Source organism: Streptomyces sp. NPDC087428 (genome assembly GCF_044744085.1).
In the GTDB taxonomy this organism is placed as follows: domain Bacteria; phylum Actinomycetota; class Actinomycetes; order Streptomycetales; family Streptomycetaceae; genus Streptomyces.
Genome location: NZ_JBIUXR010000022.1, coordinates 57,672 through 114,923, shown reverse-complemented (window position 1 = coordinate 114,923; position 57,252 = coordinate 57,672). Strand labels below are relative to the sequence as shown.

The 57,252-nt window shown below is 70.4% G+C and carries 44 protein-coding genes and 1 pseudogene (1 of these 45 cut by a window edge); 32 read left to right on the top strand and 13 right to left on the bottom strand.

Annotated features, from left to right (window positions below; genetic code table 11):
• The first annotated feature begins 191 nt into the window (after positions 1-191).
• The 6 genes from ACIO3R_RS35860 (at position 192) to ACIO3R_RS35835 (ending at position 9,225) form a co-directional block, all read left to right on the top strand.
• Entirely contained in the window at positions 192-455 is a 264-nt protein-coding gene (locus ACIO3R_RS35860) for a hypothetical protein (protein ID WP_402111205.1), read from the top strand.
• Between the two features lie 260 nt (positions 456-715).
• Complete coding sequence (locus ACIO3R_RS35855; protein WP_402111203.1) at positions 716-1,324, top strand: hypothetical protein; 609 nt, start codon at positions 716-718, stop codon at positions 1,322-1,324.
• A 21-nt stretch (positions 1,325-1,345) separates the two neighbouring features.
• Complete coding sequence (locus tag ACIO3R_RS35850; protein WP_402111201.1) at positions 1,346-2,374, top strand: major capsid protein; 1,029 nt, start codon at positions 1,346-1,348, stop codon at positions 2,372-2,374.
• Between the two features lie 1,105 nt (positions 2,375-3,479).
• Positions 3,480-3,749 (top strand): hypothetical protein, encoded by a 270-nt coding sequence (locus ACIO3R_RS35845; RefSeq protein WP_402111200.1) that lies wholly within the window; start codon positions 3,480-3,482, stop codon positions 3,747-3,749.
• Positions 3,750-3,845: 96 nt separating this feature from the next.
• On the top strand, positions 3,846-4,103 hold the full coding sequence (locus tag ACIO3R_RS35840) for a hypothetical protein (protein WP_402111198.1): 258 nt from the start codon (positions 3,846-3,848) through the stop codon (positions 4,101-4,103).
• Positions 4,096-9,225: a peptidoglycan DD-metalloendopeptidase family protein gene (locus ACIO3R_RS35835; RefSeq protein ID WP_402111196.1), complete on the top strand. Its 5,130-nt coding sequence runs from the start codon at positions 4,096-4,098 to the stop codon at positions 9,223-9,225. The genes ACIO3R_RS35840 and ACIO3R_RS35835 overlap by 8 nt, the downstream gene beginning before the upstream one ends.
• A 282-nt stretch (positions 9,226-9,507) precedes the next feature.
• Here ACIO3R_RS35835 and ACIO3R_RS35830 read toward each other — a convergent pair whose 3' ends face one another.
• Positions 9,508-10,701 carry a helix-turn-helix transcriptional regulator gene (locus tag ACIO3R_RS35830; RefSeq protein ID WP_402111194.1) on the bottom strand — a complete coding sequence of 398 codons (1,194 nt, stop codon included), beginning with the start codon at positions 10,699-10,701 and terminating at the stop codon, positions 9,508-9,510.
• Between the two features lie 97 nt (positions 10,702-10,798).
• Here ACIO3R_RS35830 and ACIO3R_RS35825 point away from each other — a divergent pair, with 97 nt between their 5' ends.
• From ACIO3R_RS35825 to ACIO3R_RS35775, 11 genes and pseudogenes are all read left to right on the top strand, one after another.
• The gene (locus tag ACIO3R_RS35825; protein ID WP_402111192.1) at positions 10,799-10,996 is read left to right on the top strand and encodes a hypothetical protein; all 198 of its coding nucleotides are present in this window, start codon (positions 10,799-10,801) and stop codon (positions 10,994-10,996) included.
• Positions 10,993-11,265: a hypothetical protein gene (locus ACIO3R_RS35820; RefSeq protein WP_402111190.1), complete on the top strand. Its 273-nt coding sequence runs from the start codon at positions 10,993-10,995 to the stop codon at positions 11,263-11,265. Before ACIO3R_RS35825 ends, ACIO3R_RS35820 begins: the two co-directional genes overlap by 4 nt.
• A 236-nt stretch (positions 11,266-11,501) precedes the next feature.
• A pseudogene (locus ACIO3R_RS35815) lies at positions 11,502-11,672 on the top strand (MTH1187 family thiamine-binding protein); the annotation flags it as partial.
• Positions 11,673-11,718: 46 nt separating this feature from the next.
• Positions 11,719-12,573, top strand: a complete 855-nt coding sequence (locus tag ACIO3R_RS35810; protein WP_402111188.1) for a helix-turn-helix domain-containing protein — start codon at positions 11,719-11,721, stop codon at positions 12,571-12,573.
• Positions 12,574-12,815: 242 nt separating this feature from the next.
• Positions 12,816-13,904, top strand: coding sequence for an iron-siderophore ABC transporter substrate-binding protein (locus ACIO3R_RS35805; RefSeq protein ID WP_402111186.1), 1,089 nt, complete (start codon positions 12,816-12,818; stop codon positions 13,902-13,904).
• A 47-nt stretch (positions 13,905-13,951) separates the two neighbouring features.
• On the top strand, positions 13,952-15,034 hold the full coding sequence (locus ACIO3R_RS35800) for a FecCD family ABC transporter permease (RefSeq protein ID WP_402111184.1): 1,083 nt from the start codon (positions 13,952-13,954) through the stop codon (positions 15,032-15,034).
• Positions 15,035-15,111: 77 nt separating this feature from the next.
• On the top strand, positions 15,112-16,110 hold the full coding sequence (locus ACIO3R_RS35795; protein WP_385037848.1) for a FecCD family ABC transporter permease: 999 nt from the start codon (positions 15,112-15,114) through the stop codon (positions 16,108-16,110).
• A gap of 71 nt (positions 16,111-16,181) precedes the next feature.
• Positions 16,182-17,009 (top strand): ABC transporter ATP-binding protein, encoded by an 828-nt coding sequence (locus ACIO3R_RS35790; protein ID WP_385037803.1) that lies wholly within the window; start codon positions 16,182-16,184, stop codon positions 17,007-17,009.
• Positions 17,006-18,667, top strand: coding sequence for an ABC transporter transmembrane domain-containing protein (locus ACIO3R_RS35785; protein ID WP_402111182.1), 1,662 nt, complete (start codon positions 17,006-17,008; stop codon positions 18,665-18,667). The genes ACIO3R_RS35790 and ACIO3R_RS35785 overlap by 4 nt, the downstream gene beginning before the upstream one ends.
• Positions 18,664-20,502 carry an ABC transporter ATP-binding protein gene (locus tag ACIO3R_RS35780; RefSeq protein WP_402111181.1) on the top strand — a complete coding sequence of 613 codons (1,839 nt, stop codon included), beginning with the start codon at positions 18,664-18,666 and terminating at the stop codon, positions 20,500-20,502. Before ACIO3R_RS35785 ends, ACIO3R_RS35780 begins: the two co-directional genes overlap by 4 nt.
• Positions 20,499-21,392, top strand: coding sequence for a siderophore-interacting protein (locus tag ACIO3R_RS35775; protein WP_402111179.1), 894 nt, complete (start codon positions 20,499-20,501; stop codon positions 21,390-21,392). The genes ACIO3R_RS35780 and ACIO3R_RS35775 overlap by 4 nt, the downstream gene beginning before the upstream one ends.
• A 16-nt stretch (positions 21,393-21,408) precedes the next feature.
• Here ACIO3R_RS35775 and ACIO3R_RS35770 read toward each other — a convergent pair whose 3' ends face one another.
• On the bottom strand, positions 21,409-22,407 hold the full coding sequence (locus ACIO3R_RS35770) for a DUF5937 family protein (RefSeq protein ID WP_385037815.1): 999 nt from the start codon (positions 22,405-22,407) through the stop codon (positions 21,409-21,411).
• A gap of 73 nt (positions 22,408-22,480) precedes the next feature.
• Between ACIO3R_RS35770 and ACIO3R_RS35765 the strand changes: the two genes are divergently transcribed.
• The 5 genes from ACIO3R_RS35765 (at position 22,481) to ACIO3R_RS35745 (ending at position 27,849) form a co-directional block, all read left to right on the top strand.
• The gene (locus ACIO3R_RS35765) at positions 22,481-23,983 is read left to right on the top strand and encodes an MFS transporter (protein ID WP_402111177.1); all 1,503 of its coding nucleotides are present in this window, start codon (positions 22,481-22,483) and stop codon (positions 23,981-23,983) included.
• 10 nt (positions 23,984-23,993) lie between these two features.
• A complete protein-coding gene (locus ACIO3R_RS35760) occupies positions 23,994-24,503 on the top strand; it encodes a MarR family transcriptional regulator (protein ID WP_363026926.1) in 510 nt (169 codons plus the stop codon).
• Positions 24,504-24,568: 65 nt separating this feature from the next.
• The gene (locus ACIO3R_RS35755; RefSeq protein ID WP_385037821.1) at positions 24,569-24,901 is read left to right on the top strand and encodes a DUF3817 domain-containing protein; all 333 of its coding nucleotides are present in this window, start codon (positions 24,569-24,571) and stop codon (positions 24,899-24,901) included.
• 86 nt (positions 24,902-24,987) lie between these two features.
• Positions 24,988-26,688, top strand: a complete 1,701-nt coding sequence (locus ACIO3R_RS35750) for a methylmalonyl-CoA mutase (protein ID WP_385037824.1) — start codon at positions 24,988-24,990, stop codon at positions 26,686-26,688.
• A gap of 102 nt (positions 26,689-26,790) precedes the next feature.
• A complete protein-coding gene (locus ACIO3R_RS35745) occupies positions 26,791-27,849 on the top strand; it encodes an alpha/beta fold hydrolase (protein ID WP_385037827.1) in 1,059 nt (352 codons plus the stop codon).
• Between the two features lie 8 nt (positions 27,850-27,857).
• Here ACIO3R_RS35745 and ACIO3R_RS35740 read toward each other — a convergent pair whose 3' ends face one another.
• On the bottom strand, positions 27,858-28,487 hold the full coding sequence (locus ACIO3R_RS35740; protein WP_385037830.1) for a TetR/AcrR family transcriptional regulator: 630 nt from the start codon (positions 28,485-28,487) through the stop codon (positions 27,858-27,860).
• Positions 28,488-28,803: 316 nt separating this feature from the next.
• On the opposite strand from ACIO3R_RS35740, the gene ACIO3R_RS35735 reads away from it, so the two are divergent.
• From ACIO3R_RS35735 to ACIO3R_RS35720, 4 genes are all read left to right on the top strand, one after another.
• Entirely contained in the window at positions 28,804-29,784 is a 981-nt protein-coding gene (locus tag ACIO3R_RS35735; RefSeq protein ID WP_385037833.1) for a tetratricopeptide repeat protein, read from the top strand.
• A gap of 599 nt (positions 29,785-30,383) precedes the next feature.
• Entirely contained in the window at positions 30,384-31,046 is a 663-nt protein-coding gene (locus ACIO3R_RS35730) for a DUF6230 family protein (RefSeq protein WP_385037836.1), read from the top strand.
• A 93-nt stretch (positions 31,047-31,139) separates the two neighbouring features.
• Complete coding sequence (locus ACIO3R_RS35725) at positions 31,140-31,727, top strand: DUF6114 domain-containing protein (protein WP_402111173.1); 588 nt, start codon at positions 31,140-31,142, stop codon at positions 31,725-31,727.
• Complete coding sequence (locus ACIO3R_RS35720) at positions 31,717-33,033, top strand: hypothetical protein (protein WP_402111172.1); 1,317 nt, start codon at positions 31,717-31,719, stop codon at positions 33,031-33,033. Before ACIO3R_RS35725 ends, ACIO3R_RS35720 begins: the two co-directional genes overlap by 11 nt.
• 86 nt (positions 33,034-33,119) lie before the next feature.
• Here ACIO3R_RS35720 and pyk read toward each other — a convergent pair whose 3' ends face one another.
• The 3 genes from pyk to pta form a co-directional block, all read right to left on the bottom strand.
• Positions 33,120-34,550, bottom strand: coding sequence for a pyruvate kinase (gene pyk, locus ACIO3R_RS35715; RefSeq protein ID WP_385353091.1), 1,431 nt, complete (start codon positions 34,548-34,550; stop codon positions 33,120-33,122).
• Positions 34,551-34,624: 74 nt separating this feature from the next.
• On the bottom strand, positions 34,625-35,866 hold the full coding sequence (locus ACIO3R_RS35710; RefSeq protein WP_402111170.1) for an acetate kinase: 1,242 nt from the start codon (positions 35,864-35,866) through the stop codon (positions 34,625-34,627).
• Positions 35,863-37,944 carry a phosphate acetyltransferase gene (pta, locus tag ACIO3R_RS35705; protein WP_402111168.1) on the bottom strand — a complete coding sequence of 694 codons (2,082 nt, stop codon included), beginning with the start codon at positions 37,942-37,944 and terminating at the stop codon, positions 35,863-35,865. The genes ACIO3R_RS35710 and pta overlap by 4 nt, the downstream gene beginning before the upstream one ends.
• Before the next feature lie 258 nt (positions 37,945-38,202).
• Here pta and ACIO3R_RS35700 point away from each other — a divergent pair, with 258 nt between their 5' ends.
• Entirely contained in the window at positions 38,203-39,228 is a 1,026-nt protein-coding gene (locus ACIO3R_RS35700; RefSeq protein ID WP_363026901.1) for an ATP-dependent 6-phosphofructokinase, read from the top strand.
• Between the two features lie 90 nt (positions 39,229-39,318).
• On the opposite strand, the gene ACIO3R_RS35695 is transcribed toward ACIO3R_RS35700, so the two are convergent.
• The 3 genes from ACIO3R_RS35695 to ACIO3R_RS35685 all read right to left on the bottom strand — a co-directional run bounded on the left by ACIO3R_RS35695 (position 39,319) and on the right by ACIO3R_RS35685 (position 42,502).
• The gene (locus tag ACIO3R_RS35695; RefSeq protein WP_363026981.1) at positions 39,319-39,942 is read right to left on the bottom strand and encodes an XRE family transcriptional regulator; all 624 of its coding nucleotides are present in this window, start codon (positions 39,940-39,942) and stop codon (positions 39,319-39,321) included.
• 197 nt (positions 39,943-40,139) lie between these two features.
• On the bottom strand, positions 40,140-40,814 hold the full coding sequence (locus ACIO3R_RS35690; protein WP_401284181.1) for a response regulator: 675 nt from the start codon (positions 40,812-40,814) through the stop codon (positions 40,140-40,142).
• Between the two features lie 5 nt (positions 40,815-40,819).
• Complete coding sequence (locus tag ACIO3R_RS35685) at positions 40,820-42,502, bottom strand: ATP-binding protein (RefSeq protein WP_402111167.1); 1,683 nt, start codon at positions 42,500-42,502, stop codon at positions 40,820-40,822.
• 130 nt (positions 42,503-42,632) lie between these two features.
• On the opposite strand from ACIO3R_RS35685, the gene ACIO3R_RS35680 reads away from it, so the two are divergent.
• From ACIO3R_RS35680 to ACIO3R_RS35665, 4 genes are all read left to right on the top strand, one after another.
• The gene (locus tag ACIO3R_RS35680; protein WP_385041861.1) at positions 42,633-43,994 is read left to right on the top strand and encodes a cation:dicarboxylate symporter family transporter; all 1,362 of its coding nucleotides are present in this window, start codon (positions 42,633-42,635) and stop codon (positions 43,992-43,994) included.
• Between the two features lie 134 nt (positions 43,995-44,128).
• Positions 44,129-44,545, top strand: coding sequence for a MerR family transcriptional regulator (locus ACIO3R_RS35675; RefSeq protein ID WP_402111165.1), 417 nt, complete (start codon positions 44,129-44,131; stop codon positions 44,543-44,545).
• Entirely contained in the window at positions 44,542-44,883 is a 342-nt protein-coding gene (trxA, locus tag ACIO3R_RS35670; protein ID WP_385041948.1) for a thioredoxin, read from the top strand. The genes ACIO3R_RS35675 and trxA overlap by 4 nt, the downstream gene beginning before the upstream one ends.
• 135 nt (positions 44,884-45,018) lie before the next feature.
• Positions 45,019-46,308: a haloacid dehalogenase-like hydrolase gene (locus ACIO3R_RS35665; protein WP_402111162.1), complete on the top strand. Its 1,290-nt coding sequence runs from the start codon at positions 45,019-45,021 to the stop codon at positions 46,306-46,308.
• A 76-nt stretch (positions 46,309-46,384) separates the two neighbouring features.
• On the opposite strand, the gene glgB is transcribed toward ACIO3R_RS35665, so the two are convergent.
• The 4 genes from glgB to ACIO3R_RS35645 all read right to left on the bottom strand — a co-directional run bounded on the left by glgB (position 46,385) and on the right by ACIO3R_RS35645 (position 54,343).
• Entirely contained in the window at positions 46,385-48,871 is a 2,487-nt protein-coding gene (gene glgB / locus ACIO3R_RS35660; RefSeq protein ID WP_402111160.1) for a 1,4-alpha-glucan branching enzyme, read from the bottom strand.
• A gap of 89 nt (positions 48,872-48,960) precedes the next feature.
• Positions 48,961-50,361 (bottom strand): phosphotransferase, encoded by a 1,401-nt coding sequence (locus tag ACIO3R_RS35655; RefSeq protein ID WP_402111159.1) that lies wholly within the window; start codon positions 50,359-50,361, stop codon positions 48,961-48,963.
• 239 nt (positions 50,362-50,600) lie between these two features.
• Positions 50,601-52,307, bottom strand: a complete 1,707-nt coding sequence (gene treS / locus ACIO3R_RS35650) for a maltose alpha-D-glucosyltransferase (protein ID WP_363026886.1) — start codon at positions 52,305-52,307, stop codon at positions 50,601-50,603.
• Complete coding sequence (locus tag ACIO3R_RS35645; RefSeq protein WP_402111157.1) at positions 52,304-54,343, bottom strand: alpha-1,4-glucan--maltose-1-phosphate maltosyltransferase; 2,040 nt, start codon at positions 54,341-54,343, stop codon at positions 52,304-52,306. Before ACIO3R_RS35645 ends, treS begins: the two co-directional genes overlap by 4 nt.
• Before the next feature lie 762 nt (positions 54,344-55,105).
• On the opposite strand from ACIO3R_RS35645, the gene glgP reads away from it, so the two are divergent.
• Positions 55,106-57,252: the 5' portion of an alpha-glucan family phosphorylase gene (gene glgP, locus ACIO3R_RS35640; RefSeq protein WP_385032324.1), read on the top strand. 454 nt of this gene lie beyond the right edge of the window; the window shows 2,147 of its 2,601 coding nt (coding positions 1-2,147); it begins with the start codon at positions 55,106-55,108; the stop codon falls past the right edge of the window.

The window sequence follows — 57,252 nt, the reverse complement described above, 5'->3', positions numbered from 1 at the left end:
TCCACGGCGAAGTCCCCATGCCCGAACAACGCTGAATCTCTGACGCGGACACGGTCAACAGGACCGATCCACCTCATTGTGTTAGCCGTTGTTAGACCTCTTCGAAGCGCTGCCTCCGGGCGGCGCTTCTCTTTTCCCGTCATTGGCAGGACGCCAGGAACTCAGACCGACAGGACGCAACAGGAGAACCCATGTCTCAGCGATACAGCGACGTTCCGAACCGCCCGCGCAGGCAGTGCCCCGGGTGCCTCCGGACCCTCGTCGTGAACGGCGACAACTTCCACGTCGACAGCCTGTGTGCTGACGGCTTCACCCGGAAGTGCGCCGACTGCCGGAACGAGGCGGAGCGTATCCGCTACAGCCTGGAGGCCCCGGAGCGCGCCAGGCGTGTGCGTGAGCGCCGCGCGGAACGGCGGACGTACTTCGAGCAGACAGGCCGTTACGAGGCTGCCTGACGACCCCACACAGAGCTTTCATCCCACGGGCCTTTGCCGACACGGCGAGGCCCGTTTCCCGTGCTCAATGAGAAGCCCACATGTCCCGACGGAAGGCGACGCCTGCAAACGCGTGGCACGTCGTACCCCAGATCAAACAGGCGGAGGAGGCATTGACGCAGACGGCAAGTCGTCTGAAGGCGCTGCCCGTCGCCCCGTCACCCGAGGCTGCGCGTTCCGCGGTGCTAGGCGCTGCTGTAGCGGCCCTGCGGAGTGACGGAGTGCCGATCCCTGCCGACATCGGTCAGCAGGCCGTAGACGCCTACACAGCGGCTCTCGGCCCCGCCTCGGAGCGTGAGGCGCTGACGACGGCCGTGGCTTCGCTGAAGCGCCACGTCGGCTACCTGCGCACCGTGCACACAGAGCCCGTGCTGACCGGCCTGGCGTCGCAGTTGAACGCGCTCATGGACGAGGTGCGCACCATCGTCGCCACTCACGGCCGGCTCGTCGACGGTGAATCGGCCATCGACGCCGGCACCGAAGCCGTGGAGGCGTTCACTCGGCTCCGGGCCATGGTGCGCGAGGTGGACGCCCTGCGCGCCACGCAGCGCGAGGTACTCCGTGACGTCGTCGACGCGGGTGTTCTGAACACCATCTACAAGTCGGGTCAGGATCAGTTCACCGACGTGAGCCGCTTCCCGCTCCCCGCGGACATCAAGCGAGTCATCACCGGGACGCGCCGCCGCTCCCCCGCCTTCCTGATCTATGCCGCAGAGTCCGGCCGGCACTGGGTCCCGACGTCCGTCGACGAACTGACCGCCGAAGCGAGCGGCGCAGTCGACATCGGGAGCGCCGACGACGGCTCTTCCGCCAGCAGCTTCAACCACTGACCCCCGAGAGGTAATCACCCCATGCAGCTGATCACTGAGTACGCCACCCCTTCCGAACTGTCCGGCTACGCCCGCGCGGCGATCCGGGACCGGGAGGAGAACGCATTCACCCTGTCTCGCTGGCTCCCCAGCGACACCATCGAAGACCTGGAGTACCGATTCGAGACCGGTGGAGGCGGGCTGACGGAAGCCGCCAACTACCGTGCCTACGATGCGAGTTCAGACATCGGGGTACGGGAGGGCGGCGCGCGCTCCAGCGGCGAACTGCCGCCCATCAGCCGCAAGATGCCCGTGTCGGAGTACGAGCAGCTTCGGATGCGAAACACGGGCACCATGCATGCCGACATTCAGGACAAGATCTTCGGTGACACGGAGATCCTCGTGCGTGCCATCGCCGCCCGCGTCGAACTGGCCAGGGGCGAGGCGCTGTTCACCGGCTCCGTCACCCTGAACGAGAACAACGTCTTCGGCGCCGTGAACTTCGGACGGCTGTCGGCGCACACGACTGCTACCGAGATCGCCTGGACCGACACCGAGACGTCGACTCCGTTCGACGACCTTCAGGCGTGGGCAGACCTCATGGTCGACAACACCGGCAGCGCGCCGAAGTGGGCACTCATGCCGTCCCGCATCGCGCGTGCCCTGCGCTCGAACGCTCAGCTCTGCCGCATGTCGACGACCGACTACAACGCGCCGTCGGTGCTGTCGTTGGAGGAGCTGAACACGCTCCTGGCGAAGCACGAGCTGCCGCAGGTGACCACCTATGACGCTCGCGTCGTCTTCCAGGGCACCGCGCAGCGCATCACGCCGGCGGATCAGATCGCCCTTCTCCCCAACCCGGGTGACGAGCTGGGCAAGACCCTGTGGGGCGTGCCTGTGGAGGCGAACGACGAGCGTTACGGGCTCTCCGCGGGGGATCAGGGCGGCGCGTACGTCGGCAACTACAAGTCGGAGGACCCCCAGACCGTGTGGACCCGCGCGACTGCCATCGTGCTGCCGGTCGTGGCGAACCCGAACCTCAGCCTGACGGCCAAGGTGACCGGCATCTGACGCTCGGGGCTCCGTGAGGTGACTTGCGGAGCCCCGCCACCCGCACGAAAGAGAGGACCCCATGGCAATCGGTGGAGCAAGAGGCCCCAAGCCTCAGCCGCACAAGCCGCGCAGTCGGCACCGCACCGACGAGGCGTCGGAGTGGACGTACCTTCCGCCTGGAGGATGCACCGATCCCGTGCCCGACCTGCCAAGGGGGCGAGCCTGGAGTGATCACGAGATAGAGCGCTGGCGGGAGCTATGGAGTTCCCCGGTCGCGGAAGCGTGGGACGAGCAGATGTCAGGGCTCGTTGCGGCGTATGTGATCGCAGTGTCAGCCACGCTGACAGGGCGCATCTCTGCTCAACTCGTGGGTGAAACACGGCAGTTGGCTAATGACCTACTGCTGACACCCGGCGCTATGGCGCGCGCCCACTACCGCATCGGGGAGCCGCCCAGTGGTGGCCCCGTAGCTGCGGTGCACAGCCTGCGTGTGAGCGCATGAGCAGTCGACGAGCAGCACGCGCACAGCGTGAGGCGGACGAGGCGCAGGCGGTGGACACACACACGGATGATGTGTCGCCCTACTCGTGCCCGCCCGAGCTACGCAGGTGCGTCGTCTGGCAGTGGCTAGAGCCTGGCGAGAGCGCCGACGTCGAAGCACACGGGATGAACTCACTGCTTGTCATCCGCGCTTGGCGACGCTGGCAGGAAGCGCGTCAGGCGTACGCCGGCGAGGTGGGCCAGTCAGTGGCGCAGGCGTGCGGTCCGATGAGTCGGCCGACGCTCGGTTGATCTTCACAACGCTCTGACCTGGGACGATCTCATGATCACCCCAGGGGGGTGTACTCGGACCGGAATCCTTCCGGGCCGTTAAGGTGCTGGGCCTCGCTCCGAATCTGGGACGCAGTTTCCCTGCGAGAGGCCCCGAAGAGGCCCCTTGAGGCATCTGGGTGCCCCCTGGGGCCTCTCTCGCCAGCCGGACGCGACGGATCATGGGCGGTCGATGATCAAGGGTCCTGCACAGATCGTTCGCAGTAAGTGTGACAGCAAATCGTAAACCCGCACTTGAAAGTGGTTGTAGCCGTAACCAGCAAACGTTCTGCTTAATCCCTGGAGGAGCCCCATGCAGAATCCCGCGTACACCGTCTGCCGTCGCAACGGCTGCACCCTGCCGCGTGCTCGGAGGATCCAGCCCGACGGACAGAGCCGGCTCAATTCCCACTGCACGCAAGCATGTGTGGTCTGGGACCAGCGCGCCAAGCGCGCTCTTCAGGCGGGGGACGCCGACGAGGCGAACGAACTGCTGCGGCTCGCAGTCAAGTTGGACGCCCGTACACACCCGGGTCAGACGGTCGTCGGCATCTTCGCTGATACCCGCAGGAAGGCCGCCTAACGGCCCGCGGAAGAGCTGGACGACCACAACCCCATAGACCACGCGAGAGGCCCTGGAGCAAGCGCTCTGGGGCCTCTTGGCATACCTGGAGGACGAATGAGCGCCACCGAAGACAACATCTGCGCACGGGGCGGCTGCCATTTCCATGTGGCGTTGGTTCTCGTCGCCGGCATGGCCCTTCCGACCACCCACTGTGGTGACGCCTGTGCCGACTACGAGTGGCTCCGCAGGGGCCTGGACGCCATGGAGCCCACGCCCGACGTCGCGGCCCTGTACACCAACCTGCGCGGCGTCGCTGACATCCTGGACGCCCGCACCGATCCAACGGAGATCGGGGCGTTGATCGATGCCTGACCTGGACATCGTCGGCAGTGCTGCTGTCGACGTCGTACCGATCATCCCGCAGTTCCACACCAAGCTGAAAGCCCTTGTCCTTCCCGCGGCTGACCGTGTCGGCGAAGAGGCCGGCAAGCGCATGGGGGAGGCGATCAGCAAGAACATCGTCATCGCCATCCCGAACGCCATCAACCAGGGTGGCAAGGCTGGTGTCCGCGCTGCCGGCAAGCAGGGTGACGATGCGGGTGGAGCGTTCGCCAAGTCGATTCGACGCAAGCTCACTGTCGCGTTCAAGGCAATGCCGAAACTGGACGTCCGGCTGGGTGACGAAGGTGTTGACGCCGAACTCGCGCGCATCCGGTCGAAGCTGGAGACGCTGAGCAACAAGCGTATCGGCATCGACGTCTCGGCGGAGGCAGCAGAGGCGGAGATCACGCGCCTGGAGGCCAAGCTTCGCGAACTGGGCGCTCAGCACCCGAACGTTGCTGTCCGCGCTGACACCCGCACCGCTCGTGCGGCCCTTGCGGAGATCCGGGCGGAGATCGCCGCTATCGGCGACCGCAAGACGGTCTCCCTGGAGGTCGACGGAGCGTTCGGTGCCAAGCTCCGCACCGTCGTGGCCGAAGCTCAGGCGTCCCTTCCGGACATCAACGTTGATGCGGACACGAGCCCGGCCCGCGCCGAGATCCAGGGCCTGCGTGCTCGGCTTGAGGCCCTCTCAGACGCGCGCATTGGTATCGACATCGATGCGGGCGAGGCCCTCGCAGAGATCACGGCGATTCAGACCCGCCTCGGGATCCTGAGCATGCAGCGCACGGACATCGACGTCCGTGTTGATGCTGCCGCAGCCTTGACGCAGCTGGCCGCAGTACGCGCGATGGCGGGCGACGAGACGAAGCACGTGAAGGTGGACACGTCGGGGGCAGCCAACGCCCTGATGCATCTCGGTATCCAGATTGCCATCCTGGCCGCCATCCCTGTCGCTCCGCCGCTTCTGGCCGGCCTCGGGGCCATCGCCGCCATGGCAACCGCCGCGGGTGCGGGGGTCGGCGCTCTCGCGCTGGCAGCCATTCCCGCGATCAAGGGCGTAACCGACGCCATCAAGGCCAAGAAGACTGCGGAGGACGACGCCAACAAGGCCACGGACAACGGCGCCAAGACCGCCGTCCAGGCCGCCCAGCGCGCGCTTCAGATGACGAGTGCACAGTCTGCACTCTCGTCCGCCTACCGCAACGCTGCCCGCTCTATCGCCTCCGCCAACCGCGCCATCGCTGACGCCGAGCGAGCCGTCGGTGACGCCGTGGAGCGAGCAGCCGATCAGCGTCGGCAGGCCGCGCAGACGATCGCTCGCGCACAGGAAGCCCTGGTAGCCGCTCACCGCAAGGTCCGCGACGCCCAGGAGGCACTGACAGCTACGAACGTCAGCGCCAAGCAGGCCGAGCAGGATCTCGCGGACGCTCGCAAGGACGCCGCGAAGCAGCTGGAGAGCATTCAGGACCGTCTCAAGGACGGCGCCCTGGACCAGCGTGAGGCGACACTCCGAGTCCAGCAGGCCCAGCAGGAACTGACCGAGACCCTGGCCAGCTTCGAGATCGGCAAGGCCACTCAGCTCCAGGTCGACGCCGCGCAACTCGCCTTCGACAGGGCCAAGCAGAACGCCGCGGAGCAGAAAAAGGACTACAAGGATCTCACGAAGGAGGCAGCCAGACAGGCTGTCGCCGGCGTGGAGGGCTCCGACGCTGTCATCGCGGCTCAGAAGCGGCTGGCCGACGCTCAGAAGGCCGTGAAGAATCAGACGCAGGCCGTCGCGGACGCACAGGATGATGTCCGGAAGCAGGCGAAGGCCGTTGCCGACGCCCAGTCCGACGCCGCTCGCGCGCAGGTCCGGGCAGCCCGGGACGTGTCCGACGCGCAGCGGGGTGTCTCCGACGCCATGCAGTCCGCGGCCGACGCACAGGTTTCCGCTGCTGAGTCGATCGCCTCCGCTGAACGAGGGGTCGAGTCCGCTCGCCTCTCCGGCATCGACACCACGTCGAAGGCGATCACCAAGACCGACGAGTACCAGAAGGCACTTGCGAAGCTGAGCGCCCCCCAGCGCGACCTGTTCGACGCCATCGCCGGCCCCCACGGGCTGAAGAAGGCTTTCGACGACTGGCAGAAGACGCTACAGCCCGATGTCCTGCCGATTTTCACCCGCGGAGTGAACTCCGCAAAGGGCGCGCTCCCTGGTCTGACTCCGCTTGTGCTTGGCGCAGCTGCGGGGATTCAGACCCTGTGGGACAAGGCGTCAGCTCAGATGAAGACGCCGTTCTGGGTGGGCTTCAAGGCCGACATCAAGGAGAACGTCGAACCAGCCGTTGTCGGTCTCGGAACGGCGTTTGGCAACGTCATCAAGGGCGTTGCGGGAATGATCGATGCCTTCCTTCCGCACATGGACGGCATTGTCACCCACTCGGACCGCATCACGGGACGTTTCGCCAAGTGGGGCAGCTCGCTGAAGGGCTCCCCGGACTTCGAGAAATTCCTCCAGTACGTCAAGGACACATCGCCCGGTCTGGCATCGTTCATAGGTGACGTTCTGCGCGCGGCGCTGGACCTGACGAAGGCTGTCGCGCCGTTGTCGCAGACGATGTTCAAGGTTCTGAAGCCCTTGCTGGACGGAATCTCCTGGATAGCGGTGCACTGCCCCGAGGCCGTTCAGGCGCTCTGGCTGCTGTGGACCGCCACGAAGGCCGTCAAACTGATGATGGTCGGATTTGGCGCCATCATGGTGGCCTACCGAGCCGGAATAGTGCTGGCCACGCTGATAACCGGCGGGTGGACGGCGGCACTCTGGCAGGCCAACCTTGCTTTCGAGGCGAACCCTATTGTCGCGCTCGTAACGATCATCGTCATTGCACTGGCGGCACTGGCGGCGGGGATCTACTACGCCTACAACCACTGGAAGTGGTTTCACGACGCCGTTGACGGCGCACTTCACGGAATCGCAATCGCCGCTACGTGGCTCTGGGGAACCATCCTGGAACCCATCTTCTCTGGTATCTGGAGTGGTCTGAAGACCGTAGGCGACTTTACGATTTGGCTATGGGACAAGGCCTTTGGTCCGGCCTTCAAGCTCATCGGAGCAGCCGCAAAGATCCTGTTCACGGTGCTTGTCGTGGCGATGCTCATTCCGGCAGCTGTGGCCTTCAAAGCACTCGGTGCGGCTGGGAAATTGGTGTGGGAGAAGATCCTCAGCCCAATCTTCTCGGCCATGGGGGCGGGGGTAACCCTGCTATGGGTCAAGGCAATCAAGCCCGCGATGGCAAACGCCAAAGCAGCGTTTGAGGTCGTCGGCCAGGTCATCAAGCTGCTGTGGTCCAAGACGGTTCAGCCGGTTTTCGACTGGATCGGCAGCAAGGCGAAGTGGCTGTACGAAAAGGGCATCAAGCCGCACATGGACGACATCCGCACGATGATGGATCTCGTCGTACTCGGATTCAAGAACGCCCGGAAAGGCATCAAGACGGAGTGGGGCCAGTTGCGGGAAATCGCGAAGGGTCCTGTCGCTTTCGTCGTCAATACCGTCTACAACAAGGGATTGGTTCCGCTCTGGAATGGTGTAGCGAAGGTCACAGGGGCCAAGCGGCTGGATCCCATCAAGGGCTTCGCGACCGGCGGAATTATCCCGGGCTACACTCCGGGTTTTGACAACAGCGTAATTGCCGTTGGTGGCGGTGAGGCTGTGATGCGTCCTGAGTGGACGCGTGCAGTTGGCGCAGACAAGATCAACTCTTGGAACGCTACGGCTCGTTCAGGTGGCGTTGGGGGCGTTCAGCGGGCAATCGCGGACGGAATGCCGGCGTTCAAGGACGGCGGAATCGTCGGGAAGACCGTTGGGTGGTTCAAGGATCGCGGGAAGGACGTTGGCGACGTCATCAGCGGCGTTGCGGACTACGTGAATCCGGCGAAGCTCTTCGACAAGGCGAAGAGTGCCATTGCCGACCAGATGAAGCCGATGCTGACGAACCCCTGGGCTAAGGCCGTCGGCAAGATGCCCGGCGTCATGCTGGACGGCCTCAAGGACAAGGCCCTTTCCCTCTTCGACCTCTTCGGCGGCGGGGGAGGCAACGGCCAGTGGATCAAGCCGGTAAACGTCCCCTACGGGACGCGCTTCGGCAAGTCCGGTTCGCTGTGGTCTTCCGGGCATCACACCGGGCTCGACTTCCCGGCCTCCGTCGGCACCGCCATCAAGGCCGTGGCTGATGGCGTTGTCTCGCAGTCGACGTCCGGCGGCCCCTACGGTAACCACGGGATGATCAGCCATGGTGGGGGTCTCTCGTCGCTGTACGCGCACATGAGCAAGATCCTGATGCACGCCGGCGACAACGTGAAGCAGGGCCAGGTCATCGGCCGTGTGGGCGCGACGGGCAACGTCACTGGGCCTCACCTCCACCTGGAGGCACGGACCGGTGGCCGCACCGTCGACCCGATGCCCTACATCACTGGAGGTGGCCGTGGCGGCGACGGTGGCTCCGGCGTCCAGCGCTGGCGCGGAGTGGTCAACCAGGCATTGCGCCTGACGGGCAACCCCAGCTCCTACGCGAACGTGACGCTGGCTCGCATGCAGCAGGAGTCGGGCGGCAACCCCCGCGCGGTCAACAACTGGGACAGCAACGCGAGGTCGGGCTACCCGAGCACCGGTTTGATGCAGGTCATCCGGCCGACGTTCCAGTCTTACGCGGGCTCCATGCTGAAGAAGGGGCCGTTCCTGAACGGGGTCAGCATCGACCCGTTGGCGAACGTCTACTCCTCCATGCGCTACGCGAAGGCTGCCTACGGCAACATCGCCAAGGCGTACGGGCGGCCAGGAGGCTACGCCAACGGCGGCTACCCGCCCGTCGGTCAGTTCTCCATGGTCGGTGAGAACGGGCCGGAACTGGCGTACTTCAGCTCCCCAGCGCAGGTCATCAGCAACACGGACACGCGCTCGATGTTCCGTGAGGCCGCAGGCCAGAAGGCTAGAGCAGCCGCTCCCAACATCATCGTGGAGAACCACACGTGGGTTGGGGACCGGGAAATCACGGACATCGTCGATCACCGCATAACGGTCCGAGACGCTGACACCGGTCTCGCGATCGAGACTGGCCGGTACATCTAACACGCACACGAGTCGCTCTCCCGCCATGGAAGAGCGGCACGCACGCATTCCCTCATCCGCCCCCGGAGCGCGCCGACATGGCGCCTCCAGGGGCTCCCCAGACCCGCGAAAGAGGACAGCCATGCTTGGACAGTCCGCGAAGAACCAGAACCACTCCTGCCCGCAGTGCGGTGCAGAGGTACAGCAGACGCCGGGAGCAGGCCGCCCGAAGGTCTTCTGCAAGCCGTCACACGGCCGGTCCTGGCGCGCACGCGTGCGATCCGCCGGCTGGCCGGTCTGACGTCAGGCAGCTTCAAGTACGGCCCGCACCTCCGGCACGTCGCGGAAGTGCTCAAGCCGTGCCCGGATCACCCGTACGCGTTCCGCGGTCCGCTCGCTGGCGACGTCGGCCGACAGGCTGACAACCCTCCCCGCGACTGCCGCAGCCTCCTCTGGCTCGTTCGCGTCTGCGAGAGCCACCACAAGCCACGACGCGTAGAGCGCCACTTCGCGGGTGTGGGTGGCGGAGTAGCCCGCCAGCACGTCACGCAGCAGGGGGACGGCGCGCAGAGGCTTGCGCAGCTCTGTGTAGACGCGTGACTCCATAACCTCCAGTTCCCCCGCGTCGACCCAATACAGGTAGTCGGGGGATTCAACGCCTGGAGTGTCCGCGGCCAGTGCCTCGCCGGCGTCTCCCAGAGCGCGGATCGCGGCCCGTCCATCTCCGGCCTGCGTCTGGGCCCACGCCACCCGATCCAGGTACAGGGCGCGTGCCTTTGGCGGCGCGTCTGACGCCTCGTCGACAGCAGCACACGCGAGGCTGACGCCCTCTTCAGTGCGGCCGGTGTTGCTGTACTGGTAGGCCAGCGAGCCCGCCAGATTGCCCGTCAACGTAGTGTCCTCCGCCTGACGGGAGGCGCTGATCCCAAGCCGGTAGATGTGCTCTGCCTCGTCGTGCTGTCCGGCGTCGCTGGCGATCCATGCCGCGATCTGGGACAGCTCCCCGATCTGTTGGAGGAGTGCCCGCCCGACGTCGTCTGAGTGGGTAGCGCTCCGGTAGAGGCGGACCGCGGACCGAAGTTCCCGCAGCGCCGGCCTGATCAGGTCCCCACCCGCAATGACGTCGTCGGCCAGGCGCAAGCCGTGCACCCGCTGATGAAGGTCTGCAACGTCAGCCGCACCGACACGGCGGGGACGGTCCGCAAGCTTGGCAAGCGGGTTGTCTGCGGGTAGGTAGTCCGCCAGCGACGGGGGCGGAAGATCGGAAGCGGGGCTACGTGCGGTGAGATCTGCAACGCTCACGCCCAACGCCTTTGCGATGAACGGCATCCACTCACGAGGCTTGCGCTTGCCAGTCTCGTACCGACTGATTTCCTGCCGGCCAATCGGATCATCAGAGATTCCCGCTGCCTGGCACGTGCGGCGCGCCAAATCAGCCTGCGACCAATTCCGCTGACCGCGCAGGCGTTTGATGTTGGCCCCAATGCTCTCGTCCACACACCCATTGTGGCCGACACCGGGCCGACAGGTGGCCACTAGTTCCCGACTTCATCAGGGGGAATGCTGAGGCACCACTCACGGCGGAGGTGCAGCGATGGACAACACAGTGATGCGGGGACCGGTCTTCCTGACGGATCCCCTGACGGCACCGGAGCCGGTCCCGAACTACGGCTGCGACGTCTGCGCGGTGCTGGGCCGGCAGCGGGAGGCGGCACGCACCAGCGGGGACCCGTCGGCCGTCTCGGACTGCAACGTGGAGATCCGTCAGCACCCGCACGGGGGGCGTCGATGAGCACCCGCACGCTGTTCCGAAGCGTCTCGCACACGATCGCTCCGCACCCCGATACCGAGATCACGTACGAGGCGGACTGTCTCGGCTGCCAGTGGAGCGCCGAGCCGTCCACCGACGCCGCAGCCGTCGACGTGGAGTGCCTGAGCCACGCCGGCCGGAGCAACCACCGAGGATTCCGCCGGATCGTGACGGGCTTCGCGTTCGTCGTCCGCGACGGAGAAGACTCCGTGCCTACGCCCAGGGTGTCCCCCACGCCTGCTGACGGCTAGGTACGGTCGCGCCCCCGATGGGCGCGGAAAGAGGAGGTGGGGCCGACCTCACCCGGCGGCTCCGCCTCCTCCCACAGACCCGCGCGCCAGGGGCGTCACCTCCAGCGCGCGGAGAGCGGCAGGGGAGAGGTTGGCATACCACCCCCTGCCGCTCGCTGAGCCCTCGTTCTTCAGGGGATGGAACCCTGGAGGGCGGGGGCTCTCTCGTGCTGCGGAATCTATGTGCTCCAACACTTGCTATCGAGGGGGAGTGGGACGAGGTCATGGACGTCGTCAAGCGCGCCGTCGAGGCCGTCGAGGCGCGGGCCGGGCGGGTCTCGCTCGTCCTGAAGGCCGACATCCGCCCCGGGGTGACCGACGGCCTCACCTCCAAGGTCGAGACGGTCGAGCGCCACCTGGCCGGCTGACACCGAAGCCTCCTGGCCGAGCGGCAGGTTAGGGTAACCTAACTTCATGCTGGCTACTGTCCCGGGCCGCGAGCGCGGCGAGCCGCCCCCGGCGGCCGCACTCCGATGGGCGGCGCCGTCCGCGGGCGGCGCCCAGGTGTCCGCTCCCTACCTGCTCACCACCGCCGTCCTCGACGGGTCCCCGGCGGTACCGGTCGCCGCCGGGGTGCACACCCACTCCGACGGGCTCCTGGTCTGGCCGCGGCGCGGTTCGCTGACGCTGCGCACCCGAAACGCCGTCCGCCGGCTCGTACCGGGGCAGGGCGTCTGGCTGCCGCCCGGCACCCCGCACGACTCCTCGGCCGATCCGGGCGGCGTGAGCTGCTACACCTACGTGACCAGTGCGGCGATTCCGCCGCACTGGTCCGCCCTGCGCCCGCTCCGGGTGCGGCGCGCCCTCCAGGAGATGCTGCTCCACCTCGACGCGACCTCGATGCCCGACGATCTCCGGCTGCGGACCCAGCGCGTCGTCCTCGACCTCCTGGAGGAGGACCCGCATCCCGCCATCGACGTCCCCGTCCCCGAGGACGAGCGGATCCGCGCCCTGGCCGACGACGTCATGCGCGATCCGGAGAGCGAACTCTCGCTGGAGGCGTGGGCGGCGCGGCACGCGCTGAGCGTGCGGACCGTCACCCGGGCGTTCGGCCGTGACGTCGGCATGTCCTTCGCACGGTGGCGTTCGCTGGTGCGGATGTCCGCGGCGACGATGCTGCTGGCGCAGGGCCGTCCGGTCAGCCTGGTCGCGCACCGCTGCGGCTACTCCACGACGAGCGCGTTCTCCGCCGCCTTCCGCCGGGTCACCGGAGCCAGCCCGACCGAGTACCTGCGCGAACAGGCGGAGCCGGTACCGGCCGACCGCTGAGCGCCCCGCTGTCTGTCCGGTCGTCGATCCGATACGTCGCCGATCCGACATGTGGCCGAATCTCGACACATCCTGGCCAGTACGCGCCCCCTGTGGGCCGCCCGGCTCCTTAGCGTTCACTTAGGTGAGGGTTACCTAAGTTGAAGTGCGGGTCCGGTCGCGTACGCGCCGTCCCGCCGCGGCCGCCCTCCCCGTACATCCGCCGTCGCTCCACCGCGACGTGCGCAGATCCGAGGAGAAGCATGTCCATATCCATCCCGGCCAGACGCGGACCGGGCGCCGTGGCGCGCCTCCTGGCGCTGACGCTGGCGGCCGTCGTGGTGCTGACGGGCTGCGGCAGCGGCAGCTCGGAGCCGGACACGGCGAAGGCGAAGGCCGGTGCCGGGCAGGGCGCGTTCCCCGTGAGCATCAAGCACGGCCACGGGACCACGACGATCAAGGCGAAGCCCAAGCGGGTCGTGGCGGTCAGCTGGATGTCGCTCGACGTGGTCGCGGCGCTGGGCACGGTCCCGGTCGGCGTCGACAAGCAGTGGGGCGGCGACAAGCAGGGCTACACCCCGTGGTTCCGCAGCACGGTCGAGAAGCTCGGCGGTCCGCTCCCCGAGACGCTGAACTACGGCGACGCCGGCGAGATCGACTTCGAGCAGATCCTCTCGCTGAAGCCGGACCTCATCGTCGGCCTGTACTCCGGCATCACGGACGTCGACTACAAGCGCCTCTCCGAGATCGCCCCCACCCTCCCGTACCTGAACAAGCCCTGGGACGGCGGGACCTGGCAGGAGATGACCCGCACCATCGCCAAGGCGATGGGCGAGACGGAGAAGGCCGAGAGCCTCGTCACCGACGTCCAGGGCCGGCTGACCGCGGTGACCGACGCGCACCCGGAGTTCAAGGGCAAGACCTTCACCTACGGAGTCGCCCTCACCCCCGGCTCGACGGAGCTCGGCCTGTACCTCAACTACGACGCCCGGGTCAGGCTGCTGACCGAGATGGGCTTCGAGAACACCCCGTCGATGAAGTCGATCGCGTCCACCGCCAAGGGCACCAACTGGTACGGCGGAGTCAGCCTGGAGAAGCTCGACACGATCGAGGCCGACCTCTTCGTCGGCTGGGCCAACGGCTCCGACGAGGTCCCCTACACCCTCAAGGACCCGCTCTTCTCGCGCTGGAAGCCGATCGCCGCGAAGAACTACGCGTTCGTGCAGGACCCGGCGATGGGCATGGCCACCAGCGGGCCGTCGGTGCTCTCCATCCCCTGGGCGTTGAAGCGCTACGTCCCGATGCTCGCCGACGCCGTCGCGGGCAAGGGCAGCACCGGCGCGGACTCCTGACCGCCGTCCGCCGCTCCCCCAGGTGACGCCCTCTCCCAAGGACAACCATGACGACCGCCCCACCCACGGGTGACCTCACCACCGGTACGGAGCGCGATGCGCCGGACCCGCGCCACGGCGCGGGTCCGGCCCGGCGCACCCGGTACCGCCCGCTGATCCTGCTGACCGCGCTCGCGCTGCTGCTCGTCGTCGCCGTCCTCAGCGTGATGGTCGGCGCCCGCCCCATCGCCCCCGGCACGGTGTGGGACGCGCTGTTCCACTTCGACAACTCCGACGAGCACGTGATGGTGCGCGAACTGCGCGTGCCGCGCACCGTGACCGGGCTGGTCGTCGGCGCGGCCCTCGGCCTCAGCGGCGCGCTGATCCAGGCGTTCACCCGTAACCCGCTGGCCGACCCCGGCATCCTCGGCGTGAACGCCGGCGCGAGCCTCGCGGTGACCTTCGCCGTCGCCGTCCTCGGGTACACCGGAGCCGGCCAGTTCATCTGGTTCGCCCTCGCGGGCGCCTTCGGACTCACCGTGCTCGTCTACACGCTCGGCTCCATCGGCGCCGACCGGGGCAGCCCGGTGAAACTCACCCTCGCGGGCGTCGCGTTCACCGCCGTGTGCGGCGGCCTCACCTCCGCCATGGCCCTCAAGAACACGACCACGTTCGACGTCATGCGGTTCTGGGGCGTCGGCTCCATCGGCGGCCGGTCGCTCGACATCCTCCCCGTCGCCCTGCCGCTGATCGGCGCCGGGATCGTCCTCGGGCTGTGCGGCGCGGGCTCGCTCAACACCCTGGCGCTGGGCGACGACCTCGCCCGGTCGCTGGGCACCCGCCTCACCCTGACCCGGCTGGTCCTGGTCCTCGCCGTCACCCTGCTGGCCGGGACCTCCGTCGCCGTCGCCGGTCCGATCTCGTTCGTCGGGCTGATGGTGCCCCATGTCGTCCGCTGGTTCACGGGACCCGACCAGCGCTGGATCCTGCCCGTCACGATCGTCGTCGCGCCCGCCTTCCTGCTGGCCGCCGACATCATCGGGCGCGTGGTCCTGCCCTCCGGCGAGATGCGGGTCGGGCTCGTCACCGCGCTCGTCGGCGCACCCGTCCTCGTCGCGCTCGTCCGCCGCCGGAAGGTGAGCACCCTGTGACCACCGCACCCACCAAACACCCCGCACCGGACCGGGTCGACTTCGGACGGACCGTCTGGGCCTGGCGGCGGACCGGCATGGCCCTGCGCGTCGAGCGGCGGACCGTCCTCGTCTGCGCCGCCCTGGCCCTCACCGTCGCCGCCCTCGGCGTCCTCACCCTCGGCACCGGGTCCATCCGGCTCACCCCGGCGCAGGTGCTGTCCGCCCTGTTCGACCCGGACGCCGACCCCCGGGACCGGCTGGTGGTCGTGACCTGGCGGCTGCCCAGGCTGCTGTTCGCGCTTCTCTGCGGAGCGGCGCTCGCCATCAGCGGCGCGCTCTTCCAGTCGCTCACCAGGAACCCGCTCGGCTCGCCCGACGTGATCGGCTTCGCCTCCGGCTCGTACGCGGGGGCGAGCGTCGTGATGCTCCTGCTCGGCACCGCCAACTACCTCGCGGTCGCCACGGGTTCACTGATCGGCGGGGCCCTGACCGCGCTCCTGGTGTATCTGCTGGCCTACCGCAAGGGACTGGCCCCCTTCCGCCTCATCATCGTGGGGATCGCCGTCGGCGCCTTCCTCAGCTCCCTCACCTCGATGCTGCTGCTCTCCGTCAACCCGCAGCAGGCGATGCTGGCGGCGACCTGGGGCGCGGGTTCCCTCAGCGGCCTCGGCTTCGAGCAACTGCGCCCGACAGCGGTCGTCTTCGTCGTCCTGCTGATCTGCGCGGCGGCCGTGGCACGGCCCCTGGTCCATCTGGAGCTGGGCGACGACGCGGCCGTGGCCCTCGGGGTCGGCGCGCAGCGCGCACGGCTCGCGGCCACGCTCGTCGGCGTCGCGCTCACCGCGCTCGTGACCGCGGCCGTCGGCCCGATCTCGTTCATCGCGCTCGCCGCACCGCAGATCGCCCAGCGGCTGACGCGCGGCTCCACCACGGTACGGATCGTGCCGGCCGCGCTGACCGGCGCCGCGGTCCTGGTCGGCGCCGACTTCATCGCCCAGCGCGTCGACCTGCCCGTGGGCGTCGTCACGGTGTCCGTCGGCGGGGCCTACCTGGCCTGGCTGCTCGCCCGCCAGTACGGGGGGCGGCGCGCATGACCGCCCCGGCCCCGCCGCCCCTGCCGCCCCGAGCCCGCCCCGCCGTCCTCGCCCATCCGCCAGGAGTACCCGTGACCATCACGACGCAGCGCACCCGGACCCCGGACCCGGCACGGCTGGAGGTGCTCGACGCGTCCATCGGCTACGGCCGGCGGCCCGTCTCCGAGCACCTCGACGTGCGCATCCCGGACCAGTCGTTCACCGTCATCATCGGCCCCAACGCCTGCGGCAAGTCGACCCTGCTGCGCGCCGTGTCCCGGCTGCTGAGGCCCAGCGCGGGCAAGGTCGTCCTGGACGGCCGGTCCATCGCGGAGTACGGCTCCAGGGAAGTGGCACGGACGCTCGGACTGCTGCCGCAGTCCTCGGTGGCGCCCGACGGGATCACCGTCGCCGACCTGGTCGCCCGCGGCCGCCACCCGCACCAGAAGCTGATGCGCCAGTGGACCCGGCAGGACGAACAGGCCGTCCTGGACGCCATGGCGGCCACCTCCGTCACGGAACTGTCCGGCAGACCGGTGGACGAACTCTCCGGCGGCCAGCGCCAACGCGTCTGGGTGGCGATGGTCCTCGCCCAGCAGACCCCGATCCTGCTGCTCGACGAACCGACCACCTTCCTCGACATCGCCCACCAGATCGACCTGCTGGAGCTGTTCACCGATCTGCACCGCGCCGGGCACACCCTCGTCGCCGTACTCCACGACCTCAACCACGCGGCCCGCTACGCGACCCACCTCATCGCCATGCGCGACGGCCGGGTCGTCGCCGAGGGCACCCCGCGGGAGGTCGTGACCGCCGCCCTGGTGGAGGAGGTGTTCGACCTGCCCTGCCAGGTCGTCCCCGACCCCGTCACCGGCACCCCCATGGTCATCCCGCTGGCCCGGCAGCGGGACGACCGGTGAACGGCATCACCGCCGCGCGCACCGGCGTACCCGGGCCGAACTCCGTCCCGGCCCTCTTCCGGGTCGCGCTCCTGCGCGACGGGCGCGGCCGCCGGCTCGCCCTCACCACCCTCGCGTTCATGGTCCATCAGCTGTGCGAGGCGCTGGTGCCGATCCTCATCGGCGTGGTCATCGACCGGGCACTGGCCCCGCAGGACCGCACCGCCCTGCTCTGGTGGCTCGGCGTGCTCGGCGTGGTCTTCGTCGTGCTGTCCCTGTCGTACCAGCGGGCCTCGACGGCCATGGTGGACGTCTACGGCCACGGCGAGCACGAGCTGCGGCAACGGGTGATGGCCCGGCTGCTGCACCCGCGCTCGCTGCGCCGCCGACCCGGCCCCGGAGAGGCGCTCTCCCTGGTCTCATCCGACACCTACCGCGTCGCCGGGGTCTCCTGGAGCGTCGTGCAGCAGGCCTCCACCGTCACCGCGATCCTCACCGCGTCGACGGCACTGCTCGTGATCTCGGTGCCCCTGGGCCTCGGCGTCATCGCCGGCACGGTCCTGGTGCTCGTCGTGATGCGCCGGGTCTCGATGCCGCTGGAGGCACGCGGACTGGCCGAGCAGAGTTCGGCGGCACGGGCCGGCGAGGTGGCCACCGACATGATCACCGGACTCCGCGTGGTCATCGGCATGAACGCCCGCTCCGAGGCCGCCCGCCGCTACCGCGCCGCGAGCGGCGAATCGAGGCGCGCCGCCGTGGCCACCTCGCGCTCGGTCCTGGCCTACGGCAGTCTCAGCCTGCTGCTGTCGGGGGTGTTCCTCGCCGTGCTCTCGACGGCGTCGGGCTACCTCGCCCTGGACGGCACCATCACCGTCGGCCAACTCGTCACCGTCCTCGGACTCGCCCAGTTCCTCCAGGGCTCGCTGACCCATGTCGGTACGTTCGCCTCCAACTGGTTCCACAAGCGTGCCTCCGCCCGGCGGCTGGGCGATCTGCTGGACGAACCGCCGCTGATCGCCGCCGCCGGGGCCGCCCCCACGGTCACCGCCGCCCCCGGCGCCCGCGCGCTGCGGTGGCATCCGCCCGAGCACGGCGAACCCCTCGACCTGCGGCCCGGCGAACTCCTCGGCGTCGTACCCCGCCATCCCGGGCACGCGCGGGAGCTCAGCGACCGGCTCGGCTACCGCGTCCCGCTCCGCCGCGGCGAACTCCTGCTCGACGGAGTCGACGCCGTCGACCTCGGCCCCGACCCGGTGCGCGCCCGGATCGCGGCCCCGCCCCACCACGGCGCGGTGTTCTCCGGCACCCTGCGCTCCAACCTCACCCCCACGGGCGGCGAGAGCGACCCGGCCGTGCTCGCGGCCGCGATGCTCGACGACGTACTCGAACGGGTCGGGGGAGACCAGGCAGAGGTCGGCGAGCACGGCCGCAGGCTCTCCGGCGGCCAGCGCCAGCGCCTGCTGCTCGCCCGCGCGCTGCACACCGAGGCCGACCTCGTCGTCCTCGACGAACCCACCACCGCGGTCGACCCGGTGACCGAGCAGCGCATCGCCGAGGGGCTGCGCCGCCTGCCCTCCACCACGCTCCTGATCACCACCAGCCGCATCCTGCTCTCCGCCTGCGACCGGGTCGTCGACCTCGGCGGCGACCGCCCCGAACCGAACGGAACGACCAGGTGACCCCCGCGCACGGCACCCTGCCCATCGCCGGCCCCCGCCGCACCCGCGAGGAGATCGTCCGCCGGCTCGGCGCACACCGCGGCCGGCTCGCCCTCTCGCTGCTCACCCTGCTCGGCGGTACGGCCGTCACGCTGGCGACGCCCCCGCTCCTCGGCGGCATCGTGGACGCCGTCGCGGACCGGGACGGGCAGGGCCGCATCACGGTGCTCGGCGCCGTCCTCGTCCTCGTCGCCGTCGCCGGGGCCGCACTCGCCCACGCCGGCGGCCGGATGCTGGTCGTCCTCGTCCAAGGGGTCCTCGCCGCCCTGCGCGAGGACGTGTTCGAGACCGCGGTCCACCTCCCGGCGAGCACGCTGGAGTCCTCGGACAGTTCCGATGTCGTCTCCCGGGTGACCCGCGACGTCGAGGCGATCTCAGAAGCGGCCTCCGACGTGCTCCCCGATGTCACCAACGCGAGCTTCACGATCGGCCTGAGCCTGGTGGGCCTCGCGGTCCTCGACATCCGCCTGGCCCTCGCCGGCCTGATCTGCCTGCCCGTCCACGTCCTCGCCACCCGGCAGTTCCTCGCCCGCTCGCACGTCGTGTACGGGGACATCCGCCGGCTGGAGTCCGCCCGGGGCCAGTCCGTCATCGAGGCGGTGCACGGCGCGGAGACGATCCGTACGTACCGCTCGCAGGACCGGCACCTCGGCGAGCTGGCCGCACACAGCGAACTGGCCATCGCACGGCAGCGCGACGGCGTCCGGCTGCGCAACCGGTTCACCGGCCTGCTCAACGCGGCGGAGTTCCTGGGCCTCGCCGCCGTGCTCGTCACGGGCTTCGCGCTCCTCGGCTCCGGCGCCGTCTCGGTGGGCGCCGCCACGGCCGCGGCCCTCTACTTCCACCGCCTCTTCGGCCCGGTCGGGGCGCTGCTGGGGAGCCTGGACGACATCCAGCGGGCGACGGCGGGGCTGTCCCGGCTCGTCGGCATCACCGACCTGGGCCGCGACAGCGACGGCGACAGCGGGTCCGGGCACGAGCGGCCCGCCCCGGCGGACACGCGCCACCGCCCGGCGATCGAGGTGAAGGGCGTCTCGTTCTCGTACGACGGGACCCGCGACGCCCTGCGCGAGGTCTCGCTCCACGTGCCCCCGGGGACGAGCCTCGCGCTCGTCGGCGCCAGCGGCTCCGGCAAGAGCACCCTGGCCCATCTGATCGCGGGCCTGGGCGAACCGGACCGCGGAGAGGTCACCACCCCGGCGGCGGAGGACGGCCGGGCCCCGACCCGGTACCTGGTCACCCAGGAGATCCACCTGTTCGGCGGCACCCTGGCGGACAACCTGAGGATCGCCCGGCCCACCGCCACCGACGACGAACTCCGCCGGGGCCTGCGCGAGGCCGGGGCCGACTGGGCGCTGGGGACCGGGGCGGGGCTCGACACCGTCCTCGGCCCCGGCGGCACCCCCGTCGACGACGGATCGGTCCAGCACCTCGCGCTGGCCCGCGCGCTGATCGCCGACCCGGACGTCGTCGTCCTCGACGAGGCGACCGCTCAGTCCGGTCAGCAGACCCGGGGCGTCCTGCGGACGGCCCTCGAACGCGTCACCCGCGGGCGCACCAGTGTGATCGTGGCGCACCGCCTGGAACAGGCACGCGACGCGGACCGCGTCCTCATCCTCCGGCACGGCGAGGTCGCCGAGCAGGGCACCCACGACGAACTGCTGGCCGCCGGGGGCGAGTACGCCGCCCTCTGGCAGGCGTACACCGGCACCGGCACCGTCCCCCACCCCACCCCGCCCCCGATCCCGCACCCCGTCCCGCACCCCGTCCCGCACACGAAGGAGCAGCACTCATGACCATTCACCGCGCCGTGGTGGCCCGCGTCCGGCCGCTCACCACGACCATGGCCCGCATCACGTTCCACGGCGAGGGCCTCGCCGCGTTCACGTCCACGGGGGTCGGCGACGAGTACGTCCGGCTGTTCTTCCCCCACGGCCCCGACCGCACCGACGTCTCCCTGCCCGACGCGACGGACAACGGCGGCTGGCGTACCCCTGAAGGGCGGCCCGAGGCCCCCGTACGCACGTACACCGTCCGGTCCGCCCGCCCGGACGCCGGTGAGATCGACATCGACTTCGTGCTCCACGGCCACGGGACGGCCTCCGGCTGGGCCGCCGCCGCCCGCCCCGGCGACGTCATCGGCCTCAACTCCCCGACCGGCCTCTACAGCCCCCCGGCCGACCTCGTCCGGCAGGTGCTGGTCTCCGACCTGAGCGGTCTGCCCGCCGTCGGGCGCCTCATCGAGAACACCCCGGACCACGTCATGACCCGGGCCGTCCTGGAGGTTCCCGACGCGTCCGGCGTCCAGCCGCTCCCGGACCGGCCCGGCGTCCGGGCGACCTGGACCCACGGCGGCAACGGCCACGGCCCCAGCCGGCTGGCCGAACTGGTCGAGGCCGCGGTCCCGCCCGGCACGGACCTGACCGGCGGTTACGTATGGGTTGCGGGCCGGACGGACGCCCTGCGCGCGGTACGCCGCTATCTGCGCAGGGAGCTGAAGCTGCCCACGGAGCGCTTCAAGGTCGTCGGGTACTGGATGCCGGACGGCGAGTCCTGGACCCGGCGCTACGAAGCACTGCCCGCCGCCGTACGGTCGGAACTGGACGGGATGTGGCACAACCCGGCCGACGAGCCCGAGGACCTCGCCCTCCGGTACGAGGACCGGCTCAGCACGCTCGGTCTGTGACACCTGGAGGCCCCCGTCATCGCGGTGTCTGGTCCTGGGGCACCGCCAGGGCGATCCCGAGCGGCGTCCGCTCGTACAGCACCTGGTGGCCGTATCTGCGTGACGTCAGCAGCCCGGCGGAACGCAGCACCGACAGATGCTCCGACACGGAGGACGGCGCGAGGCCGAGCCGGTGGGCGAGCACGCCGGTGCCCGCCGGTTCGTCCAGCGCGCACAGGACGTCGGCGCGGGCCCGGCCGAGCAGCCGCGCGAGCGCCTCCGGCGTGCTGTCACCGGGCTCCGTCCATAGCCCGCCGATGCCGCGTGCCGGATAGATGACCGCGGGCAGCCAGGGCGGCTCGAACCCGCCGACCACGTTCGGCCAGGCGAAGACGCTGGGCATCAGTACGAGGCCCTGGCCGCCGAGCACCCGGGAGTGCCGGCCGGACGTGCGCGAGATGGTGAGCGTCGACTCCGACCAGCTCAGCTGCGGGCTCAGCTCACCCAGCAGCCGCTCGAAGCCGACCGCGGCGAGCCGCCGCGAGTGGTACGCCACGTCCGCCTCCAGCAGGGCCCGCAGCCGCGGCCAGTGCGGCTCGATCAGCACCCGCCAGGCCTGCTCCAGCAGGTCGGCCAGCTCCCGCACGGCCCGCGCGGGATCGGCCAGCAGCGCCCGCCCGACGGGGGAGTCCAGTGCTCCGGGCCGGTCGGACAGCGCCCAGGCCATGTCGTCCCGCGCCAGCCGGGGATCGACCGCCCGCACCCCCGCGATCTCCTCCTCGAACGAGGCGAGGGGCCCCAGCGGCGGCGGGCAGAAGAAGTCCGGGCTGTGCCCGCGCTCGTTCATCAGCAGCCACAGCGGCCCGAGATCGAGCCCGGCGGCCTCGTGCCGGATCCGGCGCAGCCACGGCAGGTGGTAGCCCTGCCGCTCCGGCGCGGCCAGCACCCGCACGGCGGCCTGGGTCTCCCCGAGCGGGGAGAGCGCGAACCGGCAGCGGAGCAGATCGCTCTCGTCGAAATGCAGATGGAACGGCATACGCGGGCCTCGGAAGATTCGGTGTGGACCGAAAGTCTACGGAGCGGGTGCCGTTCTCCCGCAGGCTGCGCCCATGCCGAGAGACAACGAACCCCTGGCGGGCGGACCCCGCGACGCGCCGGACACACCCCGCGAACGGCCGCTCCCGCACCGGGCCCGGCCGCCCGTCCCGCGCCCAGCGAGCCCCACCCGCACCGGGGCGGCCCCTCTCCCGGCACCGCACCCGGAGCGCGCCGGTTCCCCCGACCCGAGCGGACCGCCCGTGCTCCGGGCCACCGCGGCGCCCCCCGCCGCCGCGCCCCCTTCCGTACCCGCCGGGGAACCGTCCCGCGGCTACCGCGCCGTCTTCGCCGTCCGTGAGTTCCGTGCCGTCTTCGCCGCGCATCTGCTCTCGCTGCTCGGCGTGGTGGTCAGCGAACTGGCGCTCACCGTCCTCGTGTACGACCTCACCGCCTCGCCGCTGCTCAGCGCCCTCACCTTCGCGCTCGGCATGCTGCCGTACCTCGTCGGCGGCACCCTCTTCAGCGGGATCGCCGACCGCTACCCCGCCCGCCGGGTCCTGGTCACCTGCGACCTGATCTGCGCGGGCTGCGTCGCCGTGATGGTGCTGCCGGGCACCCCCGTCGCCGGACTGCTCGCGCTGCGCTGCCTGGTGGCCGCGGTGGCGCCCGTCTTCACCGGCACGAGAATGGCCGCGCTCGCCGACATCCTCGGCGAGGACGACCTGTACGTACTGGGCCGCTCGCTCCTGCGGATCGTCTCCCAGAGCGCGCTGCTCGCGGGCTTCGGGGTGGGCGGGCTGCTGCTGGCCGTGGTCTCGCCGCGCGGCGCGATCATGGTCACCGTCGTCACCTTCCTCTGCTCGGCCGCGCTCCTGCGCCTCGGCACCCGGGACCGGCCCGCCAGGACCGGCGGCGGTCAGGGCGCCACCCTGCTCAGGGAGTCGCTCTCCGGGGCCCGCCTCGTCCTCGGCGACCGCCGGATCCGCGCGCTGCTGCTGCTCTTCTGGCTGCCCCCGGTGTTCGTCGTCGCCCCGGAGGCGCTGGCCGCCCCGTACGCCGAGGAGATCGGTGCGGGCACCGTCGCGCTCGGGTTGCTGATGTGCGCGATGCCGGTCGGCCAGATCGCCGCCGAGCTGTACGTGGGCGCGGTGCTGAGCCCGCGCACCCGCTCCCGGCTCGTGCTGCCGGTCGCGGCGGTGGGACTGCTGCCCTTCCTGCTGTACGGGGTCAGCCCCGGCATCGTGCCGATCGCGGCCGCGCTGGTGCTGGCCGGTGCGGGTTCGGCGTACATCATCGGGCTCGACCAGTGGTTCGTCGAGGCCGTCCCGGACGAGCTGCGCGGCCGGGCCATGACCCTGCTCACCGCCGGACTGATGACGCTCCAGGGCGTGGGCATGGCCCTGGCGGGTCTGGCCGCCGAGTTCTTCCCGGTGCACCAGGTGGTCGCCGGGTCCGGCGTCCTGGGCACCCTGTGCCTGCTGCTGCTCGTGGCGGAGGTCCGCAGAACCGCACCCGCTCACCGTATTCGGACCGAAGTTCGAGACGGGGCGGACCAGCATATGACCAGTGGGTAAGGTCGATGCCGTGCCCAAGCCGCTCAGTCTCCCCTTCGATCCCATCGCCCGCGCCGACGAACTCTGGCAGCAGCGCTGGGGTCCGGTGCCCTCCATGGGCGCCATCACCTCGATCATGCGTGCGCAACAGATCCTGCTCGCCGAGGTCGACGCGGTGGTCAAACCGTACGGGCTGACCTTCGCCCGGTACGAGGCGCTGGTCCTGCTCACCTTCTCCAAGGCCGGTGAGCTGCCGATGTCCAAGATCGGCGAGCGGCTGATGGTCCACCCCACCTCCGTCACGAACACCGTGGACCGGCTGGTGCGCTCCGGCCTGGTCGACAAGCGGCCCAACCCGAACGACGGCCGCGGCACGCTCGCCTCCATCACGGACAAGGGCCGCGAGGTCGTCGAGGCGGCCACCGAGGACCTGGTCGCGATGGAGTTCGGGCTCGGGACGTACGACGCGGAGGAGTGCGGCGAGATCTTCGCGCTGCTGCGGCCGCTGCGCATCGCGGCCCAGGACTTCGAGGAGATCTGAGGGACCGGGTTCCGGGCCCCGGCCCGCTGCAAGATCGCCCCGGGTGTCCGGTTAGGCTCGATGGCATGAAACGCAGCGTGCTGACCCGGTACCGGGTGATGGCTTACGTCACCGCCGTCATGTTGCTGGTGCTCTGCACCTGCATGATCTTCAAGTACGGCTTCGACACCGGCGAGGGCCTGACGCTCGTCGTCTCGCAGATCCACGGCGTGCTCTACATCATCTACCTGATCTTCGCCTTCGACCTCGGCTCCAAGGCGAAGTGGCCGATGGGCAAGCTGCTCTGGGTGCTGATCGCCGGCACGATCCCGACGGCCGCGTTCTTCGTCGAGCGCAAGGTCGTCCGCGAGGTCGAGCCGCTGCTCACGGACGCCGTCCCGGTCACCGCGAAGGCCTGACCGAAGCCCGGTCACCACCGCCCCGTGCAAAGCACCGGGCGGTTTGCCATCGACATTTACTAGGACGTCCTAGTAAATTTGTACGCATGGACGCTGACGCTATCGAGGAAGGCCGCCAACGCTGGCAGGCTCGTTACGACAAGGCCCGCAAGCGTGACGCGGACTTCACCACGCTCTCCGGGGACCCGGTCGAGCCCGCGTACGGCCCCCGCCCCGGGGACGCGTACGAGGGCTTCGAGCGGATCGGCTGGCCCGGCGAGTACCCCTTCACGCGCGGGCTCCACCCGACCGGCTACCGGGGCCGCACCTGGACGATCCGCCAGTTCGCCGGTTTCGGCAACGCCGAGCAGACCAACGAGCGCTACAAGATGATCCTGGCCGCGGGCGGCGGCGGACTGAGCGTCGCCTTCGACATGCCGACCCTGATGGGGCGCGACTCGGACGACCCCCGCGCGCTCGGCGAGGTCGGCCACTGCGGCGTGGCCATCGACTCCGCCGCCGACATGGAGGTCCTCTTCAAGGACATCCCGCTCGGTGACGTCACGACGTCGATGACGATCAGCGGTCCCGCCGTGCCCGTCTTCTGCATGTACCTGGTCGCCGCCGAGCGCCAGGGCGTCGACCCGGCCGTGCTCAACGGCACGCTCCAGACCGACATCTTCAAGGAGTACATCGCGCAGAAGGAGTGGCTCTTCCAGCCCGAGCCCCATCTGCGTCTCATCGGCGACCTGATGGAGCACTGCGCCCGCGACATCCCCGCCTACAAGCCGCTCTCCGTCTCCGGCTACCACATCCGCGAGGCCGGAGCGACGGCCGCGCAGGAGCTGGCGTACACCCTGGCCGACGGCTTCGGCTACGTGGAGCTCGGCCTCTCCCGCGGGATGGACGTCGACACCTTCGCACCCGGCCTCTCCTTCTTCTTCGACGCGCACCTCGACTTCTTCGAGGAGATCGCCAAGTTCCGCGCGGCCCGGCGGATCTGGGCCCGCTGGATGAAGGAGACGTACGGCGCGAAGACCGACAAGGCGCAGTGGCTCCGCTTCCACACCCAGACCGCCGGTGTCTCCCTCACCGCCCAGCAGCCGTACAACAACGTCGTGCGGACCGCGGTCGAGGCCCTGTCCGCCGTCCTCGGCGGCACCAACTCCCTGCACACCAACGCCCTCGACGAGACCCTCGCGCTCCCCTCCGAGCAGGCCGCCGAGATCGCCCTGCGCACCCAGCAGGTGCTGATGGAGGAGACCGGCGTCGCCAACGTGGCCGACCCGCTGGGCGGTTCCTGGTACGTGGAGCAGCTCACCGACCGGATCGAGGCGGACGCCGAGAAGATCTTCGAGCAGATCAGGGAGCGCGGCACCCGGGCCCACCCGGACGGACAGCACCCGATCGGCCCGATGACCTCCGGCATCCTGCGCGGCATCGAGGACGGCTGGTTCACCGGCGAGATCGCCGAGTCCGCCTTCCGCTACCAGCAGTCGCTGGAGAAGGGTGACAAGCGGGTCGTCGGCGTCAACGTCCACCACGGCTCTGTGACCGGGGACCTGGAGATCCTGCGGGTCAGCCACGAGGTCGAGCGTGACCAGGTCAGCGGGCTGGCCGGCCGCAAGGCCGGCCGCGACGACGCCCGGGTGGGTGCCGCGCTGGACGCGATGCTGGCCGCCGCCCGCGACGGCTCCAACATGATCGCCCCGATGCTCGACGCCGTACGGGCGGAGGCGACGCTCGGTGAGATCTGCGGGGTGCTGCGCGAGGAGTGGGGCACCTACACGGAGCCGCCCGGCTTCTGACAGATAGTTGGCAGTTACAGGTGTCACCTCCAGGGGCTCGGGTAGGCGCAGCCGCGATACTCGTAACGCCTCTGGAGGAACACAGTGAGACTGTCCGGGAGAATGACAGCGGCCGCGGGCGCCGCACTCGCCGTACTCGGAACGCTGCTGGTCAGCGGTTCGACGGCGGTCAGCGCCGCACCGGCGGCGAAGCCGAGGGTGCAGGACACCTTCGACTCGCTCGGCCCGGACGTGAAGGCGGCGAAGCTGTCCGACGGCCGGACCGCGCACTACATCGACGAGGGGCGCCGGGGCGGTACCCCGGTCCTCTACATCGGCGGCACCGGAACGAGCGCGCGCGCCGCGCACATGACGGACTTCTTCCGCTCCACCCGGGAGTCGTTCGGCCTCCGGCTGATCTCCGTGGAGCGCAACGGCTTCGGCGACACGGAGTACGACCCCTCCCTGGGCAAGGCCGACTTCGCCAAGGACGCCCTGGAGGTCCTGGACCGGCTCGGCGTCAAGAAGGTCTCGGTGATCGCGATCTCCGGCGGCGGACCGTACGCCGCCGAGCTCGCCGCCCGCGCCCCCGGCCGCGTCAAGGCCCTCCACCTGGCCGCCGCGCTCCCGCCGTACGGCGAGAAGGCCGCGTACTGCGGCCTGAGCGACGACGCGCTCGCCGACGCGGTCAAGGACTCGATCGCCGACCCGCGCTCCTGGTGGGCGTTCCCCGACGACAGTGCCGTCAAGTCCATCCCGGGCTTCGCGGACACCGCGTACGAGGAGGGCGCCCGCACGTACAACCAGCGCGGCCAGAAGTCCGATCCGGCCCCGCAGGTGCACGAGCAGAAGCTCTACTGCCAGCGCCCCGGCCCCGACCTGTCGAAGCTGAAGGCGCCCGTCTACCTGTACGGCGGCGACAAGGACACCACCGTGCCGCCGGCCAGCCTCGCCACCTGGCGCAAGGCGCTGCCGGTCACCCCGGTGGTCCGTACGTACGCCGACTCCGGCCATGACGTCCAGTACCGCCACTGGGACCAGATCCTGGTGGACCTGGCCGGGCAGGGCGACCGCACCGTCGTCTGCCACAACGACCGCACCAAGCTGATGGCGCCGAAGCGGGCGGACCGGCTGGTCTCCGCGGACAAGGCCACGCTGGGCAGTTGCGCCTGGCAGAAGTAGCCCGAGGGCTACTGTCCGGCGGCCGCACCCAGCCCCGCCAGGAGCAGCAGCGTGAAGCGCCGGGCCCAGTCGGCATCGACGGGCTCGGCGCTCACCAGCACCCGGTGCACCACCGCGCCGGCGATCACGTCGAAAACCAGATCCGCCATCAGCGCGGCCGTGACCTCGTCCTGCTCCACCGGCAACTCGCCCCGGTCCTGCGCCCGTTGGCGGCCCCGGAGCACCAGCCGCTTCTGCCGGTCCACGATCGAGTCACGGATCCGGGTCCGCAGCGCCTCGTCCCGGGTCGACTCCGCGACCACCGCCATCAGCGCGGTCTGCGTCTCCGGCCGCTCCAGCAGCGCGGCGAACTGGAGTACCACCGCCTGCACATCGGCGGACAGGCTGCCCAGATCCGGCAGCTCCAGCTCGTCGAAGAGAACCGCGACCGCGTCCACGACGAGTTCGTTCTTGCCCGCCCAGCGCCGGTACAGCGTCGTCTTGGCGACCCCGGCCCGCGTCGCCACGTCACCCATCGTCAGCTTCGACCAGCCGAGATCGACCAGTGAGGCTCTGGTCGCCTCAAGGATCGCCTCATCGGCCGCGGCACTGCGCGGGCGTCCCGTTCGTGGGGGTTTGGGGTGGCTGTGGCTCAGCATGACGCGACCATACCCGCCAGTAGCTAGTGCCGACCTGCCCCGTTCACCGTGAGACAGATCACCGGGTACTCCTGTGCAGCAGGGGTGGTGGCCAGTTACGCTACGGGTCGTAGCGTAAGAACAACGGTCCGCCGTTGTGGCGCCACGGGCGAACGACAGCCACAGGCACCGGGTGGGGACCGGGTGCCGAACCGGGTCTTTCAGGGGCCCTCGGACCGTGTCTGTCCGTACACCTCGCACACCGGCGGGGGACTCGGACGGGCGCGGTTCACGTATCGCTTTACGGATCGGTGTGCCGAGGGGGGAGGATGTACGTATGCAGCCTAGGAACATGTCCATGAGCGGCGTCGTCGACCTCGCCGCGGTGAAGGCGGCCGGTGAGGCCAAGGTGAAGGCGGAGCAGGCCCGTGCCGAGTCCGCCCGGCAGGGTGGCCCCGCCGCCGTACCCGCTTCCTCCCTCGTGTTCGACGTCGATGAGGCGGGCTTCGAGAGCGACGTCCTGCAGCGCTCGGCCGAAGTCCCCGTCGTCATCGACTTCTGGGCCGAGTGGTGTGAACCGTGCAAGCAGTTGGGACCGCTCCTGGAGCGGCTGGCCCATGAGTACAGCGGCCGCTTCGTGCTGGCCAAGGTCGATGTCGACGCCAACCAGATGCTGATGCAGCAGTTCGGGATCCAGGGCATCCCGGCGGTCTTCGCGGTCGTCGCGGGCCAGGCGCTCCCGCTCTTCCAGGGCGCGGCCCCCGAATCCCAGATCCGGCAGACCCTGGACCAGCTGATCCAGGTCGGCGAGGAGCGGTTCGGACTCACCGGCATCGTCGTCGACCAGGACGCGGCGGCTCCCGACGCGGCCGCGCAGGAGCCCGCCCCGGTACCCGTCGGCCCGTACGACGCCCTGCTGGAGGCGGCCGCGCAGGCGCTGGACGCCAATGACTTCGCGGGCGCCGTCCAGGCGTACAGGGATGTCCTCTCCGACGAGCCGGCCAACAGCGAGGCCAAGCTCGGCCTCGCCCAGGCGGAGCTCCTGGCCCGGGTCCAGAAGACGGACCCGCAGCAGGTCCGCAAGGACGCCGCCGAGAAGCCGGCCGATGTGCCGGCCCAGCTCGCCGCGGCCGACCTGGATCTGGTGGGCGGTCATGTCGAGGACGCGTTCGGGCGACTCGTCGAGACGGTCCGCCGGACCTTCGGTGACGACCGCGACCGGGTACGGGTGCGGCTGCTGGAGCTCTTCGAGGTGATCGGCCCCGATGACCCCCGGGTCGGCGCCGCGCGCACCGCCCTCGCACGCGTCTTGTTCTGATCTGACAACACGGCCGCGACTCCTTCCCGGAGTTGCGGCCGTTTTCGCGTCGGGGCGATAAGAGAGGCCCTCGCTTTACCAAATCTTGATAAAAGCACGGCCTGTTACTCCGAGTAAATCGTGCACTGGGATCTGTCCGATTTCGCTCGCCAATGCCGTGATTCGTCTGCGGGTCCGGGGCAACCCTGTGTGGCCGGTCGGTACCGCCCGGTCGTGGGCGGGTTATCGCGCCGTTACCAGTGAGTAACGAACCCCCTTGTGTCACGGCCGCGAATGGACCACGATCGGCCACGCTCGGTCCAATACCGCCAGTCCGGCTGCCAGTCGGTGCCGGCGGCTCCGTTGGGTCCCCACCGGGTGGGCCGGCGGCAGTGGTGCCGGCTCCGGACAGGGGGGTTCCTGCTGACTCGCAGGGCCTGTCCGAAGAGGTTGCGCGAACGCGTGGCCAGTGGTTGTCGCTCGGGGGTGATCGCCGGTGATTCGGGCGCGGTTCACGTCCCGTTCGCGGGCGCTCTCCTTTCCGAGGACGTAGCACTTCTCCCATCCCGGGTCGGGCAGGATGCCAGACCGGAGATGTACGTCCGAGAAGGAGGAAAAGTATGAGTTCCCAGGTTCGCGGTGGCACGAGATGGAAGCGTTTCGCTGTCGTCATGGTGCCGAGCGTCATAGCTACCGCCGCGGTGGGTGTCGGCCTGGCACAGGGCGCGCTCGCCGCTTCGTTCAGCGTGTCGGGGCAGGAGTTCAAGGTCAGCGCTGCTGAGCTCGAAGGCTACGACTTCGTGCAGTACGGCAGTGTGGCCGCCGAACGCGACGCCGACCCCAAGGTCGCGGGCAAGGCGCACGCCGTGGCCGTGTCGGGCTTCAGCAAGGCCTACATCACGAACATGTGCCAGTCGGTCGTCACGCCCAACCTGCCGTTCGGCCTCGGCACCATCACCATGAGGCTGGAGGCGGGTGGCGAGGGCCACAAGCGTGTCTACGCCAAGGACCTCTACCTCGATGTGGCGGAACTCGACGGCGACGCCAAGTTCTCGAACATCGACATCGGTGTGGCCGCCGGTTCGCTGAAGAAGGACAAGCCCGGGAGCATAGGCATCCAGCCTGGCACCCAGGCCGACCCCAACGGGTTCTCCCAGCGCGCCGAGGAGGCCGTGCTGACCGACGTCAAGCAGAAGGCGTGGGCCACGACGGCCGGCACCTTCAACCTGAGCGGTCTGAAGCTGCGCCTTCACAAGGGTACCGACATGGAGTGCTACCACTAGGCACCCGCCAGGGTGGCCGGGAGGACACATCGCCTTCCGGCCACCCACCCTTCTCTTTCTCACGGCAGTACTGGTTCCAGGGAGCTGTTTTCCATGAGCCCCGAATCCCAAGGGCAGAACGAGCACTACCTCAGCGTCTTCCGGCGGACGTTCCGCACCTGGCGGGGTAACCGGCCGTTCTGGGCGGGCCTGTTCACCATGCTGGGCGGAGTACCCATCGCGTACTTCCCGTACGCGAACATGCATCTCGGCAACGTGACGCTGGCCATGTCCACCACCGCGGGCGCCGGGTCGCTCATCATCGGAGTCCTGCTCATCACGCTGGGCCTGACGATGTGGTTCCACAGCATCGTCAGGGTGTTCGCCGGTGTCGCGGCGATCCTGCTCGCGCTGATCTCGATCCCCGTCGCCAACATCGGCGGCTTTCTGATCGGCTTCGTCCTCGCCCTGCTCGGCGGCGCGCTCTCCCTCTCCTGGGCTCCTGGTGAGCCGGTGGCGGAGGCGGCGCCCGAAGCGGGAGTTCCCGCAGAAACGGCGCCGGACGGCCTCTCGTTCACGAAGGACGAGCAGACCGCCGAACCCTCCGGGGGCGAGCTCTACGGGAGCGCTGTTCCCCAGCAGGAGCCGGCGCAGTACGACACGGCAGTCGAGGTCGACGGCGGGAGGCATCGTGCGGGGTGACGACAATCAGGCGGACGCCGGGGGCGAGAGCGGGCTCCAGGAGCGAAGAGGGCCCCGCCACGCCGCCCCCAGGAAGTCACTGCTGACGAAGCTCCACATGCCCGCGGGCAAGAAGGCGTTCGCGCTCGCCGCGATGCCGACCGCGGTGTTCGTCGGCATGGGGCTCACCCCGAAGCTGGCGATGGCCGACGACAACACGGACATACCCTTCGCGCCGGGCCCCTGTGTGACCCGTTCCGACGAGCCCAGCGAGTCGGCTTCGCCCTCCGCGTCCGCGACGAAGTCGCCCTCCCCGTCCCCGTCGGCCACCGCGAGCGACAAGGCCACGCCGGACAAGAGCGACGGGGCCACCCCGAAGCCCTCGTCCAGCCCGTCGGCGAGTACCTCGGGCGACAAGGGAACCGACAAGGCGACCGACTCGGCGAAGAAGAGCACCGACGCCGAGGCCGCGAAGCCGAGCGCGACCCCCTCGCCCACCAAGTCGAAGAACCCGCTCGACCCGCTGGGGCTGGGCGACGCCCTCAAGGACCTCTTCGACGGACCGGACAAGGAGACGGCCAGCCCGTCCCCGAGCGCCACCACCGCGTCCCCGAAGCCGTCCGCGAGCACCACCGGCAACGCGAGGACGGACAAGGCCGACAAGCCCGTCGAGAAGGCCACGGACGCCGCGAAGGACACGGTCGACAAGACCGCCGACGCCATCCGCGAGGCGGCGGGCAAGGCCGGCAAGCCGGTCGAGGAGCTGGACAAGGACGTCAAGGGACTCGACGCCAAGAAGGACGAGGACATCCCGGACGGCGCCAAGCCCTCCTTCCCGTGCCCGACCGCCGACCCGAAGGCACTGGCCGCGGCCGATCTGGAGCAGGGCATTCCCCGGCTCCCGAACGACCCGTGGATCCTGGAGAGTTCGCTGCTCACCCTGAGCGGACTCGACTACCAGGGCATCGTGGAGGTGGAGAAGGGCGACGGCAGTACGAAGAAGGTGCTGAAGTTCACCGCCTCCTCGGTCGACATCAAGGACCTCCACCAGCTGACGGTCGGCCCGCAGTCGGGCGTCACCGGTCATGTGAAGGCGCGGAAGGGTTCCACCTCCACCATCCGCGACGGCACGGTGACGATGTACACGGAGGAGCTGAAGGGCAACCTCTTCGGCCTCATCCCGATCACGTTCAGCCCCGAGACCCCGCCCCCGCTGAACGTGCCGTTCGCCTTCTTCACCCACGTGAAGGTGACGCAGGCCGGCCAGTTCGGCGGCACGCTGACGGTGCCGGGACTCCAGAACTACTTCACGGGCGGCAACGGCTAGTCCTGTGATGCACGAGGCGAGGGCGGTGCCCCGGTTCCAAGGAACCGGGGCACCGCCCTCGCCTCGTGCACGGGACCGCTGTGCGGTCAGTCGCGGCCCTGGCCGCCCACGTGGTGCACGCGCACCATGTTGGTCGTGCCCGGGACGCCGGGAGGCGAGCCCGCCGTGATGACCATCGTGTCGCCGGCGTTGTAGCGGTCCAGCTTCAGCAGCTCCGCGTCCACCAGGTCCACCATCGCGTCCGTGGTGTCCACGTGCGGGACCACGTGGGCCTCGACGCCCCAGCTGAGGGCCAGCTGGTTGCGGGTGGACTCGTCCGTGGTGAAGGCCAGGATCGGCTGGGCCGCGCGGTAGCGGGAGAGGCGGCGGGCGGTGTCGCCGGACTGGGTGAACGCGACCAGGGCCGCACCGTCCAGGAAGTCCGCGATCTCGCAGGCCGCGCGGGCGACGGAGCCGCCCTGGGTGCGGGGCTTCTTGCCCGGCACCAGCGGCTGGAGGCCCTTGGAGAGCAGCTCCTCCTCGGCGGCGACGACGATCTTCGACATCGTCTTGACCGTCTCGATCGGGTACGCGCCCACGGAGGACTCCGCGGAGAGCATGACCGCGTCCGCGCCGTCCAGGATCGCGTTGGCGACGTCGGACGCCTCCGCGCGGGTCGGACGGGAGTTGGTGATCATCGACTCCATCATCTGGGTCGCCACGATCACCGGCTTGGCGTTCCGGCGGCAGAGTTCCACCAGGCGCTTCTGCACCATCGGGACCCTCTCCAGCGGATACTCGACGGCGAGGTCGCCACGGGCGACCATCACACCGTCGAACGCCATGACGACGCCCTCCATGTTCTCGACGGCCTGCGGCTTCTCGACCTTGGCGATGACGGGGACCCGGCGGCCCTCCTCGTCCATGATCTTGTGGACGTCCTTGACGTCACCGGCGTCCCGGACGAAGGAGAGCGCGACCAGGTCGCAGCCCATCTTCAGGGCGAAGCGGAGGTCGTCGATGTCCTTCTCGGACAGGGCCGGGACGTTGACCGCGGCACCCGGGAGGTTGATCCCCTTGTGGTCGGAGATCACCCCGCCCTCGATGACGATGGTGTGGACCCGGGGGCCTTCCACGGAGACGACCTTCAGCTCGACGTTGCCGTCGTTGATGAGGATCGGGTCGCCCTTGGCGACGTCTCCGGGCAGGCCCTTGTAGGTGGTGCCGCAGATCGACTTGTCCCCGGGGACGTCCTCGGCGGTGATGACGAACTCGTCCCCGCGGACCAGTTCGACCGGGCCCTCGGCGAACTTCGCCAGGCGGATCTTCGGGCCCTGGAGGTCGGCGAGTACGCCGACCGCCCGGCCGGTCTCGGCGGCGGCCTTGCGGACCCGGTCGTAACGACCCTGGTGCTCCGCGTGGGAACCGTGACTGAAGTTGAATCGGGCCACGCTCATGCCGGCCTCGATCAGAGCGACGAGCTGCTCATGGGAGTCGACGGCGGGACCGAGGGTGCAGACGATTTTGGAACGGCGCATGAGGCGGATCCTATCGGTTTGTTTAGCTGCGGAATATTCCGGCTGGTGGAAGATACAAAGGGGCGCGGGGGTGCTCAGTTGTCGACCAGTGCGAAGGTCTGGCCGGCGATCTCCAGTTCCTCGTCCGTCGGCACCACGGCGACCGCGACCCGTGCGTAATCCGGCGAGATCAGCCTCGGTGCGCCGGACCGTACGGCGTTGAGATCCGCGTCCACCACCAGGCCGAGCTCCTCCAGACCGGCGATCGCAGCCTCCCGTACCGGTGCCGAGTTCTCGCCGACCCCCGCCGTGAACACCACGGCGTCCACCCGCCCGAGGACCGCCGAATAGGCGCCGATGTACTTCTTCAGCCGGTGGACGTAGATGTCGAAGGCGAGTGCCGCACGTTCGTCGCCCTCGTCGATCCGGCGCCGGATCTCCCGCATGTCGTTGTCGCCGCAGAGGCCGACCAGACCACTCTTCTTGTTGAGCAGTTCGTCGATCTCGTCCGCCGACATCCCCGCCACCCGCTTGAGGTGGAAGGTGACGGCCGGATCGATGTCTCCCGAGCGCGTACCCATGACCAGCCCCTCCAAGGGGGTCAGTCCCATCGACGTCTCCACGCACCGGCCGGCCGCCACCGCGGAGGCCGAGGCGCCGTTGCCCAGGTGGAGCACGATGACGTTGACGTCCTGGGGGGCGTGGCCCAGCAGCTCGGCCGCCTTGCGCGAGACGTACGCGTGCGAGGTGCCGTGGAATCCGTAGCGCCTGATCCGGTGCGCGTCGGCGGTCTCCACGTCGATCGCGTACCGGGCCGCGTACTCCGGCATCGTCGTGTGGAACGCGGTGTCGAAGACCGCCACCTGCGGCAGGTCGGGGCGGAGCGCCTGGGCGGTGCGGATGCCGGTGATGTTCGCCGGGTTGTGCAGCGGCGCCACCGGGACCAGGCGCTCGATCTCGGTGAGCACCTCGTCGGTGATCACGGTCGGCTCGGTGAACCGCAGTCCGCCGTGCACCACCCGGTGGCCGATCGCCGCGAGTTCGGGGGAGTCCAGGCCGAGCCCGTCGGCGGCCAGCTCCTCCGCGGCCGCCCTGAGCGCCGCGTCGTGGTCGGCGATCCGGCCCTCGCGCTCCCGGCTCCCGCCGTCGCGGCCGGCCAGCGGGGTGTGGACGAGCCGGGAGGTCTCCTCGCCGATCCGCTCGACCAGACCGGACGCGAGCCGGGCGTGGTCGCGCATGTCCAGGAGCTGGTACTTCAGTGAGGAGGAGCCGGAGTTGAGGACGAGCACCCGGCTCGCCCCCGCCGCTGCCTCGGCACCTTCGGTCGGGGTGGTCATGCGGGTCGCTCCTCGCCCTGTGCCTGGATCGCCGTGATCGCCACGGTGTTGACGATGTCCTGCACCAGCGCGCCCCGGGACAGGTCGTTGACGGGCTTGCGCAGCCCCTGGAGGACCGGGCCGACGGCCACCGCTCCCGCCGAGCGCTGCACGGCCTTGTAGGTGTTGTTGCCGGTGTTCAGGTCCGGGAAGATCAGGACCGTCGCCTGGCCCGCCACCTCGGAGCCGGGCAGCTTCGTCGCGGCGACGCTCGGCTCGACCGCCGCGTCGTACTGGATCGGGCCCTCGATCATCAGGTCCGGGTGGCTCGCGCGCACCCGGTCCGTCGCCTCGCGGACCTTGTCGACGTCCGCGCCCGTGCCCGAGGTCCCCGTCGAGTACGAGAGCATCGCGATCCGGGGCTCCACACCGAAGCGGGCGGCGGTCACCGCGGACTGCACGGCGATGTCCGCGAGCTGCTCCGCGTCCGGGTCCGGGTTGACCGCGCAGTCGCCGTACACCAGGACCTTGTCGGCGAGGCACATGAAGAAGACCGAGGAGACGATCGAGGCGGCCTGCTTCGTCTTGATGATCTCGAAGGCGGGGCGGATCGTCGCCGCCGTGGAGTGCACGGCCCCGGAGACCATGCCGTCCGCGAACCCCTCCTGGACCATCAGGGTGCCGAAGTAGTTGACGTCCGAGACGACGTCGTACGCGAGCTCGACCGTCACCCCGCGATGGGCGCGCAACTGCGCGTACCGCTCCGCGAAGGTCTGGCGCAGCTCGGAGGTCTGCGGGTCGATGAGCTGGGTGCCGGCCAGATCGATGCCGAGATCGGCGGCCTTCTTACGGATGATGCCGGGGTCGCCCAGGAGGGTGAGGTCGCAGACGGCGCGCCGCAGCAGTACGTCGGCCGCGCGCAGCACCCGTTCCTCCGCGCCCTCCGGCAGCACCACCCGGCGCCGGTCCGCGCGGGCCTGCTCCAGCAGTTCGTGCTCGAACATCATCGGCGTGACCCGGCCGCTGCGGGCGACCGAGATCCGGTCGAGGAGCGCGCCCGTGTCGACATGGCGCTCGAAGAGCCCCAGCGCCGTCTCCGCCTTGCGCGGCGTCGCCGCGTTCAGCTTGCCCTCCAGGGCGAAGAGCTTCTCGGCGGTGGGGAAGGAACCGTCGGCCACCGCGACGACCGGGGTACCCGGTGCGAGCCGCGCGGCCAGCTTGAGTATCTCCTCGCCGGGCCGCTCGTCCAGCGTGAGCAGCAGGCCCGCGATGGGCGGTGTGCCGGCGCTGTGCGCGGCGAGCGAGCCGACCACCAGATCGGCCCTGTCCCCGGGGGTCACCACTAGGCAGCCCGGTGTCAGCGCCTTCAGCAGGTTCGGCAGCATCGCGCCGCCGAACACGAAGGCCAGCACGTCCCTGGCCAGCCCCGCGTCGTCGCCGAGCAGCACCGTCCCGTCCAGCGCCGCGGTGATCTGGGCGACCGTCGGCGCCGAGAGGGCCGGATCGTCGGGCAGCACCGAGCAGGGGACGGGCAGCGTGGCCGAGAGGCGGTCCGCGATGGCCTCGCGGTCCGCGGAGGCCACCCGGTTCACCACCATCGCGACGACGTCGCAGCCCAGACCGGCGTACGCGCGGTAGGCGTTGCGCGTCTCGGCCCGCACGGACTCCGCGTTCTGGTCCTGGCCGCCGACCACCGCGATCACCGAGGCGCCGAACTCGTTGGCGAGGCGGGCGTTGAGGGCCAGCTCGTCGGGGAGCTGGGTGGCGGCGAAGTCGGTGCCGAGCACGAGGACCACCTCGTACTTCTGGGCCACCAGGCGGAAGCGGTCGACGAGCCGGGAGACCAGTTCGTCGGTACCCTTCTCCGCCTGGATCGCGGAGGCCTCGTGGTAGTCGAGACCGTAGACCGTCCCCGGGTCCTGGGAGAGCCGGTAGCGGGCCCGCAGCAGCTCGAACAGCCGGTCGGGGTCGTCGTGGACCAGCGGGCGGAACACCCCGACCCGGTCCACCTGACGCGTCAGGAGCTCCATGACTCCCAGATCGACGACCTGGCGGCCGTCTCCCCGGTCGATCCCGGTCACGTACACGCTGCGCGTCACGCGTGCTCTCCCGTCCTTGCCTGGCAGGTATGGGTGGTATCGCCTGTTTGACGATACCTGCGGGGGCCGAGGGGCCGCCCGCCGGGCGAAAGACCCTCTCCGGGACCGCCGGCGCCGCCGCCGCGAGCGGCCGGAGGCCCCGGAACAGGCCGAGAGCGCGAGGTACGTACCAGGCATGGGACAATCACCGTGGCTCACGGTACGGGGGATTGTGTAGTTACCGCCGGACAGGCCCTAGCGAGCAGGAGATAAAGCACGATGCGCATCGGAGTTCTCACCGCAGGCGGCGACTGCCCAGGCCTGAACGCAGTGATCCGCTCGGTCGTGCACCGTGCCGTGGTGGGTCACGGTGACGAGGTCATCGGATTCGAGGACGGGTTCAAGGGCCTCCTCGACGGTCACTTCCGCCCCCTCGACCTCAACGCGGTCAGCGGCATCCTCGCCCGCGGCGGCACCATCCTCGGCTCCGCCCGGCTCGAGCGCGACCGGCTGCGCGAGGCGGCCGAGAACTGCGCCGAGCTGAGCCGCCGTTACGGCATGGACGCGCTGATCCCGATCGGCGGCGAGGGCACCCTCACCGCCGCCCGGATGCTCTCGGACGCCGGAATGCCCGTCGTCGGCGTACCGAAGACCATCGACAACGACATCTCGGCCACCGACCGCACCTTCGGCTTCGACACCGCGGTCGGCGTCGCCACCGAGGCCATAGACCGACTGAAGACCACCGCCGAGTCCCACCAGCGCGTCATGGTCGTCGAGGTGATGGGCCGCCACGCGGGCTGGATCGCGCTGGAGTCCGGCATGGCCGGCGGAGCCCACGGCATCTGCCTGCCCGAGCGGAAGTTCCAGGTCGAGGACCTGGTCAAGATGGTCGAGGAACGCTTCGCACGCGGCAAGAAGTTCGCGGTCATCTGCGTCGCGGAGGGCGCGCACCCGGCCGAGGGCTCGATGCCGTACGCCAAGGGCGCGATCGACCAGTTCGGCCACGAGCGTTTCCAGGGCATCGGCAACCGCCTCGCCGTCGAGCTGGAGACCCGGCTCGGCAAGGAGGCCCGGCCGGTCATCCTCGGCCATGTGCAGCGCGGCGGCACGCCGACCGCGTACGACCGGGTGCTCGCCACCCGCTTCGGCTGGCACGCGGTGGAGGCGGCGCACCGGGGTGACTTCGGCCGGATGACGGCCCTGCGCGGCAACGACATCGAGATGGTGCCGCTCGCCGACGCGGTGACCCAGCTGAAGCGCGTCCCGCTGGACCGGATGCGCGAGGCCGAGTCGGTCTTCTGACCGGACCGGCCGAGCCGTTGTACAGCGGCGAGCGGGCCGTGACCGTCCACCCTGGACGGTCACGGCCCGCTCATCGTTGTCCGGCGGACCTCACACGTCGGCGGTCTGCCAGAACCGGTCCACTATCCGCGCCAGGAACGCCCGGCCCGCGTCGCCCGTCGCACCCTCCCGCTCGTTACCGGTACTGCTCCAGCTCAGCGTGGACACCATCAGCGCCTGGTACTCGGAGTGCAGCTGTTCCAGTACGCCCTGGAGCGCCTTCCGGTCCACCGGCACCACCTTCGAGACCGGCCGCACGTACGCCTGCCAGCGCGTCGTGACGGCGCTGCGCAGCAGCTCGGCGAGCTCCTCGTCCCGGCCGGTCGCCGTCACGAAGCCGGCGGCCGTCAGCCCCAGCGCCTCGGTGAGCGCCGCGGACTGGCGCTCGTTGCCCCGCCACCGCCCGGACTCCTCCATGCGCAGATACGCGGCCGTGGCCATCCCCAGCAGCCCCGCCAGCTCGTCCGGCGCCAGCTCCCGGGCGACCCGGTGCTCGCGCAGGGTCCGGGCGGCGGTCAGCAGTTCACCGGGGGCGCACCACAACACCCCCGCGAGCGCCGTGAGTTCGTACTCGGTCGGCAAGGCCAGTCCACGCTCCCATGCGGCTACGGTCTCGGCGCTGATGCGGAGTCCGTACTGGGCGCCGAGGCCGTAGGCGACATGACCGGGAGCCATACCCAGGGCCTCGCGCAGTCTGCGCGCGGCGGGGGCGTTGAAAGGCGGGGTGGGGTGCACGGCCCTACCGTAAGAGGTCGGAGGCGGTCTGACTACGGTGTGTTCCGCCGAGGCCACGGCTCATAGGAAACTCCTAGGCGGAAAGCCGGGCCGCCGAGCACCCCGCGCGGACCCCAGGGACGGCCCCGGAGGGCCGCTCAGCGGGCCTCGGCCACCCACCGGTAATGCAGTTCCGGGCGTCCGATCTGTCCGTACTGCGGACTGCGCGCGGCACGCCCCGCGGTCACCAGATGCTCCAGGTAGCGGCGCGCGGTGATCCGGGAGATGCCCAGCTCCACGCCCGCTGCGGCCGCCGTCACCCCGTCCGGGGCCGAGCGCAGCACCCGGGTCACCGCCTCCAGCGTCGGACCGCTCAGCCCCTTGGGCAGCCGGGCGGGCTGCGGGGAGCGCAGGGAGGCGAGCGCGCGGTCGACCTCGTCCTGTCCGCTCGCCTCGCCGGCCGCCGCCCGGAACTCCGCGTAGCGGACCAGCCGGTCGCGGAGGGTGGCGAAGGCGAACGGCTTCAGCACGTACTGGACGACACCGAGCGACACCCCCTCCCGGACCACGGCCAGCTCCCGCGCGGAGGTCACGGCGATCACATCGGCGGTGTGACCGGCCGCCCGCAGCGAGCGCAGCAGGTGCAAGCCGTGCCCGTCCGGCAGGTACAGGTCCAGGAGCAGCAGATCGACCGGTGTGCGCTCCAGCGCCCGCACCGCCTCGGCGCGGGAGCGCGCGACCGCGGCCACCTCGAATCCCGGGACCCGGTCCACGTAGAGCCGGTGGGCGTCGGCGGCGACCGGATCGTCCTCGACGACCAGCACTCTGATCACCGGGTTCATGTGGCTCCGCCCTTCCGCGCGCCGCTGCCCTCGGGCAGCGGCAGCCGTACGGTGAACTCCGCGCCGCCGTCCGGGCCCCGCTCCAGGGTGACCGCGCCGCCGTTGCGGTGCGCGGCCTGCTGGACGAGTGCCAGGCCGATCCCGCGGCCGGCGCCGTGCGTCGACCAGCCGCGCCGGAACACCTCCGCGGCGTCCGCCGGGTCGACGCCGGTCCCGTTGTCGGCGACCCGCAGCAGGAGTTCGCCGTCCCCGGCGAGGGCCGTGACGGTGACCCGGGCGCGTGCGGGACGGTGCGGCGACGGGACGCGCTGGGCGGGGACGGAGCCGTCCGCGGCGCCGGGCGGGCCGTTCACTCCCTCCGACGCCGCGTCCACCGCGTTGTCGATCAGGTTGCCGAGAACGGTGACCAGATCGCGCTGCGGCAGCGACGCGGGCAGGGCCCCGTCGTCGATCAGGCTGTCGTCCGCCAGCACCAGCTCCACCCCCCGCTCGTTCGCCTGTGCCGCCTTGCCCAGCAGCAGGGCCGCCAGCACCGGTTCGGCGACCGCGCCGACGACGCGGTCGGTCAGGGCCTGCGCCAGTTCCAGCTCCGCCGTGGCGAAACCGACGGCCTCCTCTGCCCGGTCCAGCTCGATCAGCGACACCACCGTGTGCAGCCGGTTCGCCGCCTCGTGCGCCTGCGAGCGCAGCGCCTGTGTGAAGCCGCGCTCCGAGTCCAGCTCGCCGGACAGCGCCTGGAGCTCCGTGTGATCCCGCAGGGTGACGACCGTGCCGCGCCGCTCGCCGCCCACCACCGGACGGGTGTTGACCACGATCACCCGGTCCGCCGTCAGATGCACCTCGTCGACCCGCTCCTCGGTGGCGAGCAGTGCCCCGGTCAGGGGCGCCGGCAGATCGAGTTCGGCGACCCGGCGCCCGACCGTACCCGGTGCCAGCCCCAGCAGCTCCCGGCCCGCGTCGTTGATCAGGGCGATCCTGCGCTGCCCGTCGAGCATCAGGAGCCCCTCGCGTACCGCGTGCAGTGTGGCCTCGTGGTAGTCGTGCAGCCGGCTCAGCTCGGCGGCGTTCATCCCGTGGGTGTGCCGTCGCAGCCGCGCGTTGATCACGTAGGTGCCGATGCCGCCGAGCGCCAGCGCCGCACCGGCCGCGAGCCCCAGCGCGCCCAGTTGCGCCCGGACCTGCGTGGAGACCCGCTCGACCGTGATGCCCGCACTGACCAGGCCGACGATCCGGCCCCCGTCCCGGACGGGCGTGACGACCCGGATCGAGGGGCCGAGCGTGCCGGTGTACGTCTCCGAGAACGTCTCGCCGCGCAGGGCCTGCGCGGTGTGCCCGAGGAAGGTCTCGCCGATCCGGTCGGTGTGCGGGTGCGTCCAGCGGACCCGGTGCGGATCCATGATCGTGACGAAGGCGATCCCGTTGTCCCGGCGGGCCGCTTCCGCGTACGGCTGGAGGACGGCCGACGGGTCCGGGGTGCGGATGGCCTCCCGTACCGACGGTGAATCGGCCACCGACACGGCCACCGCCCTGGCCTGCCGGGTCGCGGTCTCCCGGGCCTGGGCGCTGCCGGACGCGTACGCGAAGAAGGCGCACCCCGCCACGACGGCCGCCACCAGCACCACCTGCATGGCGAAGAGCTGTCCGGCCAGACTGCGCGGACGGGCACGGGGGAGACGCATCCCCACAGTCTGCCTGGCCGAAAACCTATGAACGAAATGCACGTAACAGTGACCGGCATCACAGGGACCGGAATAGTCGCCGGGGCCCCCAGGGACGGGGGAGGGACAAGGACGAGCCGAGGAGACCCCCGTGGGAGTGGCCGCCGCCAAGCGGGACCGTACGAAGTATCTGTATATCGCCGTGATCGTGGCGGTGGGGCTCGGCATCCTCGTGGGCCTCGTCGCCCCGGGTGCCGCCGTTGAGCTCAAGCCGATCGGAACCGGCTTCGTCAATCTCATCAAGATGATGATCTCGCCGATCATCTTCTGCACGATCGTGCTGGGTGTCGGCTCCGTACGGAAGGCCGCCAAGGTCGGCGCCGTCGGCGGTCTGGCCCTCGGCTACTTCCTGGTGATGTCGACCGTCGCCCTGGCCATCGGCCTGGTCGTCGGCAACATCCTGGAGCCCGGCTCCAGCCTCCACATCACCGAGGCGACCCGGGCCGCGGGCGAGGCGCAGGCGGGGGACAGCGAGTCCACCGCGGACTTCCTGCTCGGCATCATCCCCGACACCATGGTGTCGTCCTTCACCTCGGGCGAGGTCCTCCAGACCCTGCTCATCGCCCTGCTCGCGGGCTTCGCGCTGCAGGCCCTGGGATCGGCCGGCGAGCCGGTCCTGCGCGGCATCGGCCACCTCCAGCGCCTCGTCTTCCGCATCCTCGCCATGATCATGTGGCTGGCCCCGGTCGGTGCGTTCGGCGCCATGGCCGCGGTGGTCGGCGAGACCGGCGTGGACGCGCTGAAGTCCCTCGCGGTCATCATGGTCGGCTTCTACCTCACCTGCGGGCTCTTCGTGTTCCTGATCCTGGGCGCGATCCTGCGCCTGGTGGCCGGGCTCAACATCTTCTCCCTGCTGAAGTACCTCGCCCGGGAGTTCCTGCTCATCCTCTCCACCTCCTCGTCCGAGTCGGCCCTGCCACGGCTGATCGCGAAGATGGAGCACCTGGGCGTCAGCAAGCCCGTCGTCGGCATCACCGTGCCGACCGGCTACTCCTTCAACCTCGACGGCACCGCGATCTACCTCACGATGTCCTCGCTCTTCATCGCCAACGCGACGGGTGACCCGCTGAGCATCAGCGAGCAGATCTCGCTGCTCGTCTTCATGGTGATCGCCTCCAAGGGCGCGGCGGGCGTCACCGGCGCCGGACTGGCCACGCTCGCGGGAGGCCTCCAGTCGCACCGCCCCGAGCTGGTGGACGGTGTCGGTCTGATCGTCGGCATCGACCGCTTCATGAGCGAGGCCCGCGCCCTGACGAACTTCGCGGGCAACGCCGTGGCCACGGTGCTCGTCGGCACCTGGACCAAGGAGATCGACCGGGAGCGGGTGGACCAGGTCCTCTCCGGAGCGCTGCCGTTCGACGAGGCGATGCTCGCGGACGAGGGCCCCGCAGAGCCGCACGTCCCCGAGGCCAGGGACGGTGGCGAGGAGCAGCCCTCGCTCGTGAAGGCATAAGCGCCCCCATGCACGCCGGGCCGGTACGGAACTCCCGTACCGGCCCGGCGTGCGTCCGTGCCCCCGCACCTGCCCCGGAGCCCGTGCCCCGTCGCCCTTGCCTTGACGCCGACGTCAAGGCTTACGGTCGTTCCATGCGAATCGGGGAGCTGGCCGAACGGGCCGGAACGACGACGCGGACGCTGCGCTACTACGAGTCGCGCGGGCTGCTGCCGACGCGGCGGGCGGAGAACGGGTACCGCACGTACGACGAGGGCGACCTGCGGCTGCTCCAGCAGATCCGGACCCTCCAGGACTTCGGGTTCGACCTGGAGGAGACCCGGCCCTTCGTCGAGTGTCTGCGCGCCGGCCATCCGGCCGGTGACTCCTGCCCGGCCTCGCTGGCCGTCTACCGGCGCAAGCTCGGCGAGCTGGACGCGCTCATCGGCCAGCTCCGGTCGGTCCGTACGGAGGTGGGCGCCCAGCTGGCCCGCGCCGAACTGGAGGCTTCCGCCGGGCTGCCCGGCGGCCCCGAACCACGGTGTGAACTGAACTGGGAGGACGACACATGATCCAGGTGGAAGGCGTGGCCGAGGTCACCGACGAGACCTTCGACGCCGAGGTACTGGGGGCGGCGCTTCCCGTCCTCGTCGAGTTCACCGCCGACTGGTGCGGACCGTGCCGCCAGCTCGCGCCGGTGCTCGGCGCCGTCGCCGGGGAGGAGGCCGGCCGGCTCAAGGTGGTGCAGATCGACGTGGACCACAACCCGGAGATCACCTCCCGGTACGCGGTGCTGTCGATGCCGACCCTGATGGTGTTCCGCTCGGGCGAGCCCGTGAAGTCCATGGTCGGAGCCCGGCCGAGGCGCCGGCTGCTCCAGGAGCTGGAAGAGGTGCTCCCGGCGGCCTGAGGACCCGTCTCGCGGGCGTCCGCCGGGCTGCGGTGACACCGCGAAGGGCAGGGCCGAGCCGCTTTCTGGGCACGCTCCACGGGGTGGAGCGTGCCCCCTCTACATCGCGGAAACGTTGATGTACGGTCCACTCGCATGCGTATCCGACTTGTTCTCGCGTGGACCTCAGCCGTCACCGCCGCGTTGGCGGTCGCGGCCGCAGCCGGACCCGTGGCAGCCGCTCCGGCCGATCGCATGTCCGTGACGCCGACGGCTCGCTGCCCTCAACTCTCCGACGAACTCCCCTGGTACGGCGACAACCGCGCCCGGCTTCAGCACGTGATCGACGAGCGCGGCACCTGCCACCGCAAGGGCGGGCCGCGCCCGGTCGCGGCGTTCGACTGGGACAACACCATCACCAAGAACGACGTCACCGACGCCACCATCAGCTGGTCCCTGCGGCACGACAAGATCCTCCGGCCCGCCCGCTGGAAGGACACCAGCAAGTGGCTGACGGACACCGCGGACCGGGCACTCACCGAGGCCTGCGGCACCGACGTCGGGGTGGGAGCGCCCCTGCCCACCTCCACCCGGGCCCGCTGCGCCGACGAGATCCTCCAGATCCGTGAGGACGGCAGCACGATGAGCGGCGAGGCCGCCTTCGCGGGGGAGTGGAACCACCGGCGTACCGTTCCGCAGTACGCGTGGGTGCCCCAGCTGTTCGCCGGACACACCGTGCCCGAACTGCGCGCGTACACGGAGGCCGCCCGCACGGAGGCCCTCGCCGCGCCCGTCGGTGCGACCCGCACCGTCGGCACCCACGTCCTTCCGGCCTACGTCCGGTACTACGAACAGCAACGCGACCTCGTCCGTACGCTCCGGAAGGCCGGGTTCGACGTCTGGATCGTCTCGGCGGGTTCCGAGCCGGTCACCGAGGTCTGGTCGCGCGGCATCGGAATCGACCGCGCGCACACCGTCGCCATCCGCTCCGTGCTCGACCGCAAGGGCCGCATCACGACCAGCAACGAGGGCTGCGGCGGGGTGGGCGTCACCCGGGGCGAGGCCATCCCTTACATCGACGGCAAGCGTTGCTGGATCAACCAGGAGATCTACGGGATCAAGGGCCGGGCCGCCTGGAACCAGCAGGCCCCGGACCGGCGGATCACGCTCGGCGGCGGTGACGCCGACACCGACGTGACGTTCGTCGGTGACGCCACGGGCGCGCACCTCGTGCTCAACCGCAACAAGAACGAGGTGATGTGCCGCGCCTACGACAACGCCGACGGCCGCTGGGTCGTGAACCCCATGTTCATCGAGCCGCTGCCCCGCAGGACCACGGCCTACCCCTGCGCGACCGCCGCCCGCACCGAGCCCGGCGGCGGCTTCGGTCCCGTGCGGCGCGGCGACGGCAGCGTCGTACCGGACCAGCATGACACGGTGTACTGACGCGAGGACGCCGCGGAGGACGCCGCGGCGGTTCCGGGAGACGACCCGGGGCCGCCGCGGCGTCCTCGACGCCTCGTCAGGCCGGCCGCAGCCACACCGTCGCGAGCGGCGGGAGCGTCAGCGTCACACTCGTCTCCCTGCCGTGCGCCGCCACCGCCTCCGGCTTCAGCGGCTCCTCGTTGCGCACGTCGCCGCCCCCGTACCGCGCCGCGTCCGTGTTCAGGACCTCCACCCAGGCCGCCGGGCCGTCCGGCACCCCGATCCGGTAGTCGTGCCGCACCACCGGCGAGAAGTTGCAGACGGACAGCAGCGGCGAGCCGTCCGCGTCGAGGCGCAGGAAGGCGAAGACGTTGTCCTCCGCGGCGTCACCCGCGATCCACTCGAAGCCCTCCGGGACCGTGTCGCGCTGCCAGAGCGCCGGCGTCGCCCCGTACACCGCGTTCAGATCGCTCACCAGGGTCCGTACGCCCCGGTGGTCGCTCTCCGCCGCGTACGAGGGGTCGAGCAGCCACCAGTCCGGGCCGTGGCCCTCCGACCACTCCGCCCCCTGGGCGAACTCCTGCCCCATGAAGAGGAGTTGCTTGCCCGGGTGCGACCACATGAAGCCCAGGTAGGCGCGGTGGTTGGCGCGCTGCTGCCACCAGTCGCCGGGCATCTTGCTGACCAGCGAGCGCTTGCCGTGCACGACCTCGTCGTGCGAGATCGGCAGCACGTAGTTCTCGCTGTACGCGTACACCATCGAGAAGGTCATCTCGTTGTGGTGGTATTTGCGGTGCACCGGCTCCTTGGACACGTACTCCAGTGAGTCGTGCATCCAGCCCATGTTCCACTTCAGCCCGAAGCCGAGGCCACCGAAACCACCGGGGCCGACGTGGTGGGTGGCGCGGGTGACGCCGTCCCAGGCGGTGGACTCCTCTGCGATGGTGACGACGCCCGGACTGCGCCGGTAGACCGTGGCGTTCATCTCCTGGAGGAAGGCGACGGCGTCCAGGTTCTCCCGGCCGCCGTGCTCGTTCGGGGACCACTCGCCCTCCTCGCGCGAGTAGTCGAGGTAGAGCATCGAGGCGACGGCGTCGACCCGCAGCCCGTCGATGTGGAACTCCTCGCACCAGTAAGTGGCGTTGGAGACGAGGAAGTTGCGCACCTCGGTGCGGCCGTAGTCGAATTCGAGCGTGCCCCAGTCCGGGTGCGCCGCCCGCTGCGGGTCCGCGTGCTCGTACAGCGGCCGGCCGTCGAACTCGGCGAGCGCCCACTCGTCGCGCGGGAAGTGCGCGGGCACCCAGTCGACGATGACGCCGATCCCGGCCCGGTGCAGCGCGTCGACCAGGAAGCGGAAGTCGTCCGGTGTGCCCATCCGGGAGGTCGGGGCGTAGAAGCCGGTGACCTGGTAGCCCCAGGAGCCGCCGAAGGGGTGCTCGGAGACCGGCATCAGCTCCACATGCGTGAACCCCAGATCACGTACGTACGCGGGGAGTTGCTCGGAGAGCTGCCGATAGGTGAGGCCGGGTCGCCAGGACGGCAGATGCACCTCGTACACGGACAGCGGCGCCTCGTGCACCGGGACGTCCCCGCGGTGGGCCATCCACTCCTGGTCCCGCCAGACGTGGTGCGCGGCCGTCACGACCGAGGCGTTGGACGGCGGGACCTCGGCATGGCGGGCCATCGGGTCGGCGCGCAGCGTGTGCGTGCCGTCCGGGCGGCAGATGTCGAACTTGTAGAGCGCGCCCTCCCCGATCGCGGGCAGGAACAGCTCCCACACCCCGGTGGAGCCGAGCGAGCGCATCGGGAAGCCGGTGCCGTCCCAGTAGTTGAAGTCACCCGCGACGCGCACCCCGCGGGCGTTGGGGGCCCAGACGGTGAACCGGGTGCCGGTGACGCCCTGGTGCTCCATCGGCTGGGCGCCCAGCGCCGTCCACAGTTCCTCGTGCCGGCCCTCGCCGATCAGATGCAGATCGAGATCGCCGAGCGCGGGCAGGAAGCGGTACGGGTCCTGGACCTCGATCTCGTTGTCCTCGTAGGCGACCAGGAGCTGGTACTCGGGGACGGCCGGCATCGGCAGGAGCCCGGAGAAGAAGCCGTCGCCGTCCTCGTGCAGTTCGGCCCGGAGCCCCTTGGCCAGCACGGTCACCGACCGGGCGAAGGGGCGCAGCACCCGGAACGTCACCCCGCCGCGGATCTGGTGCGCGCCGAGCAGGTCGTGCGGGGCGTGGTGCTCACCGGCCAGCAGCCGGGCCCGGTCCCCGTCGTCCAGGGCGCGGGCGGGGCGGACCCCCTGACCGCCGCCGGCGCGGCGCGGACGCGGCGGGGCCGCCGCCCGCTTCGCCCGCTTGGCGGGAGCGCGGGTCGAGGCGGGCGAGGGCGCGGCGACCGGGGCCGTGTCCGGCGTCGGCACGGACATCGGCGTGGTGACCGGCTCGGGGGGCGGGGCGCTCGCTTCCACCGGTGCGAGGGTCCCGGTCGCCGGGCCTGCGGCGGTGGCGTCCGCGTGCTCTGCGGACAGCGAGGCCTCGGGGGTGGTCGGAGCGGGATCGGGCGCTTTGCGGGACGGCTTGCGGGCGGTCACAGGGACAGCCTCCTCGGGGGTGTGGGTGGGGCGGGAGGGGTGGCGCGCCGGGGACCGGGTGCGGGACGGGACGCGGTCCCCGGCTGGGGTCAGTCGGTGGCGGCGGCCAGGCGGTGGATGGCGGCCATCGGGACCGGAAGCCAGTCGGGCCGGTGCCGTGCCTCGTACAGCACCTCGTACACCGCCTTGTCGGTCTCGTGGGCCCGCAGCAGCTCCGGTTCGCCGCGGGGGTCGATGCCCGCGGCCTCCGCGTAGCCGTCGCAGTAGGCGGACCGGCAGCGCGCCGCCCAGTCGGCGTTCCAGGGGCGGTGGGAGCGGGCCGCGTAGTCGAAGGAGCGGAGCATCCCGGCGATGTCGCGCACCGGTGGCTGCGGGCTGCGGCGCTCCGTGAGCGGGCGGGCCGGTTCGCCCTCGAAGTCGATCAGCGACCAGAAGCCGTCCGTCCCGCGCAGGGTCTGGCCGAGATGGAGGTCGCCGTGCACCCGCTGGGCGGCCCAGCTCCGCCCCTTGTCGCCCAGTGCCGTCACGGCGTCGAAGGCGGTGCGCAGCCCGGGGACGTACGGCACCAGTTCCGGTACCGCGTGGGCGGCCGCCTCCAGCCGCCGCACCATGCCCGCGGCCTGTTCGTCGCTCGTGCCGCGGGGCGGCACGGGGGTGGGCAGCGCCGCGGCGAGCGCGGTGTGCACCTCGGCGGTGGCCCGTCCCAGCGCGCGGGCCTCCGGTCCGAAGTCGTGGCCCGTCGCGAGTGCGCGCAGGGCGAGCTGCCAGCCGTCCTGCGCGTCGCGCAGGAACGGCTGGAGCACCCCGAGCGTGAGGTGTTCCGGCTCGGTGGACTCGAACCAGGCGACGGGGGCCGGGACGCGTCCGCACCCCTCGCGGGAGAGTGCGAGCGGCAGTTCCAGATCGGGGTTGGTGCCGGGGAACACCCGGCGGAAGATCTTGAGGATGTAGGCGTCGCCGTAGACGAGCGAGGAGTTGGACTGCTCGGTGTCCAGCACCCGGGGCGCGAGTCCGGCGGGGACCGGTGCCGCGCCCCGGCCGAACCGGAGGGCGCCGAGCCCGCCCGGGGTGCGCAGCCGCTCCAGCAGCAGGGCAGCGAGGCGCGGGTCGTGCAGTCCGTCGTAGACGGTCAGACCGGCCAGCGGGCCGTCCGTCACATGGCCGATGAGGGCGGGTGCCAGCCGGGTCGGCAGCGTGGGACGTACCCCGAGCAGCAACTGGTAGCAGTCGACGGGGGGCTGGGCGGGCATGGTGGGCTGGTGGACCCGGACCAGCAGGTGCAGGAGCCCGGGGCCGGTGGCGGCGGTGCCGCCGTACTTCTCCACCGGCAGTATCTCGGTCGCCGACACGAGCGAGAAGGCCGTGATCGGCCGTCCCTTGCCCGCGAACCACCGCTGCCGGGGCAGCCATTCATGGAGCAGCGGTCCGAGAGACGGGAGCAGGGCTGTGCTGTTCGCCAGGGCGACCTGAGCGGATGCAGCCTCCGACATGGCATCGCGTCCTTTCCCCGGGCACACCACAGGATGCGAAGAGTGTCCCGGATTGCGGCTTTGGCTGTCCGGCTGTGCGGGACGTGTCGGGTCAGGATGGTCCGTACGGACTCGACTCGAAGGGAACGAAACGCCAGGAGGGCCCAGGAAGGGTCCTGAAGCGTTCGATATGGGGGGAGAGTGCCCCGTGCGGAGCGGCGGAAACCGCCCCGCACGCGACCCTGTGCGCCGGCTCCGGGTCAGCTCGGCGGCGCGTCCTTGCGGAGGCGGAACCAGTAGAAGCCGTGTCCCGCGAGAGTCAGCAGGTAGGGCCACTGACCGATGGCGGGGAAGCGCACCCCGCCGATCAGCTCCACCGGATGGCGCCCGTTGAAGGACCGCAGATCGAGCTCCGTGGGCTGGGCGAACCGGGAGAAGTTGTGCACGCACAGCACGAGGTCGTCCCCGTGCTCACGGGTGAAGGCCAGCACCGCGGGATTGGACGAGGGCAGTTCGGTGTACGAGCCGAGGCCGAACGCCGGGTTCTGCTTGCGGATCTCGATCATCCGGCGCGTCCAGTGCAGCAGCGAGGACGGCGAGGCCATCGCCGCCTCGACGTTGGTGACCTGGTAGCCGTAGACGGGGTCCATGATCGTGGGAAGGAAGAGCCGCCCCGGATCGCTGGAGGAGAACCCGGCGTTCCGGTCGGGCGTCCACTGCATCGGGGTGCGTACGGCGTCCCGGTCGCCCAGCCAGATGTTGTCGCCCATCCCGATCTCGTCCCCGTAGTAGAGGATCGGGGAGCCGGGCAGCGACAGCAGCAGGGCGGTGAACAGCTCGATCTGGTTGCGGTCGTTGTCCAGCAGGGGTGCCAGGCGCCGCCGGATACCGATGTTGGCCCGCATCCGGGGGTCCTTGGCGTACTCCGCGTACATGTAGTCGCGCTCTTCGTCCGTGACCATTTCGAGCGTCAGCTCGTCGTGGTTGCGCAGGAAGATGCCCCACTGGCAGCCGGACGGGATCGCCGGTGTCTTGGCCAGGATCTCGGAGACCGGGTAGCGGCTCTCGCGGCGTACGGCCATGAAGATCCGCGGCATGACGGGGAAGTGGAACGCCATGTGGCACTCGTCGCCGCCCGCCTGGTAGTCGCCGAAGTAGTCGACGACGTCCTCCGGCCACTGGTTGGCCTCGGCGAGCAGCACGGTGTCGGGGTAGTTGGCGTCGATCTCCTTGCGGACCCGCTTGAGGAAGCCGTGGGTCTCCGGGAGGTTCTCGCAGTTGGTGCCCTCGCGCTGGTAGAGGTAGGGCACGGCGTCGACCCGGAAGCCGTCGATCCCGAGGTCCAGCCAGAAGCGCAGGGCGGAGATGATCTCCTCCTGCACCGCCGGGTTCTCGTAGTTGAGGTCGGGCTGGTGCGAGAAGAACCGGTGCCAGTAGTACTGCTTGCGCACCGGGTCGAAGGTCCAGTTGGACGTCTCGGTGTCGACGAAGATGATCCGGGCGTCCTGGAACTGCTTGTCGTCGTCGGCCCAGACGTAGTAGTCGCCGTACGGACCCTCGGGGTCGGTACGGGACTGCTGGAACCAGTCGTGCTGGTCGCTGGTGTGATTCATGACGAAGTCGATGATCACGCGCATCCCGCGCTGGTGCGCGGCGTCGACGAACTCGACGAAGTCGGCGAGGTCACCGAACTCGGGCAGTACGGCGGTGTAGTCGGAGACGTCGTAACCGCCGTCGCGCAGCGGCGACTTGAAGAACGGCGGCAGCCAGAGGCAGTCGACGCCCAGCCACTGGAGGTAGTCCAGTTTGGCGGTGATCCCCTTGAGATCTCCGATGCCGTCGCCGTTGGAGTCCTGGAAGGAACGGACGAGGACCTCGTAGAAGACGGCACGCTTGAACCAGTCGGGATCGCGGTCCTTGGCCGGGGTGTCCTCGAACGTGTCGTGGACGGGCTCATTGACGATCATGGTGTGGGTGACCCTCCGGTCGGCGGGGACGGTCGCAGGACGACGATGTGCGCGGGCGTCACGCCCGGCTCAAGGCGCACATAGAAGGTCCTGCCCCAGTGATAGGAAGTGCCGCTGAGCTCGTCGCGCACCGGCACGCTCTCGTGCCGTTCGAGGCCGAGTCGCGGCATGTCCAACGAGACGGTCGCCTCCTGGGTGTGGTGCGGGTCGAGGTTGACGACCATCAGAACGATGTTCGAACCGGAGCGTTTGCTGTACACGAGCAGGGCGTCGTTGTCGGACGAGTGGAAGTGCACGTCACGCAGCTGTTGCAGCGCCGGGTGGCGGCGCCTGATCCGGTTGAGCGTGGTGATGAGCGGGGCCAGCGACCGGCCCTCGCGCTCGGCGGCTTCCCAGTCCCTGGGCCGGATCTCGTACTTCTCCGAGTCGAGGTACTCCTCACTGCCGCTGTGGGTCGGGGTGTTCTCGCAGAGCTCGTACCCCGCGTACACCCCCCAGGTGGGGGAGAGCGTCGCCGCGAGCACCGCCCGTGCCTCGAAGGCGGGCCTGCCGCCGTCCTGGAGGTATCCGGGGAGGATGTCGGGGGTGTTCACGAAGAAATTGGGCCGCATGCAGGAAGCCGTCTCACCGGACAGTTCGCTCACGTACTCGGTGATTTCCTGCCGGCTGTTGCGCCAGGTGAAGTACGTGTACGACTGCTGGAATCCGATGGTGGCGAGTGCGTGCATCATCGCGGGACGGGTGAATGCCTCGGCCAGGAAGATCACATCGGGATCGGTACGGTTGATGTCGGCGATGACCTTCTCCCAGAAGATCACCGGCTTGGTGTGCGGATTGTCGACGCGGAAGATCCGCACCCCGTGATCCATCCAGAACCGGAGAATGCGCACGGTCTCCGTGACGATTCCGTCCAGATCCCTGTCGAAAGCGATCGGGTAGATGTCCTGGTATTTCTTGGGGGGATTCTCCGCGTAGGCGATAGTGCCGTCCGCCCGGTGGTGGAACCACTCGGGGTGTTCCGTGACCCACGGGTGGTCGGGGGAGCACTGGAGGGCGAAATCCAGCGCGATCTCCATACGCAGGTTCCGCGCGGTCCCGACGAAATGGTCGAAGTCGTCGAGGGTGCCGAGATCGGGGTGGACGGCATCGTGGCCGCCCTCGGCCGAGCCGATCGCCCACGGCACCCCCACATCGTGCGCGGCGGGGGAGAGGGAGTTGTTCGGGCCCTTGCGGTGAGTGGTCCCGATCGGGTGGATCGGCGGCAGGTAGACCACGTCGAAGCCCATCGCCGCGACCGCAGGCAGGCGCTCGGCCGCCGTGCGGAAGGTGCCGCTGACGATCCGGGGCGGTTTCGGGACCGCCGCCCCCTTCGCCGCGCGGCCCTTGCGCGGCGCCTTCACCGGTTCGGCCCTGGCGCCCTCGGAACGGGGGAACAGCTCGTACCAGGAACCGAACAGGGCACGCCGGCGCTCGACGACGAGCGGGAGCGGGCGCGAGGCGGTGACCAGCTCACGCAGGGGATGGCCGGCCAGCGCCTCTGCCGCCTCCGGGGCGAGCGCGGCGGCCAGCCGGGCGGCGGCCGGGCGCGACGCGTCGCGCAGGGCGTCGACCGCGGACAGCACCGCCTCGCGGCCGTCCCGCTTGGGCACGCCCTCTGCGGCCCGTTCGTACAGCTCGGCGCCCTCCGCGAGGACGAGCGCGGTGTCGATCCCCGCCGGGATCTTGATCCGGGCGGTGTGCCGCCAGGTGGCCACCGGGTCGCTCCAGGCCTCGACCGTGTACGTCCAGCGCCCCTCCGCGTCCGGCGTCACGTCGGCGCCCCAGCGGTCGGTGCCCGGAGCGAGCTCGCGCATCGGTGTCCAGGGGCCGGGGCGCCCGCTCGGATCGAGCAGGACAACGTTGGCGGCGACCGCGTCATGACCCTCGCGGAAGACGGTCGCGGTGACCTGGAAGGTCTCACCGGAAACCGCCTTGGCGGGCCTTCTTCCGCAATCGACGAGGGGACGGACGTCGAGGACGGGAATGCGACCGATCATGAAATCACCTGGGGACTGGAGCTCGGACTCAACAGGGCGCGTTGCGGGTGCGGAGGGCTGAACGCGCGCGCCGCGATGGTCGGGTTCCGTCCTTTCTAGCTGCTCCGTTGACGACTGGTGGGATGTGGGCATGGCCGCTCCTGTCCGCGTTCACTCGAATGGCACTCGAATGGCTGGGGCGAGGGTGTGGTGCGCGGGTGTGGACCGAATGTGCGCGGGCCGTCCCGATTGCATACGAACCGCGGGCGGATCGCCGCCGAACGGCGGACGAACCGGCCGTGGGTCCGAGACGGATTGCCTTGAACTCTCATCCGAACGCATTCGTTCCGGGTACCGGAGAAGCCTTCCCACGGATGCCGGTGGGCCAATCCGGTGGTTTGTTAACTACTCGGGCGTATCTGTGACGTTCTGAATGCGCCGGGCTCCGCCGCGCGTGCGCGGGGTTGCGGAATTCCGGCGCACGCGGGGACGGCGGGCGCCACTGGGAAGCCTTCCCTGTGCGGCGAAGGCCCACAAGGCCGTACGAGGTGAGGGAATCGGCCATAACACCTGTGACGGACGGGCCTGGAGCGGCGAGTAGTGCCGGTGGTGCTCAGGAGGGCGGAGCGAAGGGGGCGGTCGACCCGCCGGGGTCGCACGCCGCCGGACGGCCGTGCGCCGTGGTTGCCGGGTGCCGTGCACGGCTAACGTCGAGGGTGACGGAGCGGCGCACACCGTGGTGCGTCCCCTCGGATCCGGACGTCCCCTGTAAAGGTGGAATACGTGAAGGCCATTCGTCGATTCACCGTGCGTCCCGTCCTCCCCGATCCCCTTCAACCGCTCAGCGACCTCGCCCGCAACCTGCGCTGGTCCTGGCACACCGAGACCCGTGAGCTCTTCCAGGCCGTCGACCCGGTGGCCGGCCGGGGGGCGGACGGCGACCCCGTGCGCCTGCTCGGTGCCGTGTCCGCCGGGCGGCTCGCCGAGCTGGCCCAGGACGAAGCGTTCCTGCACCGGCTGGCCGAGGTGTCCGCCGGCCTCCGGGACTACCTCCAGGGCCCCCGGTGGTACCAGGAACAGGTCGCGCAGGGCGTCGAGCTGCCCGCCGCCATCGCCTACTTCTCGCCCGAGTTCGGGGTGACCGCGGCCCTGCCCCAGTACTCCGGCGGGCTCGGCATCCTCGCCGGGGACCACCTCAAGGCTGCCAGCGACCTGGGCGTCCCCCTGGTCGGCGTCGGCCTGCTCTACCGCCACGGCTACTTCCGCCAGAGCCTCTCCCGGGACGGCTGGCAACAGGAGCACTATCCCGTCCTCGACCCCAACGAACTGCCGCTCACCCTGCTGCGTGAAGCCGACGGGACACCGAGCGAGGTAGTGCTCGCCCTCCCCGGCGGCCGCACACTGCACGCCCACATCTGGCAGGCCCAGGTGGGCCGGGTGCCGCTCCTCATGCTCGACTCCGACGTGGAGGGCAACGCCCCCGGCGAACGCGAGGTCACCGACCGGCTGTACGGCGGCGGCAGCGAGCACCGGCTGCTCCAGGAGATGCTGCTGGGCATCGGCGGCGTGCGCGCCGTGCGGTCCTACTGCCGGCTCACCGGCCACCCGGTGCCCGAGGTGTTCCACACGAACGAGGGCCACGCCGGATTCCTGGGCCTCGAACGCGTCCGGGAGCTCGCCGACAGCGGCCTGGACTTCGGCTCCGCGGTCGAGTCCGTACGGGCCGGCACCGTCTTCACCACCCACACCCCGGTGCCGGCCGGGATCGACCGGTTCGACCGCGAACTCGTCGCCCGTCACTTCGGTGACGACGGAGAGCTGCCGGGCGTCTCCGCCGAACGCATCCTGCACCTGGGCACGGAGACGTACGACGGCGGCGACCCCGGCGTCTTCAACATGGCCGTGATGGGTCTGCGGCTCGCCCAGCGGGCCAACGGGGTCTCCACCCTGCACGGGGCGGTCAGCCGGGAGATGTTCGCCGGGCTCTGGCCGGGCTTCGACGCCCCGGAGGTACCGATCACCTCCGTGACCAACGGGGTCCACGCACCCACCTGGGTCGCCCCCGAGATCTACCGGCTGCGCACCGAGTCCGGGGGCACCCCCGGGCGCTGGGACTCCGCCGCCGCCATCCCCGACCGGCAGCTCTGGGACGTGCGCCGCACGCTGCGCGAACAACTGGTGACCGAGGTGCGGCAGCGGCTGCACGCCTCCTGGCGCACGCGCGGCGCCGAACCCGCCGAACTCGGCTGGATCGACGGCGTCCTGGACCCCGGCGTGCTGACGATCGGCTTCGCCCGCCGCGTCCCCTCGTACAAGCGGCTGACGCTGATGCTCCGCGACCGCGACCGGCTGCGGAGACTGCTCCTCCACCCGGATCGCCCGATCCAGATCGTCGTGGCGGGCAAGGCGCATCCGGCCGACGACAGCGGGAAGCGGCTGGTCCAGGAGCTGGTCCGGTTCGCCGACGACCCCCGGGTGCGCCACCGCATCGTTTTCCTGCCCGACTACGGGATGGCGATGGCCCAGAAGCTCTACCCGGGCTGCGATGTCTGGCTGAACAACCCGCTGCGCCCGCTGGAGGCGTGCGGTACGAGCGGGATGAAGGCCGCCCTCAACGGCTGCCTCAACCTGTCCGTCCTCGACGGCTGGTGGGACGAGTGGTTCGAGCCGGACTTCGGCTGGGCGATCCCGACGGCCGACGGTTCCGCGATGGACGAGGACCGGCGCGACGATCTGGAGGCCAACGCCCTCTACGAGCTGATCGAGGACCGGGTCGCGCCCCGCTTCTACGACCACGGGGGCGAGGGGCTCCCGGAGCGCTGGATCGAGATGGTCCGGCGCACGCTGGGCACCCTCGGCCCCAAGGTCCTCGCGGGGCGCATGGTCCGTGAGTACGTGGAGCGGCTGTACGCCCCCGCGGCCCTCGCCCA

What these genes read in the sequence shown, in the direction of transcription:
- ACIO3R_RS35730 (WP_385037836.1), top strand. Translation starts at nt 30,384, where the DNA reads ATGAGTTCCCAGGTTCGCGGTGGCACGAGATGGAAGCGTTTCGCTGTC.
- ACIO3R_RS35725 (WP_402111173.1), top strand. Translation starts at nt 31,140, where the DNA reads ATGAGCCCCGAATCCCAAGGGCAGAACGAGCACTACCTCAGCGTCTTC.
- trxA (WP_385041948.1), top strand. Translation starts at nt 44,542, where the DNA reads ATGATCCAGGTGGAAGGCGTGGCCGAGGTCACCGACGAGACCTTCGAC.
- ACIO3R_RS35755 (WP_385037821.1), top strand. Translation starts at nt 24,569, where the DNA reads ATGAAACGCAGCGTGCTGACCCGGTACCGGGTGATGGCTTACGTCACC.
- ACIO3R_RS35775 (WP_402111179.1), top strand. Translation starts at nt 20,499, where the DNA reads ATGACCATTCACCGCGCCGTGGTGGCCCGCGTCCGGCCGCTCACCACG.
- ACIO3R_RS35645 (WP_402111157.1), bottom strand. Translation starts at nt 54,343, where the DNA reads ATGATCGGTCGCATTCCCGTCCTCGACGTCCGTCCCCTCGTCGATTGC.
- ACIO3R_RS35800 (WP_402111184.1), top strand. Translation starts at nt 13,952, where the DNA reads ATGACGACCGCCCCACCCACGGGTGACCTCACCACCGGTACGGAGCGC.
- ACIO3R_RS35675 (WP_402111165.1), top strand. Translation starts at nt 44,129, where the DNA reads ATGCGAATCGGGGAGCTGGCCGAACGGGCCGGAACGACGACGCGGACG.
- ACIO3R_RS35840 (WP_402111198.1), top strand. Translation starts at nt 3,846, where the DNA reads ATGAGCGCCACCGAAGACAACATCTGCGCACGGGGCGGCTGCCATTTC.
- pyk (WP_385353091.1), bottom strand. Translation starts at nt 34,550, where the DNA reads ATGCGCCGTTCCAAAATCGTCTGCACCCTCGGTCCCGCCGTCGACTCC.
- ACIO3R_RS35805 (WP_402111186.1), top strand. Translation starts at nt 12,816, where the DNA reads ATGTCCATATCCATCCCGGCCAGACGCGGACCGGGCGCCGTGGCGCGC.
- ACIO3R_RS35820 (WP_402111190.1), top strand. Translation starts at nt 10,993, where the DNA reads ATGAGCACCCGCACGCTGTTCCGAAGCGTCTCGCACACGATCGCTCCG.
- ACIO3R_RS35700 (WP_363026901.1), top strand. Translation starts at nt 38,203, where the DNA reads ATGCGCATCGGAGTTCTCACCGCAGGCGGCGACTGCCCAGGCCTGAAC.
- ACIO3R_RS35845 (WP_402111200.1), top strand. Translation starts at nt 3,480, where the DNA reads ATGCAGAATCCCGCGTACACCGTCTGCCGTCGCAACGGCTGCACCCTG.
- ACIO3R_RS35810 (WP_402111188.1), top strand. Translation starts at nt 11,719, where the DNA reads ATGCTGGCTACTGTCCCGGGCCGCGAGCGCGGCGAGCCGCCCCCGGCG.
- ACIO3R_RS35860 (WP_402111205.1), top strand. Translation starts at nt 192, where the DNA reads ATGTCTCAGCGATACAGCGACGTTCCGAACCGCCCGCGCAGGCAGTGC.
- ACIO3R_RS35850 (WP_402111201.1), top strand. Translation starts at nt 1,346, where the DNA reads ATGCAGCTGATCACTGAGTACGCCACCCCTTCCGAACTGTCCGGCTAC.
- ACIO3R_RS35695 (WP_363026981.1), bottom strand. Translation starts at nt 39,942, where the DNA reads ATGGCTCCCGGTCATGTCGCCTACGGCCTCGGCGCCCAGTACGGACTC.
- ACIO3R_RS35745 (WP_385037827.1), top strand. Translation starts at nt 26,791, where the DNA reads ATGACAGCGGCCGCGGGCGCCGCACTCGCCGTACTCGGAACGCTGCTG.
- ACIO3R_RS35685 (WP_402111167.1), bottom strand. Translation starts at nt 42,502, where the DNA reads ATGCGTCTCCCCCGTGCCCGTCCGCGCAGTCTGGCCGGACAGCTCTTC.
- ACIO3R_RS35825 (WP_402111192.1), top strand. Translation starts at nt 10,799, where the DNA reads ATGGACAACACAGTGATGCGGGGACCGGTCTTCCTGACGGATCCCCTG.
- ACIO3R_RS35770 (WP_385037815.1), bottom strand. Translation starts at nt 22,407, where the DNA reads ATGCCGTTCCATCTGCATTTCGACGAGAGCGATCTGCTCCGCTGCCGG.
- ACIO3R_RS35740 (WP_385037830.1), bottom strand. Translation starts at nt 28,487, where the DNA reads ATGCTGAGCCACAGCCACCCCAAACCCCCACGAACGGGACGCCCGCGC.
- ACIO3R_RS35665 (WP_402111162.1), top strand. Translation starts at nt 45,019, where the DNA reads ATGCGTATCCGACTTGTTCTCGCGTGGACCTCAGCCGTCACCGCCGCG.
- ACIO3R_RS35835 (WP_402111196.1), top strand. Translation starts at nt 4,096, where the DNA reads ATGCCTGACCTGGACATCGTCGGCAGTGCTGCTGTCGACGTCGTACCG.
- ACIO3R_RS35735 (WP_385037833.1), top strand. Translation starts at nt 28,804, where the DNA reads ATGCAGCCTAGGAACATGTCCATGAGCGGCGTCGTCGACCTCGCCGCG.
- ACIO3R_RS35710 (WP_402111170.1), bottom strand. Translation starts at nt 35,866, where the DNA reads ATGACCACCCCGACCGAAGGTGCCGAGGCAGCGGCGGGGGCGAGCCGG.
- ACIO3R_RS35795 (WP_385037848.1), top strand. Translation starts at nt 15,112, where the DNA reads ATGGCCCTGCGCGTCGAGCGGCGGACCGTCCTCGTCTGCGCCGCCCTG.
- treS (WP_363026886.1), bottom strand. Translation starts at nt 52,307, where the DNA reads ATGATCGTCAATGAGCCCGTCCACGACACGTTCGAGGACACCCCGGCC.
- ACIO3R_RS35750 (WP_385037824.1), top strand. Translation starts at nt 24,988, where the DNA reads ATGGACGCTGACGCTATCGAGGAAGGCCGCCAACGCTGGCAGGCTCGT.
- ACIO3R_RS35765 (WP_402111177.1), top strand. Translation starts at nt 22,481, where the DNA reads ATGCCGAGAGACAACGAACCCCTGGCGGGCGGACCCCGCGACGCGCCG.
- ACIO3R_RS35655 (WP_402111159.1), bottom strand. Translation starts at nt 50,361, where the DNA reads ATGTCGGAGGCTGCATCCGCTCAGGTCGCCCTGGCGAACAGCACAGCC.